Origin of the sequence: Emcibacter nanhaiensis (assembly GCF_006385175.1) — a bacterium.
GTDB classification, from domain to species: Bacteria; Pseudomonadota; Alphaproteobacteria; order Sphingomonadales; family Emcibacteraceae; genus Emcibacter; species Emcibacter nanhaiensis.
Genome location: NZ_VFIY01000015.1, coordinates 287,690 through 334,238, shown reverse-complemented (window position 1 = coordinate 334,238; position 46,549 = coordinate 287,690). Strand labels below are relative to the sequence as shown.

Annotated in this window: 42 protein-coding genes (1 of these 42 only partly in view); 17 read left to right on the top strand and 25 right to left on the bottom strand. The window is 57.8% G+C overall.

Annotated elements, in window-relative coordinates:
• Both FIV46_RS13505 and bioB read right to left on the bottom strand, forming a co-directional pair.
• On the bottom strand, positions 1-542 hold a 542-nt coding region (locus tag FIV46_RS13505; protein ID WP_139941459.1), incomplete at its 3' end, for an aminotransferase class III-fold pyridoxal phosphate-dependent enzyme.
• Positions 542-1,543 (bottom strand): biotin synthase BioB, encoded by a 1,002-nt coding sequence (bioB, locus tag FIV46_RS13500; RefSeq protein WP_139941458.1) that lies wholly within the window; start codon positions 1,541-1,543, stop codon positions 542-544. The genes bioB and FIV46_RS13505, both read right to left, overlap by 1 nt.
• Before the next feature lie 193 nt (positions 1,544-1,736).
• Between bioB and bioF the strand changes: the two genes are divergently transcribed.
• The 3 genes from bioF to FIV46_RS13485 all read left to right on the top strand — a co-directional run bounded on the left by bioF (position 1,737) and on the right by FIV46_RS13485 (position 3,994).
• Positions 1,737-2,912, top strand: a complete 1,176-nt coding sequence (gene bioF, locus FIV46_RS13495) for an 8-amino-7-oxononanoate synthase (RefSeq protein ID WP_139941457.1) — start codon at positions 1,737-1,739, stop codon at positions 2,910-2,912.
• Entirely contained in the window at positions 2,909-3,547 is a 639-nt protein-coding gene (gene bioD, locus FIV46_RS13490; protein ID WP_139941456.1) for a dethiobiotin synthase, read from the top strand. Before bioF ends, bioD begins: the two co-directional genes overlap by 4 nt.
• Before the next feature lie 153 nt (positions 3,548-3,700).
• Complete coding sequence (locus tag FIV46_RS13485) at positions 3,701-3,994, top strand: hypothetical protein (protein WP_139941455.1); 294 nt, start codon at positions 3,701-3,703, stop codon at positions 3,992-3,994.
• A 171-nt stretch (positions 3,995-4,165) separates the two neighbouring features.
• Here FIV46_RS13485 and FIV46_RS13480 read toward each other — a convergent pair whose 3' ends face one another.
• The 3 genes from FIV46_RS13480 to FIV46_RS13470 form a co-directional block, all read right to left on the bottom strand.
• On the bottom strand, positions 4,166-4,900 hold the full coding sequence (locus tag FIV46_RS13480; protein WP_139941454.1) for a cytochrome c biogenesis CcdA family protein: 735 nt from the start codon (positions 4,898-4,900) through the stop codon (positions 4,166-4,168).
• 84 nt (positions 4,901-4,984) lie between these two features.
• A complete protein-coding gene (locus FIV46_RS13475) occupies positions 4,985-5,767 on the bottom strand; it encodes a TIGR02186 family protein (RefSeq protein ID WP_246056954.1) in 783 nt (260 codons plus the stop codon).
• 5 nt (positions 5,768-5,772) lie between these two features.
• Positions 5,773-6,702, bottom strand: a complete 930-nt coding sequence (locus tag FIV46_RS13470; RefSeq protein ID WP_139941452.1) for a sulfite exporter TauE/SafE family protein — start codon at positions 6,700-6,702, stop codon at positions 5,773-5,775.
• Positions 6,703-6,964: 262 nt separating this feature from the next.
• On the opposite strand from FIV46_RS13470, the gene FIV46_RS13465 reads away from it, so the two are divergent.
• The 6 genes from FIV46_RS13465 (at position 6,965) to FIV46_RS13440 (ending at position 14,263) form a co-directional block, all read left to right on the top strand.
• Positions 6,965-7,381 carry a MerR family transcriptional regulator gene (locus FIV46_RS13465; RefSeq protein ID WP_139941451.1) on the top strand — a complete coding sequence of 139 codons (417 nt, stop codon included), beginning with the start codon at positions 6,965-6,967 and terminating at the stop codon, positions 7,379-7,381.
• Positions 7,374-9,164, top strand: a complete 1,791-nt coding sequence (locus tag FIV46_RS13460; protein WP_139941450.1) for an acyl-CoA dehydrogenase C-terminal domain-containing protein — start codon at positions 7,374-7,376, stop codon at positions 9,162-9,164. Before FIV46_RS13465 ends, FIV46_RS13460 begins: the two co-directional genes overlap by 8 nt.
• A 29-nt stretch (positions 9,165-9,193) precedes the next feature.
• Positions 9,194-10,399 (top strand): acetyl-CoA C-acetyltransferase, encoded by a 1,206-nt coding sequence (locus tag FIV46_RS13455; protein WP_139941449.1) that lies wholly within the window; start codon positions 9,194-9,196, stop codon positions 10,397-10,399.
• Positions 10,400-10,412: 13 nt separating this feature from the next.
• Positions 10,413-12,566, top strand: a complete 2,154-nt coding sequence (locus FIV46_RS13450) for a 3-hydroxyacyl-CoA dehydrogenase NAD-binding domain-containing protein (RefSeq protein WP_139941448.1) — start codon at positions 10,413-10,415, stop codon at positions 12,564-12,566.
• A 160-nt stretch (positions 12,567-12,726) separates the two neighbouring features.
• On the top strand, positions 12,727-13,311 hold the full coding sequence (locus FIV46_RS13445; RefSeq protein ID WP_139941447.1) for a YceI family protein: 585 nt from the start codon (positions 12,727-12,729) through the stop codon (positions 13,309-13,311).
• Positions 13,312-13,351: 40 nt separating this feature from the next.
• Positions 13,352-14,263 (top strand): DUF481 domain-containing protein, encoded by a 912-nt coding sequence (locus tag FIV46_RS13440; RefSeq protein ID WP_139941446.1) that lies wholly within the window; start codon positions 13,352-13,354, stop codon positions 14,261-14,263.
• A gap of 3 nt (positions 14,264-14,266) precedes the next feature.
• Here FIV46_RS13440 and FIV46_RS13435 read toward each other — a convergent pair whose 3' ends face one another.
• The 3 genes from FIV46_RS13435 to msrP are packed head-to-tail and all read right to left on the bottom strand — an operon-like array spanning position 14,267 to position 16,284.
• Positions 14,267-14,686, bottom strand: coding sequence for a secondary thiamine-phosphate synthase enzyme YjbQ (locus FIV46_RS13435; RefSeq protein ID WP_139941445.1), 420 nt, complete (start codon positions 14,684-14,686; stop codon positions 14,267-14,269).
• Between the two features lie 9 nt (positions 14,687-14,695).
• Complete coding sequence (locus FIV46_RS13430; RefSeq protein WP_139941444.1) at positions 14,696-15,319, bottom strand: protein-methionine-sulfoxide reductase heme-binding subunit MsrQ; 624 nt, start codon at positions 15,317-15,319, stop codon at positions 14,696-14,698.
• Positions 15,320-15,321: 2 nt separating this feature from the next.
• The gene (gene msrP / locus FIV46_RS13425; protein WP_139941443.1) at positions 15,322-16,284 is read right to left on the bottom strand and encodes a protein-methionine-sulfoxide reductase catalytic subunit MsrP; all 963 of its coding nucleotides are present in this window, start codon (positions 16,282-16,284) and stop codon (positions 15,322-15,324) included.
• Positions 16,285-16,443: 159 nt separating this feature from the next.
• Between msrP and FIV46_RS13420 the strand changes: the two genes are divergently transcribed.
• The gene (locus FIV46_RS13420; RefSeq protein WP_139941442.1) at positions 16,444-18,249 is read left to right on the top strand and encodes an ABC-F family ATP-binding cassette domain-containing protein; all 1,806 of its coding nucleotides are present in this window, start codon (positions 16,444-16,446) and stop codon (positions 18,247-18,249) included.
• 53 nt (positions 18,250-18,302) lie between these two features.
• Here the strand turns inward: FIV46_RS13420 and FIV46_RS13415 are convergent, their stop codons facing one another.
• A complete protein-coding gene (locus tag FIV46_RS13415; protein ID WP_139941441.1) occupies positions 18,303-19,850 on the bottom strand; it encodes a peptide MFS transporter in 1,548 nt (515 codons plus the stop codon).
• A gap of 327 nt (positions 19,851-20,177) precedes the next feature.
• Between FIV46_RS13415 and FIV46_RS13410 the strand changes: the two genes are divergently transcribed.
• Positions 20,178-21,314, top strand: a complete 1,137-nt coding sequence (locus FIV46_RS13410; RefSeq protein ID WP_139941440.1) for a M14 family metallopeptidase — start codon at positions 20,178-20,180, stop codon at positions 21,312-21,314.
• Positions 21,315-21,323: 9 nt separating this feature from the next.
• On the opposite strand, the gene FIV46_RS13405 is transcribed toward FIV46_RS13410, so the two are convergent.
• The 4 genes from FIV46_RS13405 to FIV46_RS13390 form a co-directional block, all read right to left on the bottom strand.
• The gene (locus FIV46_RS13405) at positions 21,324-22,097 is read right to left on the bottom strand and encodes an SDR family NAD(P)-dependent oxidoreductase (protein ID WP_139941439.1); all 774 of its coding nucleotides are present in this window, start codon (positions 22,095-22,097) and stop codon (positions 21,324-21,326) included.
• An 88-nt stretch (positions 22,098-22,185) separates the two neighbouring features.
• Positions 22,186-22,824 (bottom strand): maleylacetoacetate isomerase, encoded by a 639-nt coding sequence (gene maiA, locus FIV46_RS13400; RefSeq protein ID WP_139941438.1) that lies wholly within the window; start codon positions 22,822-22,824, stop codon positions 22,186-22,188.
• Between the two features lie 21 nt (positions 22,825-22,845).
• Positions 22,846-23,832 carry a fumarylacetoacetate hydrolase family protein gene (locus FIV46_RS13395; protein WP_139941437.1) on the bottom strand — a complete coding sequence of 329 codons (987 nt, stop codon included), beginning with the start codon at positions 23,830-23,832 and terminating at the stop codon, positions 22,846-22,848.
• A 37-nt stretch (positions 23,833-23,869) separates the two neighbouring features.
• Positions 23,870-24,997 (bottom strand): homogentisate 1,2-dioxygenase, encoded by a 1,128-nt coding sequence (locus FIV46_RS13390; RefSeq protein WP_139941436.1) that lies wholly within the window; start codon positions 24,995-24,997, stop codon positions 23,870-23,872.
• Positions 24,998-25,205: 208 nt separating this feature from the next.
• On the opposite strand from FIV46_RS13390, the gene FIV46_RS13385 reads away from it, so the two are divergent.
• Positions 25,206-25,667, top strand: coding sequence for a MarR family winged helix-turn-helix transcriptional regulator (locus FIV46_RS13385; protein ID WP_139941435.1), 462 nt, complete (start codon positions 25,206-25,208; stop codon positions 25,665-25,667).
• Positions 25,668-25,674: 7 nt separating this feature from the next.
• Here the strand turns inward: FIV46_RS13385 and hemN are convergent, their stop codons facing one another.
• The 6 genes from hemN to FIV46_RS13355 all read right to left on the bottom strand — a co-directional run bounded on the left by hemN (position 25,675) and on the right by FIV46_RS13355 (position 32,906).
• A complete protein-coding gene (gene hemN / locus FIV46_RS13380) occupies positions 25,675-27,078 on the bottom strand; it encodes an oxygen-independent coproporphyrinogen III oxidase (RefSeq protein WP_139941434.1) in 1,404 nt (467 codons plus the stop codon).
• 113 nt (positions 27,079-27,191) lie between these two features.
• Positions 27,192-27,437 (bottom strand): Lrp/AsnC ligand binding domain-containing protein, encoded by a 246-nt coding sequence (locus FIV46_RS13375; RefSeq protein ID WP_139941433.1) that lies wholly within the window; start codon positions 27,435-27,437, stop codon positions 27,192-27,194.
• Positions 27,438-27,479: 42 nt separating this feature from the next.
• Complete coding sequence (locus tag FIV46_RS13370; RefSeq protein WP_139941432.1) at positions 27,480-29,099, bottom strand: AMP-binding protein; 1,620 nt, start codon at positions 29,097-29,099, stop codon at positions 27,480-27,482.
• A 96-nt stretch (positions 29,100-29,195) separates the two neighbouring features.
• Positions 29,196-29,633, bottom strand: a complete 438-nt coding sequence (locus FIV46_RS13365) for a MarR family winged helix-turn-helix transcriptional regulator (protein WP_219846123.1) — start codon at positions 29,631-29,633, stop codon at positions 29,196-29,198.
• A 62-nt stretch (positions 29,634-29,695) separates the two neighbouring features.
• Positions 29,696-30,475 carry an SDR family NAD(P)-dependent oxidoreductase gene (locus FIV46_RS13360; RefSeq protein WP_139941430.1) on the bottom strand — a complete coding sequence of 260 codons (780 nt, stop codon included), beginning with the start codon at positions 30,473-30,475 and terminating at the stop codon, positions 29,696-29,698.
• Between the two features lie 106 nt (positions 30,476-30,581).
• Positions 30,582-32,906, bottom strand: a complete 2,325-nt coding sequence (locus FIV46_RS13355) for a bifunctional salicylyl-CoA 5-hydroxylase/oxidoreductase (RefSeq protein ID WP_139941429.1) — start codon at positions 32,904-32,906, stop codon at positions 30,582-30,584.
• 457 nt (positions 32,907-33,363) lie between these two features.
• On the opposite strand from FIV46_RS13355, the gene FIV46_RS13350 reads away from it, so the two are divergent.
• Positions 33,364-33,729: a DUF485 domain-containing protein gene (locus tag FIV46_RS13350; protein WP_139941428.1), complete on the top strand. Its 366-nt coding sequence runs from the start codon at positions 33,364-33,366 to the stop codon at positions 33,727-33,729.
• Positions 33,722-35,398 (top strand): cation acetate symporter, encoded by a 1,677-nt coding sequence (locus FIV46_RS13345; protein ID WP_139941427.1) that lies wholly within the window; start codon positions 33,722-33,724, stop codon positions 35,396-35,398. Before FIV46_RS13350 ends, FIV46_RS13345 begins: the two co-directional genes overlap by 8 nt.
• Positions 35,399-35,467: 69 nt before the next feature.
• On the opposite strand, the gene FIV46_RS13340 is transcribed toward FIV46_RS13345, so the two are convergent.
• Positions 35,468-36,004 (bottom strand): tetratricopeptide repeat protein, encoded by a 537-nt coding sequence (locus FIV46_RS13340; protein ID WP_139941426.1) that lies wholly within the window; start codon positions 36,002-36,004, stop codon positions 35,468-35,470.
• A gap of 156 nt (positions 36,005-36,160) precedes the next feature.
• On the bottom strand, positions 36,161-37,210 hold the full coding sequence (locus tag FIV46_RS13335; RefSeq protein WP_139941425.1) for an HpcH/HpaI aldolase/citrate lyase family protein: 1,050 nt from the start codon (positions 37,208-37,210) through the stop codon (positions 36,161-36,163).
• A gap of 204 nt (positions 37,211-37,414) precedes the next feature.
• On the opposite strand from FIV46_RS13335, the gene FIV46_RS13330 reads away from it, so the two are divergent.
• The gene (locus FIV46_RS13330) at positions 37,415-37,705 is read left to right on the top strand and encodes an HNH endonuclease (protein WP_139941424.1); all 291 of its coding nucleotides are present in this window, start codon (positions 37,415-37,417) and stop codon (positions 37,703-37,705) included.
• A 64-nt stretch (positions 37,706-37,769) separates the two neighbouring features.
• A complete protein-coding gene (locus tag FIV46_RS13325; protein WP_139941423.1) occupies positions 37,770-38,903 on the top strand; it encodes an NAD(P)/FAD-dependent oxidoreductase in 1,134 nt (377 codons plus the stop codon).
• A 48-nt stretch (positions 38,904-38,951) separates the two neighbouring features.
• Here FIV46_RS13325 and FIV46_RS13320 read toward each other — a convergent pair whose 3' ends face one another.
• Positions 38,952-41,759: a TonB-dependent receptor gene (locus tag FIV46_RS13320; protein ID WP_139941422.1), complete on the bottom strand. Its 2,808-nt coding sequence runs from the start codon at positions 41,757-41,759 to the stop codon at positions 38,952-38,954.
• 179 nt (positions 41,760-41,938) lie between these two features.
• Here FIV46_RS13320 and FIV46_RS13315 point away from each other — a divergent pair, with 179 nt between their 5' ends.
• Positions 41,939-43,018, top strand: a complete 1,080-nt coding sequence (locus FIV46_RS13315) for a phytase (RefSeq protein ID WP_181163240.1) — start codon at positions 41,939-41,941, stop codon at positions 43,016-43,018.
• Positions 43,019-43,137: 119 nt separating this feature from the next.
• On the opposite strand, the gene FIV46_RS13310 is transcribed toward FIV46_RS13315, so the two are convergent.
• The 3 genes from FIV46_RS13310 to FIV46_RS13300 all read right to left on the bottom strand — a co-directional run.
• Complete coding sequence (locus FIV46_RS13310) at positions 43,138-44,559, bottom strand: sodium-dependent transporter (RefSeq protein ID WP_219846121.1); 1,422 nt, start codon at positions 44,557-44,559, stop codon at positions 43,138-43,140.
• A gap of 35 nt (positions 44,560-44,594) precedes the next feature.
• Positions 44,595-46,439, bottom strand: a complete 1,845-nt coding sequence (locus FIV46_RS13305) for an acyl-CoA synthetase (protein WP_181163239.1) — start codon at positions 46,437-46,439, stop codon at positions 44,595-44,597.
• Between the two features lie 73 nt (positions 46,440-46,512).
• Positions 46,513-46,549: the 3' end of an Mpo1-like protein gene (locus FIV46_RS13300; RefSeq protein WP_139941418.1), read on the bottom strand. Its footprint extends 269 nt past the window's final position; the window shows 37 of its 306 coding nt (coding positions 270-306); the start codon falls outside the window, past its right edge; it ends in the stop codon at positions 46,513-46,515.

Here is a 46,549-nt window from a genome sequence, read left to right as displayed (position 1 = left end):
TGCTGCAGGTAGCCGCCGAACGCCTTGTGCATGCCGTCGTCGCTGTCGCCCACCGACATGGCGGCAGAGGTATCCCCGTGATAGCCGGCCTTGAACCCGACAAAGCGGGCCCGGCCTTCGATACCCTGGTTGAGCCAGAACTGCACCGCCATCTTCAGGGCGATTTCCACGGAGACCGATCCGGATTCGGAAAAAAAGACGTGATTAAGGTCGCCGGGCAGAAGCCCTGCCAGCCGCCGCGACAGGTCAAGCGCCCCCTCATGGACCAGGCCGCCCAGCATCACATGGGACATCCGGTCGATCTGCGCCTTCATTTTCTCTTTCATGCCGGGATGGTTATAGCCGTGGCAGGCGGTCCACCAGCTGGCGATGCCGTCAAGAAGCCTGCGGCCGTCGGCCAGCTCCAGGTAAACCCCGTCGGTGCCGACCACCGGCAAGGCATCCGGCGCCGTTTTCATCTGGGTATAGGGCAGCCAGATATTGTCATAGCCTTCCCGGTACCATTCCGGAAGATCCGCGCTCAGCTCCTTGCTCTTCGACATTATTTGCCTTCGGGGGTAATGCCCAGACGCTCGAACAGTTCCATGTCCCGGTTCTGGATCGGGTTCGGCGTGGTCAGCAGCTTTTCGCCGTAAAAGATACTGTTGGCGCCGGCCATGAAACAGAGTGCCTGCATCTCATCGTTCATTTCCTCGCGCCCGGCGCTGAGGCGCACATAGGAAGCCGGCATCAGGATCCGGGCCACGGCGATGGTGCGGACAAAATCAAACGGATCCATTTTGCCTTCGCCGAACAGCGGCGTGCCTTCCACCTGGACCAGCATGTTGATCGGCACACTACCCGGATGCTGCGGCAGGTTGGCCAGGGTCTGGAGCATGCCGGCCCGGTCCTCCAGGCTTTCGCCCATGCCGACAATGCCGCCGCTGCAGACATTAATGCCGGCGCCGCGCACCCGCTCCAGGGTCTCGAGCCGATCTTCGTAAGAGCGGGTGGTGATGATCTCTTTATAATATTCCGGCGAGCTGTCCACATTGTGGTTGTAATAGTCCAGTCCCGCCTGCTTGAGCCGGCCGACCTGCTCCTCGTTCAGCATGCCGAGCGTCACGCAGGTTTCCATGCCCAGGTCCTTGACCCCTTCGATCATGGCCACGACCGCGTCCATGTCGCGGCCTTTGGGACTGCGCCAGGCGGCGCCCATGCAATAGCGGGTCGCCCCAGCTTCCTTCGCCTTTTTCGCTTTCTCGATCACTTCCTGGACGGCCATCAGTTTGCTGGCGTCCACTTCGGTCTGGTAACGGGCGGACTGGGGACAATATTTACAGTCTTCCGGACAGCCGCCGGTCTTGATGGAACACAGCTGACTCAGCTGCACCCGGTTGGGGTCGAAATGGGTGCGGTGCACGGTCTGGGCCTCAAACAACAGGTCCATGAACGGCATGTTGAAATATTCCAGAATTTCCCGTTTGGTCCAGTTGTGACGGAAACCGTCCGCATAGGCGCTTTCATAGGATACAGGGGGGGATATTTCAGAAGCTTCACTCATTTGATATCTGCTCTCAGACTTTGTTTCCCGGCGGAAAATTCAGGCCGCCGCTTAATAAGTTTATGGCCGCACATTCCCTGTCCTGTCATAAAAAGTCAAGCAAATTGCGACAATAACTTTACTCGCGAGTAACATTGACTATAGTCTCCCGCAGGCCAATTATGCCTGAGAACAGTATAACAGGTAAAACCCGATGAAGTCGCTGGATAAATTTGTTTCCGCCAAACTTGAAACGCTGGACCGGTCCGGCCTGCGCCGACAACTTGTGACCACCCGTCGCCTCGATGACGGCCATGCCCGGCGCGACGGGCAAGAGCTGATTTCTTTCTGCTGCAACGATTATCTCAACCTTAGTCAGCACCCGGACGTGAAAAAGGCAGCCATCCAGGCCATCGAGGACTATGGTGCCGGGTCCGGCGCCTCACGCCTGATCACCGGCAATCATCCGCTGCTCGGGGAACTGGAAGGACGGCTCGCCCGCTTGAAAGGAACAGAGGCCGCCCTGGTGTTCAGTTCCGGATATATGGCCAACATCGGCATTATTCCCAGCCTGCTGGGGCCGGAGGATGTGATCTTCGCCGACCAGTTCATACACAATTGCCTGGTGGCGGGCAGCCAGCTGAGCGGGGCCAGGCTGATCTACTTCAACCATAATGACCTTGATCATCTGACCGACCTGCTGCATGCCAATCGGGCGGACCATCGCCATGCCATGATCCTGACGGACGGCGTCTTCAGCATGGACGGCGATCTGGCGCCGCTGCCGGAACTGGGAGAGATCGCCCGCCAGCACGACTGCTGGCTGATGTCCGACGACGCCCATGGCGTCGGTGTTATCGGCGACGGAGGACGTGGCAGCAGTTTCTGTTTTGACCGAAAACCGGACATTCCCCTGCAAATGGGCACCCTGTCCAAGGCAATCGGCAGTTTCGGCGGCTATCTCTGCGCCAGCCAGGCCGTGATTGACTTTATGAAAACCCGGGCGCGCAGCCTGATCTACACCACGGCCCTGCCGCCGGCCAGCGTCGCCGCCGCCATCCGGGCCCTGGATGTCATTGAAAATGAGCGCGAATATTGTGCCCGGCCCATGTATAATGCCCGCCTGTTTGCCCGGGAACTGGGGCTGCCCGAACCGCAGAGCCCGATTGTGCCCATTATTACAGGCGACAGCGCCAGAACCATGCAGCTTGCCGCCAGGCTGGAAGACCTGGGTTTTCTGGTCACCGGCATCCGGCCACCGACAGTGCCCGAGGGGGCGGCGCGCCTGCGCGTCACCTTCAGCGTGGCCCATAAGGAGGAAGAGGTCCGCGCCCTGGCGAAAGCCCTTGCCGATATTGGCGCCTTGTCACCTGAAGGATCCGAGGAATGAGCCGCATTATTTTTGTCACCAGCACCGGCACAGGGATCGGAAAAACCCACGTCACCTGTGAAGCCATCAGAAACCGGATCAATTCCGGTTTCCTGGTCAATGCCCTGAAGCCGATTATCAGCGGGTTTGATCCGGCCGAGGTTGAAAACAGCGATACCGGTTTGCTCCTGCAGGCCCTGGGGCGGGACAGCAGCGAGGAAAATATCGCGGCCATTTCCCCCTGGCGGTTCAGCGCCCCGCTGTCGCCGGACCAGGCGGCGGTGCAGGAGGACCAGCCCCTCGACCTCGACGCGCTGGTGGAATTCTGTAAAACGTCCTGCCGTGACGATTATGACTACCATTTCATCGAGGGCGTCGGCGGCCTGATGGTCCCTCTGAATGACCGGCATACGGTTCTCGACTGGATCAAGGCGCTCGACTGTGACATCTGGCTGGTGGCCGGGACCTACCTCGGCAGCCTCAGTCATACCCTCACTGCCTGCGACGTTCTTCACCATCACGACATAAAATTGTCCCAACTGATTCTCTCCGAGTCGGCCGAAAATTCGGTTGGATTACAGCAAACTGCCACAACTTTGGGTAATTTTTTACAAAAAATCCCGATTACCGGCATCAGGCGACAAGAAGAAAATTAAAAAAAATTTCAAGGCCTCAAACTAGGCAGATTCTGCAAGTCCGGCAAAATCTTTCCGGCAGCTTCTCACCCCGTCAACATTCTTGCCGTTGATTTTCCTAGGGTAAAAACTGGCACAGCCCTTGCTTCTCTAATTGGGTAAGGAGAAGTAATCATGACAATGGAAAATATTGTTTCAAATGGAACAACATCGATAACCCCTTCAGACAAAAGGTCAATGACAAATTTACTAGTAGATTTAAAAAAAATGGGAATTGACCCGCAACCCTATTTTATCCTCGCCGCCCGGGAATTCGAAAATATTTACGGAGAAAATGCGGCAGAAAATGCAACCCGTTTGCATGCAAATGCAATTAACTCTGGCAACGATGATGACGCTTACATCTGGCACCAGATTTTTACCCTTCTTTCCGATAACTCACCGAATTCACTCAGGAATATACATTAGTTTCCTCTTGCATATGCAATGCAATGGATTCTATAATTCTTCAATATATTGATCAATTTTCCAGATCCCTTGAAGGATCATTCCGGTGATCCTTCATCTGCCTGACTGCCTCGGTAACTCAATGATGAGTTTGCCGAGGCTTTTTTTTGTGCACACTTTATGAGTGCTAAACTAACCTATTTCGGCCAGTCCGGGAAACCACTCGATCAGAGTGTTGCCGAAGGTCTGAAGCAACCCGAAGAAGATCGCAATACCGGTCAGCAACAACAGACCGCCGATCAGGATTTCCAGCAACCGGAAATGTTTCCGGAACCGGCCCGAAAACTGCAGGAAGCGATTGACGAACAGGGCCGCCAGGATAAAGGGGATTCCCAGCCCCAGAGAATAGACGATCAGCAAGGCGACCCCCGTGCCGAAGGTCTGCTGGCTGGCCGCCAGGGTCAGGATAGTGCCGAGAATGGGCCCGATACAGGGGGTCCAGCCGAAGGCAAAAGCCAGGCCCATGACAAAGGCGCCGAGTATGCCGGCCGGCGTCTCCCTGGTGTGAAAGCGTGCTTCCCGATACAGGAAGCCGATCCTGATAATACCGGTAAAATGCAGCCCGAGAATGATGATCAGGGCGCCGGAGATTCTGGAGAAAATATCCAGGTGCTGCAACAGGATCGGCTGCAGGCTTGACGCCCCGGCGCCCAGCAATACAAAAACCGTGGAAAAGCCGAACACAAAGGCCAGCGCCCCGAACAGGACATCCCCCAGGGGAACCCTGTCGCCTTCCCGCAGGTCATTGAGAGAACTGCCGGTGACATAGGATACATAGGCCGGCACCAGCGGCAGCACGCAGGGGGACAGAAAACTGAAGATACCGCCCAGCAAGGCGGCGAAATATGAGACTTCCAGAGATTCCATGGGGGCAAGTTTTAACGCCCCTGCACAATTGTGCAAGTCCTATGAAAGTAAGAAATTCGTGAACAGATTGCTGAAAAGAGACAACTAGCTGACTTTCCGCGAGAGGAAGCCGCCAAGCCAGCCGGCAACAAGCGCCACCAGGATTGCCACCAACCCGTAAGCTGCGGGGCTCTGCTGGGCAAAATTATAGATCATCCGCTCCAGGCCGACCTTGTCCACGTGCAGGCCGGTGGTGCGACTCAGAACGATATCCCCCTGGCGTACCAGATAAACCGTGGTCTTGTAGTCGCCGACAGGCATGTTGGCCGGAAAATACATGCGGGCCCAGAACAGGATGCCTTCACGCATGTTGATATTGCCGAATTCTTCCTTATAGAGTCCCTTGGCCTTCATGTTACGGATAAAACCGGCCCGATATCCCTCGCGTTCCTCAGCGTCCAGTCCTTGGGACAGGGGCAGGGAAATATTGTCCAGACCGATCTGATATTGCTTTCTCACCGCAGGCGCAAGAAGGTCATCAAGATGCCGCGTCGTCCCCAGAGCGTAATATCCGGGCACGCCGGAAAGCTCCTCCATTCCCTTGTTGACCCAGATCCCGCTGATCCGTTCCTTACGGCGGATCATCATGTCCTTTGGATCGCTGGTGACCACGACAATCATGTCATAGTCCATCCCTTCCACCACAACGCCATGGCCGCCGTCATCCTGTGGGATATCCATGTCAATGGCCCCGAACACCATCAGGTCCGTTCCGGAAAAGCGCGCATTAATATCAATCATATTGTCAGACAGGTCCGTCACCAGCCGTTCCGCCCTCGCCGGCGAGGCGGCAACGACCGCCAGCAGCAAAAGCAGACCTGTCAGCACCCTTGTCAATGGACGTCTCCCTCTGCGGCGGGAAAGACGGCAAACAGCTCGTCGGGCTGGACCACCAGGTCAACCCCCATTTTGGCACAAACCGCCAGCACCAGAACGGCCAGCAAAATTCGCAGCTGCTCCCCCTTGAGCTTTGCCCCCACCCGGACCCCGATCTGGGCGCCGACGACCGCACCGATCAGCAGGATCAGGGCCAGCATCATGTCCACCGTCTGGGTATTGACGGAATGCAGAAAGGTGACTCCGGCGGTCACAAAGGTGATCTGGAACAGGCTGGTGCCGATCACCACATTGATCGGCATATTCAGCAGATAAACCATGGCCGGGATCATGATAAAACCGCCGCCCACTCCCATAAGTGCAGCCATAGCCCCGACCAGGGCGCCGATCACCAGCGGCAGCAGGACACTGATATACATTTTTGACTTGCGGAATCGCATCTTGAACGGCAGGGCGTCGACCCAGGTCCTCGGCCGCCGGCCGGGTTTGGGTTTGTCCCCGCGCCGCCGGCGAATAATGGTAATGACGCTCTCGACAAACATCAGGCTGCCGATTCCGCCGAGGAAAATAACATAGGCGATGGAAATCATCAGATCCACTTGGCCCGATTCCGTCAGTACGGCAAAGAACCACGCCCCGGCGTAGGATCCGAAAGCGCCCCCCACAATCAGGACAAAGCCCATTTTATAGTCCACACCGCCCCGCTGCGCATGAGCCAGCGCGCCGGAAACCGAAGCTGCTGTAATCTGGTTGGCTTCGGAAGCCACGGCAACCGCCGGCGGCACGCCGGCAAAAATCAACAGCGGCGTCATCAAAAAACCGCCCCCAACTCCAAACATGCCGGACAGGAAGCCGACACCACCGCCCATGGCCAGCAACACAAAGATGTTAATTGATAACTCGGCAATGGGCAGGTAGATCTGCATGTGGTATACTGTTCAGGTTCGAAATAGCGGATTTGTCAGGGAAAAGCCTGATTTATTAATTATCTAAATCCTAAACAAAAACTGCCCCTATTTATAGTGAATTCTTCATTGTTTCGTGATTTTAGGCTGCAAATTGCCTTTGCATAAAAAATGAAACGATCGTTTTATTTTTTGTTGACCCTTACGTAAACGTAAACTATGATGCCGCCCCAGAAGCCATCATGTGTCAAGTTGCATTTCGACAAAAACCGGAACAGTTTTGATGAACAAAAAAAAGCCCACATACTCCATATCTGAGCTGTCCGAGGAATTTGGAATTACCCCCCGGACGTTGCGCTTTTACGAAGACCAGAAACTGATTTCCCCGAAACGGGAAGGACAGAGCCGGATCTATTCCACAGCGGACAGAGCCCGGCTCGCCTGGATCATGCGGGGAAAACGGGTCGGTTTCAGTATTGCTGACATGGCTGAAGTCCTGGACCTGTATTACGAGGAAGGCGGGAAAATAAAACAGGGTCAGATTACCCTGGACGCCTGCCGTGAGCGTATTGAAACCCTCGAACAGCAGAAAAAAGACATCGACGAAACAATTGAAGAACTGAAAAACATCATCGAGTCCGTCGAGGACTGGATGACGAAACAAAATATCAAGGAAGTAGGAGACCGCAAACATGCCTAGGTACAACGCCCCCGTGGAAGACATGAAATTTCTCATGCACGACTATCTGAATCTGCAGCAATACAGCACCCTGCCCTGCTTTCAGGAAGCGACCCCCGACATGATTGACGCGATCCTGGAAGAAGCCGCAAAGCTGACAGAAAATGTGTTCTTCCCACTGAACCAGTCCGGTGATCAGGAAGGCTGCAGCTGGGACGATGGCGTGGTCACCACCCCCAAGGGCTTCAGGGAAGCCTATGCGCAATATGTGGAAGGCGGCTGGCAGGGCCTGACCGGCACTCCGGAATACGGCGGACAGGGCATGCCGCAGATTCTGGGGCTTGCCCTCAGCGAAATGATGGTCGCCTCCAACTGGGGCTTTGCCATGTATTCCGGCCTGACCAAGGGTGCCACCGAATCCATCCTGCACTGGGGTAGCGACGAACAGAAAGCCACTTACCTGCCGAAAATGATGACCGGCGAGTGGTCAGCCACCATGAACCTGACCGAACCCCACTGTGGTACCGATCTCGGCATGCTGCGGACCAAGGCCGAACCTCAGGCCGACGGCACCTACAAGATTTCCGGCACCAAAATCTTCATCTCCGCCGGCGAACATGACCTGACGGAAAATATCATTCATCTGGTGCTGGCCCGCGTGGTCGGCGCCCCGGAAGGCACCAAGGGCATCAGCCTGTTCATCGTGCCCAAGGTCATGGTCAACGAAGACGGCAGCCTGGGCGAGCAAAATGGCGTGTCCTGCGGCTCCATCGAACATAAAATGGGCATTCATTCCAATGCCACCTGCGTGCTCAACTATGACGGCGCCACCGGCTACCTGATCGGCGAGGAAAACAAGGGCATGCGCGCCATGTTCACCATGATGAACGAGGCCCGTCTCGGCGTCGGCCTGCAGGGCCTCGCGATCGCCGAAGTCTCCCAGCAGAATGCCGTGGATTATGCCAAGGACCGCATCCAGGGCCGGTCCCTCACCGGACCGAAAAATCCGGAGGGCAAGGCCGACCCGATCATTGTGCACCCGGACGTGCGCCGCATGCTGATGACCAACCGGGCCTTTATCGAAGGGGCGCGCGCCTATGCCATGTGGACCGGTGTCCAGCTCGACATGGCCATTCACCATCCGGACGAAAAAGTTCGCGAGCAGGCCGAAGACATGCTGGCGCTGATGACCCCGGTGATCAAATCCTACATGACCGACCAGGGCGTGGAAGCGGCCAGCCGGGCGCTGCAGTGCTATGGCGGCCATGGCTACATCCAGGAATGGGGCATGGAGCAATATCTGCGCGACAGCCGCATTGCCCCGATTTATGAAGGCACCAACGGCGTGCAGGCCATGGACCTGGTCGGCCGCAAGCTGCCGGCCAAGGGCGGCGAGCCGGTCAAGGCCTATTTCGCCATGATCCACTCCTTTATCGAGGAAAACAAAGGCAACGCCGAGCTGGAAAAATATCTCGCCCCGCTGGAAAAAGCGCTGGGACGCCAGCAGGCCGCCACCATGTGGCTGATGCAGAACGGCATGGCCAATCCGGACAATGCCGGCGCCTCCGCCCATTACTACCTGAACCTGATGGCGCTGGTGACCATGGGCTATTTTTGGGCCGACATGGCGAAGAAAGCCCAGGAAATGCTGGCCGCCGGCGAAGGCAATGAAGCCTTCCTGAAGAACAAGATCGTCACCGCCGACTTCTTCTTCACCCATATGCTGCCGGAAACCGCGGCGCTCCGCGCCAAGGTCGAGGCCGGTGCCGAACCGGTGATGGCCCTTGATGCAGAAGCCTTCTAATCCATTTCCCAAGCAACGAGGATTCGAAAATGACTGAAGCCTATATTTACGATCATGTAAGAAGTCCCCGCGGCCGGGGGAAGAAAGACGGCAGCCTGCATGAGGTGACGCCGGTCAACCTGCTGTCCCAGGTGCTGGCGGCCCTCAAGGAACGCAATGACTTTGATCCGGCCCTGGTGGACGATGTGGTGGCCGGCTGTGTCACCGCCGTCGGCGAACAGGGCGGCAATGTCGGCCGCTTCGCCGCCTATATGGCGGACTATGGCGACGCGGTGCCCGGCATGCATGTCAATCGCTTTTGCGCTTCCGCGCTGGTGGCCGTCAACTATGCCGCCGCCCGGGTAATGGCCGGCCAGGCCGACCTGATGGTCGGCGGCGGGGTCGAGAGCATGTCGCGGGTGCAGATGGGTTTTGACGGCGGTGCCTGGCTGTTCGATCCCCAGGTCTCCAACAAGGTCGGCTTTGTACTGCAGGGCATCAGCGCCGACCTGATCGCCACCAAATACGGCTTCTCGCGCGAGGAATGCGACGCCTATGCCATCCTCAGCCAGAAACGGGCCAAGGCCGCCTGGGACAACGGCCATTTCAAGAACTCCGTTATCCCGATCAAGGACCAACTCGGCATTACCCTGCTGGACCATGACGAGCATATGCGTCCGGAAGCGACCACTGAAGACCTGGCCGGCCTCAAGCCGTCCTTCGTTGATATGGGCGCGATCGGTTTTGACAGTGTCGCCCTGCAGAAATATCCGGAAATCGAGAGCATGACCCACATCCATCACGCCGGCAACAGCTCCGGCATCGTCGACGGCGCCTCAGGCATGCTGATCGGCACCAGGGAAATGGGCGAAAGGCTCGGCCTCAAACCGCGGGCGAAAATGATCGGCTTTGCCGATGTGGGCATTGATCCCACCATCATGCTGTCCGGCCCCGGCGAGAGTGCCCGCAAGGCGCTGGCCCGCGCCGGCATGAACGTCTCCGACATCGACGTCTGGGAAATCAACGAGGCCTTTGCCTCCGTGGTGCTGCGCTTCTGTCAGGAACTGGGCCTTGGCACCGAAGACGTCAACGTCAACGGCGGCGCCATCGCCATGGGCCATCCCTTGGGCGCGACCGGCGCCATGATCCTCGGCACCGCCCTGGATGAAATGGAGCGGGCTGACAAATCGACGGCGCTCGCCACCCTGTGCGTGGCCGGCGGCATGGCCACCGCCACCATCATTGAACGCGTGTAAGGGAGACAGGACAATGACCAACACCATCAAATTCGACATTGATAGCGACGGCATCGCCCTGCTGGCCATTGACGTTCCCGGCAAGTCCATGAATGTCATCACCCAGGAATTTATCAGCGACTTGGACGGCCTGATCGACAAAATCGCCTCTGACGACACCATCAAGGGCGCCGTGATCAGCTCCGCCAAGGACAGCGGCTTTGTCGCCGGCGCCGACCTGGAAATGATGCTCGGCATGACCGCCATGGTCGATAAAGTGAGCCCGGAAGAACTGTTCAGGCAGGCCTTCAGCCTGAGCAGTACCCTGCGCAAGCTGGAGACCTGCGGCAAGCCGGTTGCGGCGGCCGTCAACGGCGTCGCCATGGGCGGCGGGCTGGAAATCATCCTCGCCTGTCATCACCGGGTCGTGGCCGACAATCCCAAGATCAACCTCGGCCTTCCGGAAGTGATGGTCGGGCTGCTGCCCGGCGGCGGCGGCACCCAGCGCCTGCCGCGCCTGATGGGCATCCAGATGTCGCTGCAATATCTGCTGCAGGGCAAGAATATGAAGCCGCAGGAAGCGCTCGGTTTCGGCGTCATCCAGCAGGTGGTCCCGGCTGACGAAATTGTCGCGGCGGCGAAGAAATGGATCCTCGACGGCGGCAAGGCGGAACAGCCCTGGGACAGCAAGAAGTTCAAGATCCCGGGCGGTTCAGGGGTTTATGATCCCAATATCGTCCAGACCTTCATCGGCGCCCCGGCCATGACCAAAAAGGAAACCAAGGGCAATTATCCGGCGACGCTGAACATCCTGTCCTGCGTCTATGAAGGCCATCAGTTGCCCATGGACAAGGCCCTGGTGGTGGAGAGCAAATATTTCTGCGACCTGCTGCTCGGCGATGTGGCGCCCAACATGATCCGCACCCTGTTTGTCAACAAACAGGCGGCGGAAAAAGGCGCCCGCCGTCCCAAGGACCAGCCCGAGATGAAAACCAAAAAGCTGGGCATGCTCGGGGCCGGCATGATGGGGGCCGGCATTGCCTATGTCTCCGCTATGGCCGGGATCGAGGTGATTTTGCTCGACATGACCATGGAAGCGGCCGAGAAAGGCAAGTCCTATTCCACCGGCCTTCTGGAAAAGGCGGTCAAACGGCGGAAGATGAGCCAGGAAAAGGCCGACGGCATCCTCGGCCTGATCAAGCCGACCACCGAGTACGCGGACCTGGAAGGCTGCGACCTGATCATCGAGGCGGTGCTGGAAGATGTTGACGTCAAGGCGGATGTGACCGCCAAGACCGAAGCCGTGGTGCCGGAAAGCTGCATCTACGGCTCCAACACCTCCACCCTGCCGATCACCCAGCTGGCCAAGGCCAGCGCCCGGGAAGACCAGTTCATCGGCATCCATTTCTTCTCGCCTGTGGACAAGATGCCGCTGGTGGAGATCATCCTCGGCGAGAACACCGGCGATGTGGCCCTGGCCAAGGCGCTGGATTATGTGGCCCAGATCAGGAAAACCCCGATCGTGGTCAATGACAGCCGCGGCTTTTATACCAGCCGCTGCTTCGGCACCTACGTCCAGGAAGCCTCCAACATGATCGCCGAAGGCGTCAAGCCGGCGCTGATCGAAAACTGCGGCGTTTATGCCGGCATGGCCGTCGGCCCGCTGGCCGTGGCCGACGAAGTCAGCCTGGAGCTGAGCTATCACGTGGGCACCGCCACCAAGAAGGCGCTCGGCGACAAATATGTCGCCCAGCCGTCCGACAAGGTGATCGAGGTGCTGTACAAGGAACTGGACCGCAAAGGCAAGAAAAACGGCCACGGCTTCTATGAATATCCCGAAGACGGCAAGAAGTACCTGTGGCCGGGCCTGTCTGAGCATTTCCCGCTCGCCGACGAACAGCCGAGCCAGGAAGAAGTCACCAAGCGACTGATGTACCGCCAGGCCATCGAAGTGATCCGCTGTCTGGAAGAAGGCGTGCTGCTTGCCCCGGAAGATGCCGACATCGGCGCCATCTTCGGCTGGGGCTTTGCCCCCTGGACCGGCGGCCCGCTCAGCATGGTCGACACCATCGGCGTCAAAGAATTCCTCGCCGAAGCCGACAAGCTGGCCAATCGTTTCGGGCCCCAGTTTTCGCCGCCGGCGCTGCTGCGGGACAAGGCGGAAAAAGGCGAGAATTTTTACGCCTGATCCGGCTGTTCATTCAATCCTGTGCCTACTGCACAACTTCGGGCCGGAAAATTACTTCCGGCCCGTTTTTTATAGCGGCGGCTCGATTCATATATCCTTGCAACCGATGACCCCGGACGTTAGATTCCGGTAATACACATTCAACCTCAGGGCCCGAAAAATGAAACTCTCCACTTACTTTCTCAGCATTCTCCTTCTGCTCACCTTCGGCAGCCAGGCACATGCCGAATGGCTTCTGGACGGGGAAAATTCACATCTTTCCTTCGGCTCAGTCAAGAAGAACACCATTGGCGAAAGCAACCATTTTGCCACCATCGACAGCCGGATCAGCGACGGCGGTGAAATCAGCCTGACGGTCGATCTCGCCTCGGTGGAAACCTGGGTCGATATCCGCAACGAACGGATCCGCAAATTCCTGTTCCAGACCGGCATGTATCCGGTGGCGACCCTGAGCGGCCAGATTGATCTTGGCCAGTTCCAAGACATGGAAATCGGCGCCAGCCAGCTTCTTGAGACCAGCCTGGTGCTGGAACTGCATGGCCAGCGCAAAAATGTGGAATGCGAGCTTGTGGTGACGCGTCTCGGGGATAATCGTGTCATGGTTGTCCCCCATGAACTTATTTTCCTGGATGCCGAGGATTTTGATTTACTTTCCGGGCTTCAGAAGCTACAGGAACTGGCAGGACTGCCGTCGATCAGTACGGCGGTACCCCTCAGTTTTTATCTGACGTACACAAAAGAATAAGTATCCAATCTCCTACTCAAACACAGAAAGACACGAAACAATGAAAAAATTCGTGAAGACCCTGGCATTGACAGCATTCGTCCCTGTCATGCTGGCTGGTCCCTCCATTGCCCTGGCCGCCGTTGACCCCGCTGTCATGGCGATCCTGGAACAGGCCGCCAACAGCAACGACGGCGCGAAATTCCAGACCGTCCTGGATGTGGTGCTGGCCGCCAACCCGGACCAGAAGGAAGAAATCCTCGCCGCGGCCGAACCGATGCGTCCGAAGCCGCCGGTCAAGAACCCGGAAGCCAAGCACCCCTATTTCAGTCTCAGCGGCTGGGACGGTGAGGTGGACCTCAATGTCCTGACCTCCTCCGGCAACACCGACCAGCAGTCGTTCGGTGTCGGCGCCAAGATGAAACGGGACAAGGGCAAATACCACAGCAAGATTGCCGGTTATTTTGATTTCAACAAAAACTCCGGGGTCAAGGACCGCCAGCGCTGGGGCCTGTCCTACAAGCTGGACTACGATTTTTCCAAACATATGTACCTGACCGGCTTCACCGGCTATCAGAATGACCAGTTCGGTTCCTTCCGTGAACGAATTACCGTCAACGCCGGTGCCGGTTACCGCCTGATGGAAACCGAAAAATTCCTGTGGAATGTGGAAGGCGGCCCTACCGTTCTGTTCACCAAGGAATCCGAAGGTGCGGATTACGAAGACAGCCTGAACGCGTATGCCGCCAGTGAATTTGTCTGGGCTATCAATGAACGCAGCGAGTTCAGCAACAACAGCCAGATCACCTTTGGTGACCGCACGGTCTTCGAAACCAAGAATGCCCTGAAGGTGAAAATCAACGGCGCCCTGAGCAGCAAGTTCTCTTTTGATGTCTTTTATGACAAGGACGCCCCGGCCGACCGTGACACCACGGACACCATTGCCCGGGCCGGCCTGCTGTATGACTTCTAGGGCCTAGTCGCCCATCACATGCAGCGCCAGGGTCCGGCTGTGGCCCCGGCGCCGATGTTCAAAAATATAAACTCCCTGCCAGGTGCCGAGCGCCAGTCGCCCGTCAATCACCGGCAGGGAGACCTGACTCTGGGTCAGAGCGGCGCGGATATGCGCCGGCATATCATCCGGCCCTTCCATCACATGACGGTAATGGGGGTCATTTTCCGGCACCAGCCGACAGAGAAAATTATCCAGGTCATGACAGACATCCGGATCGGCATTTTCCTGAATCACCAGCGACGCCGAGGTATGCCTGATGTGGACGGTAAATAGTCCCTCATGAATATTCTGCTCAGCAAGCCAGCGCGACAGGGATGAGGTCACGTCGTAAAGCCCGCGCCCGCCGGTTTCAAACCTTAACTGTGTGGTTGCCTGTCTCATAACAGAAGATTAGGAGAAGGACAGCCGTTTCACAAGCCTTGGTCGATATTTGACGTAAATCCGGTAGCCCAGCAGCAACAGCAGTATCGACAGATGGATCAGGGGCTGCCTCAGGTCGGCCTTGACCATCATGATGTTGTGGATGACCGCCAGAATGGCAATCGGGTAGACCAGCCGGTGCAGCCGGGGCCAGGACCGGCCCAGGCGGCGGATCATCTTTTTGGTCGACGTCACCGCTAGGGGGACCATCAGGAACAGGGCCAGCATGCCGAAGGTCATGGCCGGGCGTTTGACCAGATCCTGCCAGATCACTGTCCAGTCAAAGAAATGATCCAGCACCACATAGTTGCCGAGGTGCAGCAGGCCGTAGAAGAAGGCATAAAGCCCCAGCGGCCGGCGCCATTTGATCAGCCAGTTCTTTTTGGTGAGCTTGCGCAGCGGCGTGACCGCTAGGCTGGCCAGCAGAATCCGGATGGTCCAGTCGCCGGTATACTGGTTGATATACTGGAACGGGTTGGCGGTGAGCTGGTGCGGCTGATAATTGAACATCAGCCACAGCTGCCACAGGATCCAGGCGAACGGCAGCAGACAGAGAATATGCAGGACCGCGCGCAACGGTTTTTCATATTTCATAATCAATAGAGCTTTTTCGGGTCCATGCCCGCGTACAGATGCGCCACGTCCTCCGCGTAGCCGTTGAACGGCAGGGTGTCGCGGCGGAAAAATTCGCCGATGCGCCGTTCCTTGGCCTGGGACCAGCGGGGATGATCCACAGTGGGGTCCACATTGGCGTAGAAGCCATATTCATGGGGCGCCAGTTCCTGCCAGCTGTTGAGCGGCTGGCGGTCGACAAAGTCGATCCTGACGATGGATTTGATGCCCTTAAAGCCATATTTCCACGGCACCACCAGCCGGATCGGCGCGCCGTTCTGATTGGGCAGCACTTCGCCGTAGAGGCCCACTGCCATCAGGGTCAGGGGGTTCATGGCCTCGGCCATGGTCAGGCCTTCCACATAGGGCCAGTTCATGACCCGGCGGCGTTGGCCCGGCATCTGCTCCCGGTCCTCCAAGGTTTCAAACCGCACATATTTGGCCTTCGAGGTCGGCTCAAAGCGCTTGATCAGGTCCGCCAGCGGAATACCGACCCAGGGAATCACCATGGACCAGGCCTCGACACAGCGATGGCGGTAAATGCGATCCTCAAGATGGCTGTCCCGGATCAGATCATCCACATCATAGGCACCGGGCTTTTCCACATGGCCGCCCACTTCCACGGTCCAGGGACGCGGCCGCAGGGTATGGGCGTTTTTCGCCGGATCATCCTTGCCGGTGCCGAATTCATAGAAATTATTATAGGTGGTGACCGCCTGGTAGGGCGTCGGCTTTTCACCCGGGGCGAAATTCTGCTGCGCTTCCAGGTTTTGAAACTTTTCGCCCCGCTCCACTGCCTGCGCCCCGGCAGGCACCAGGCTCGCCGCCCCGGCCATCAGGCCGGCCCGGGAGAGGTCGCGCAAAAAATCCCGGCGATTGAGGTAATCGCGCTGGGAGGTGGTGTCATTTTCTTTCAGCTCATAGGACTTCGGCGTTTTGATCAACATAATAATACTACGGCCTCTGTTTCACGTTGGATCATATCCTAGCTGCTCCTTCCTTACCCCGCCATTAACAGCTGATCACAATAGCGAGAGCAAAGTTTACCACTTGCGAACCGGCCCCTTGTCGCGCTAGAAGAGGCAAACTTACTGACAGGATATTTCATGGCGCCGCCGTTACTGACATTGCAGGATATCGCCCTTCGCTACGGCCCGACCCCGCTGTTTGACGGAGTGGAGCTTTATATCGGCGAGCGCGACCGTATCTGCCTGGTGGGCCGCAACGGCTCCGGCAAATCGACCCTGATGAAAGTGATCGCGGGCAGCGTTGAAGCCGACAGCGGCGAACTGTTCGTCCAGCCCGGCACCCATATCACCTACCTGCATCAGGAACCGGACCTGAGCCAGTGGAAGACGGTGCACGACTATGTGATCACCGGCCTGCCGGAAGCTTCGAGCGAGGATCATTTCCAGGCCGACATCATCCTGGAGGACATCGGCCTCAGTCCCGACCTGGAGACCCACAATCTGTCCGGCGGCGAGCGGCGCCGTGCCGCCATCGCCCGCGCCCTGATCAGCGAGGCCGACATCCTGCTCCTGGACGAACCGACCAACCATCTGGACATCGCCACCATTGAATGGCTGGAAGACAGGCTGAAGGAGTTTCGCGGCGCGCTGGTGATCATCAGCCATGATCGCGCCTTCCTCAACAATCTGACCAACACCACCTTCTGGCTCGACCGCGGCAAGGTGCGCCGGCTCGACAAGGGCTTTGCCCACTTCGAGGACTGGGCCGAAACCATTCTCGAGCAGGAACGGATCGAGCGGGCCAAGCTCGACAAGCTGATCGAGAAGGAAACCGACTGGTCGCACAAGGGCATCACCGCCCGGCGCAAACGCAACATGGGCCGCATGCGGGCGCTGTGGGCGCTCAGGGAAGAACGGGCCAAACAGATTAAAGAAACCGGCCAGGTCAAGCTCGAGACCGACAGCGGCAAAACCAGCGGCAAGAAAGTGATCGAGGCCCGCAAGGTCTATAAATCCTTTGGCGACAAGGTGATCCTCCGGGATTTCTCGCTCCGCATCCTGCGCGGTGACCGCATCGGCATTATCGGCCCCAACGGCGCCGGCAAATCCACCCTGCTCAAGATTCTGACCAAGGAGATCGAGCCTGACCAGGGCACGGTCAAGCTCGGCACCAACCTGGAGCCCACCTACCTCGACCAGCAGCGCGGCCTGCTGAAAGACACCAACACCGTGTGGGAGACGCTCTCCGATGGCGGCGACCACATCATGGTGCGGGGACACTCCAAGCATATTATTTCCTATATGAAGGACTTCCTGTTTGACGCCGGGCAGGCCCATACCCAGGTGGGGGCGCTGAGCGGCGGCGAACGCAACCGGCTGCTGCTGGCCAAGACCCTGGCCCAACCCACCAATTTCCTGATCCTCGACGAGCCGACCAATGACCTGGATATGGATACGCTGGATTTGCTGCAGGAAACCCTCAACGACTATGATGGCACCCTGCTGCTGGTCAGCCACGACCGTGATTTCCTCGACCGCATCGTCACCTCGACCATTGTCATGGAAGGCGACGGCAAGGTCACTGAATATGCCGGCGGCTATCAGGATTACCTGCGCCAGCGCGGCGACGTGGCGCCGCAACCCGAAGCGGAGCCGGCCAAGGCCCAAAAAACAGAAGCCGCCAGACCGGTCAAACGGGAAAGCAATAAGCTCAGCTTCAAGCACAAGGATCGCCTTGCCAAGCTGCCGGGGGAGATGGCAGCGCTGGAACAGCGCATTGCCAAGGTGGAAGCCAAGCTGGGCGAGCCGGATTTCTACAGCAAGGACCCGGACGGTTTTGCCCTGCTCAGCAAGGACCTTGAAAAGTCACAGACCGAGCTCGCCGCCAAAGAGGAAGAATGGCTCGAGCTCGAAATGCTGCGCGAGGAACTGGAAAGCTCATAAAAAAATGCCGCCCCGAAGGAGGCGGCATTTCCTCACATAGCGCAGACCGTCTTCTAATGGACGCCGTGCATATATTTCTTCATCAGCGGGGTCAGCACCAGGATAAAGACCCCGACGCCGACGCTGATCAGGCCGATGTTGGTATAGACCTCCATGGTCGCAACCACGTCCAGGTTACCGCCTTCACCGCCGTGACCGCCGCTGCCGGTCCAGCTACTGATCACCCCGGCGACAAAGTTACCCATGGCGGTCCACAGGAACCAGGTCCCCATCACCATGCCGACGATTTTGTGCACGCTGAGCTTGGTGACCATGGACAGGCCGACCGGGCTCAGGCACAGCTCGGCGAGGGTCAGGGACAGATAGATGAAGACCATCCACAGGAAGCTCTTGCTGGTGCTGTCATCCAGGCTCATGCCCCAGGAGAACACCACATAGCCAAGGCCGATCAGCAGCATGGCAATGCCGAATTTGGCCGGTGTCGACGGTTCCCAGCCCTTGTTGGACAGGGCGACCCAGAGCCAGGCCAGAACCGGGGCAAACAGCACGATAAACAGCGGGTTCATCAGCTGCACCTGTGACGGCAGCCAGGTCATGCCGAGGAAATTGAGATCGAACTGCTCGTCGGCCAGCAGGGTCAGGCTGGCCGCCTGCTGTTCGAACAGGGCCCAGAACACCGACTGGATGGTGATCAGGAAAGCGGCCACAAACAGGCGTTCCCGCTCCACCTTGGTACACTGGGTGACGCCGTAGAAAATCATGATCGCGATCATCAACGGACCGACAAAATAGAGTACACCGCCGACCAGGTCCTGATACTGCATCATGATCCAGCTGGCCGCGACAAGAGCCAGGCCGAACAGGTAGATGGTCCATTCCTTGTTGATGCCGATCGGTGATTTTTCCTTGAGCACCGCCGGATTTGATGGCTCAGCCCGGCCATCCAGCAGGCGTTGCCCCCACAGGAACACCAGGAGGCCGAACAGCATGCCGATACCGGCGAGGCCAAAACCATAACTCCAGCCATGTACTTCGCCCACATAGCCAACCAAAGCGGTCGCAATCACGGAGCCGAGGTTGATGCCCATATAGAAGATGGAGAAACCGCCATCCCGGCGCGGGTCATTGGGCCCGTACAGCGCCCCGACAATGGTGGAAATATTGGCTTTCAGGAACCCGACCCCGGTAATGATCAGGGCCAGGGCCAGGAAAAAGATATTCAGGTAGAACTCATCCCGAACCACCACATCGCCGTCCAGATAGGACTGCGGTCCGTGGAACGCCATCAGTCCGTGCCCCGCCACCAGCAGCAGCGCACCAAAGGTGACCGCCTTGCGGCTGCCCAGATAACGGTCGGCCATGTAACCGCCGATGATCGGCATCATATAAACCAGACCGGCATAGGCGCCGTAGATCAGACTGGCCTTTTCGGTGCTGAACAGGTGGTACTTGACCAGATACAGCACCAGAATGGTGCGCATGCCGTAATAGGAAAAACGCTCCCACATCTCGGTGAGAAAACACACCCCCAGGCCGATGGGATGGCCGAGGAACTCCCGCTGCTGGGATCCTTCGCGCAGGTTACCTGTAACTGACGTCATTTACGCATCCCCCCGATGAACTTGAACAGAAGATTTCTTCCGACGGACATTTTCTTCCCCTTGATATTTTAAGGCGCTATTTAGAGCTCTCATTTACACAAACAGCGCACAGTCTGGCAGAATTGGCCGGGGCTGTCACGCTGTTGCAAAGTCAAAACCATAAAACAGACAAATATTTTATACAATCTTTTCCGGTCCGAAAAAGATTCCGCCAATCCCCTGTCTTGCCGCAGGAATCCATTTTCCTCCCGCTCAGCACTTCCCTCCGGAGGCGAAGCCGTGTAAATATCCCTGCAGTAAAAGTGATTCAACACGCGGGGATAACCAATGAAGATCAGCAGCGACTTTGACGGCGGCAATATTGAAGTGATCGAGGCGGAAAATCCGTCCAACATCCGTCTGCATATCCACAAGGATAACAAGTCGGACTTTTTCCAGTGGTTCTATTTCCGCATGACCGGCGCCAAGGGCCAGCTCTGCGCGCTGAGCATCGAGGACGTGGAAAACGCCGCCTATCCCCAAGGTTGGGAAAATTACCAGGCCGTCGCCTCCTATGACCGGAAGAACTGGTTCCGGGTCAGTACCGTTTACAAGGACGGCTCGCTGGTGATCCACCATGTGCCGGAAACCGACTGCGTTTATTATGCCTATTTCGCGCCTTACAGCATGGAACGGCACCATGACCTGATCGCCCGCTGCGCCGCCGACGAAAAAGTCGCGCTCCATACCATCGGCGAAACCCTGGACGGCCAGGACATGGACCTGCTGACCATCGGCACCCCCAAAAACCAACAGGGCGAGGATAAAAAAGTCATCTGGTATATCGCCCGCCAGCATCCGGGTGAGACCATGGCCGAATGGTTCATGGAAGGCATGCTGGAACGGCTGCTGGACGACAATGACCCGGTCAGCCGCACCCTGCTGGACAAATGCGTCTTCTATGCGGTGCCGAATATGAATCCGGACGGCAGCCGCCGCGGCCATTTGCGCACCAATGCGGCCGGCGTCAACCTCAACCGGGTGTGGGAAGATCCGGATTTCAGCAGCGAGCCGGAAGTGGCGTATGTGCGCGGCAAAATGGATGAGACCGGAATTGATCTGGTGCTGGACGTGCACGGTGACGAGGCCCTACCCTATAACTTCATTGCCTGTTTCGAGGGCATCCCCGACATCGACGAATCCCAGCTTGACCTGGCTTATGAATTTATGGACCAGCTGGCAAGGATTTCGCCCGATTTCCAGACCGAGGTGGGCTATCCCAAATCCGCGCCGGGCAAGGCCAACCTGACCATGGCCACCAACCAGCTGGCCCACCGCTATAATGCGGTGTCCATGACCCTGGAGATGCCGTTCAAGGATACGGAAAAGACCCCTTATCCGGAGACCGGCTGGTCGCCGGACCGCTCGGCCAAACTGGGCAAAGCCAGTCTGGATGCGCTGCTGGCGGTCCTGCCCCGGCTGTAAGGGCCAGCGTTAAACTGTCGTGGCCCAGCCGCCGTCGACGGTGACATGCTCGCCGGTGACATAGGCCCCGGCCCGGCTGCACAGGTAAATGGCGACGCCCGCCATATCCTCGGGCGTGCCAATCCTTCCCAGCGGAACTTCGTCGGTGATTTTATCCACACCGACAGCTTCGAACAGGCCCTTGGTCATGGCGCTGGGGAACGGTCCGGGGGCGATGGCGGTGACATTGATATGGTCCCGGGCCAGCCTCTTGGCCAGCACCCGGGTCATGTGCAGCACCGCCGCCTTGCTGGCGGAATAGCTGTAGGTTTCCGGGTCCGGCACATGCAGACCGTCGACGCTGCCCACATTGACCACCCGGGCCGGGTCCTCGGCGCTGCCGGCTTTTTTCAGCAGCGGCAACAGCTTCTGGGTCAGGAAGAACACGCCTTTGACATTGGTGTCCATGACCTTGTCCCAGCCGGCTTCCGGAAACTCCTCCAGCGGCGCGCCCCAGGCGGCCCCGGCATTGTTGATCAGGATATCCAGGCTGTCTTCCCGTTCCTTGATCTGGTCGGCAAACGCGGTCACCCCTTCCATGGTCGACAGATCCGCCTGCAGGCCGATGATTTCACCATATTTGCTGAGCTCCTCCACCGTCGCCTCGCACTGCTCCAGTTTGCGGGAACAGATATAGGTCTTCACCCCATATTCCACAAACCCGCGGGCGATCATGGCCCCGATCCCGCGCGAACCGCCGGTGATCACAGCGGTCTTGCCGGAAATATCGAACAGGTTTTTCATGCTGCACTCCCATTAATTCTCGAATAAAACGATCGTTTTAATTCAGAATACGCAAAAGGCGGCCGGAATGCCAGCCTTTTATGCAGAATCAGCTGGCGTCGGGCTGGTTTTCCGGCAGGGCCCGGATGAACGGGTCCTGGGAATTGCACAGTTCCTCGATCCTGAGAATGGTCGGGAACTCGTCAAGCGGGGTATTAAAGCGACGGGCGTTATACAGCTGCGGGATCAGGCAGGCCTCGGCCATGGTCGGCGTATCGCCGTGGCAATAACGACCGCTGGCACCGTCCTGCAGCATGGCCTCGATGGCCTCGAAGCCGAGCCTGATCCAGTGGCGATACCAGATTTCCTTGGCCTCGTCGGAAATGCCGAGGTCTCCTTTGAGGTATTTCAGCACCCTGAGGTTATCGAGCGGATGGATGTCACAGGCAATGATATTGGCGATCTGGCGCACCCGGGCCCGTCCCGCCGCATCAGCCGGCAGCAGCGGCACTTCCGGCCGGGTTTCTTCCAGATATTCCAGGATCGCCATGGACTGGCCCAGGGTCAGGCCGCCGTCTTTCAGCGCCGGCACCAGCCCCTGGGCATTGAGCTTGAGATACTCTTCGTTGCGGTGTTCACCGGCGAGCAGGGAGACCGGGATATTTTCATACTCCAGCCCCTTGAGATTGAGGGCAATCCGCAGTCGGTAGGCGGCGGAGGATCGGTAATAGCCGTAAAGCGCAAGCATCGCTGTCTCCCTTGATCGTGTTTAGCGCGGCGGGTGGTACTGTTTGACCACCTGGTCGATCTTGCCGAAGATGGTTTTGCCGTCCGCATCGAACATTTCAATCTCGATCCGATCGCCAAAGCTCATGAACGGTGTGCTCGGTTTGCCGTCGGCAATGGTTTCCAGGCAGCGCACTTCCGCCAGGCAGCAGGAACCGTCCTTGGAGCCCTGGTTGGAAATGGTGCCGGAACCGATCACGGTGCCGGCCTCCAGACCGCGGGATTTGGCCACGTGGGAAATCAGCCTGCCGAAGTCGAACGTCATGTCCACACCGGCATTGGGGGAGCCGATCTTGATGCCGTTCAGCGTGGCATGCAGCGGCAGATGCACCTTGCCGTCCTTCCAGGCGTCGCCCAGCTCGTCGGGGGTGACAAACACCGGGGCAAAGGCGGTATGCGGTTTGGATTGATAGAAGCCAAACTGCTTGGCCAGCTCCCCCGGAATCAGGTTCCGCAGCGACACGTCATTGAGAATGGTGATCAGCTTGATATGTTCCAGCCCCTGGGCCGGACCGACGCCGGCCGGCACGTCATCGGTGATGACGGCGAGTTCGGCCTCGAAATCGATACCCCAGTCTTCGCTTTCCATTTCGATCGGATCACGCGGCCCAATGAAGGCATCTGATGCCCCCATATAGATCAGCGGGTCTTCCCAGAAGGTGGCCGGCAGTTCCGCCCCGCGGGCCTTGCGCACCAGTTCCACATGGGTCACATAGGCGGACCCGTCGGCCCAGTGATAGGCGCGCGGCAGCGGCGCATCGCATTCGGCCGGGTCGAAATCAAAACCCTCGATCTTACCAGCGTTCAGGTCGTCATAGATCGCCTTCAGCTTGGGCTCGGCATCGGCCCAGTGGTCGAGCGCCATCTGCATGGTCGAGGCCACGGCTTCGGCGGAAGCCGCCTTGGTCAGGTCGCGGTTGACCACGACGAGCTTGCCGTCGCGGCCTGATTTCAGTGATGCAAGTTTCATAAGTTATTCCCTGTTCAATTCTATTCAGTATGACAGCCTAGTCGTGGCTTTTCCAGCTGTTCACATAATCTTTATTTTCCACGCTGTAGGCGTCTTCGCTCATTTCCACCGGATCGCGGGTGTCGATCATCATGGCATATTCATCGGTTTCCTTGCGCGCCGCTTTTTCCCCGGCCTTGAACGCCTTGGGGTGGGGGCCATGGGTGAAACCGTAGGGATGGAAGGTGACCATACCCTGGTCGATATTGTCCCGGCTGAAGAAGTCGCCGCGATGATAGAAGATGATCTCGTCGTAATCGTCATTGCTGTGATAGAAGGGCACCTTCAGGGCGCCCGGATCGCTTTCGATCGGCCGCGGGGCAAAGGTACAGACCACAAACCGGCCGGCCACAAAGGTGGTATGGGCGCTCGGCGGCAGATGATAGCGATGGCTCATCAGCGGACGGATGTCGCGCACATTGACACGCACCACCGCCAGGTCGCCTTTCCAGCCCGCCGCATCCAGCGGATTGAACGGATAGGTGATGGTGCTGAACTGGTCTCTCGCCTTGACCACCACCCGCCATTCGTCATTGCCCTGCTGAGCCTCGAACGCGGCGTCGATGGCCGGCACGTCGAGCACCGCCGGATCGAAGATGGCGTGCGGGCCGACCATGCCCTTTTCCGGCAACTGATAGCTGCTGTTGGTGGCTTCCACCATCACGATCTCGCAGGGCTCGCTGGCTTCGATGCGCCACATGGTGCCGCGCGGCAGGACGATATAATCGCCGGCCTCAAAGGTCAGGTGACCGAAGTCGCAAAACAGCTCGCCGCCACCATTGTGGACGAAAAGCAGGTCGTCCCCGTCGGCATTGCGCACCAGATGATCCATCTTGCCGGAGGTTTTCCAGACCCGGAATTTCATATGGGCGTTGGAAATCATCATCTTCGCATCCCACGGCGATGAACCGAAGTCGTGCAAAAGGTTGGTGTCAAAGGCATGGGGCTGCAACGGGCCTTCAAAGCTGCTCCAGCCGGTCGGAATATTCTTGTGGTAAAGATGGGAGGCCGGGCCGAAAAAGCCTTCCTTGCCCATTTCCCGCTCATAGGTGCCTTCCGGCAGATCCACATGGGCCTGTCGGGAATGTTCGCCTTCACGATGCGGAAATCCAATCCAGTTTTTCATATCCTGTCCTTTTTCCGGAATTTCAGTTTGAGTGACAGAAAGCCGGCAGTTATATCACGTCCCCGGCACAGCCCTGTGTGCCGGTCAAAAAATGTGATGCCTGAACCTGTAAAGAATGGTAACTTTCTTCTGCACTCCCTACGGGGAAGCATTATAGTTACATTTGTAACTTAATTCAAGAAATATATACTGGAACAAATTCTAAAGTATGAACAACGATAATAACAGCCCTCTCCTGCTGGAAAAATTTCTGCCTTACCGCCTGTCGTATCTGTCCAATATCGTCGGTCGCAGGCTGGCGACCATCTATAGCGAAAAATTCGGCATTGCGCCGCCGGAATGGAAGGTTCTCGCTCATCTCAACCGCTTCCCGGATATTTCCGCCGCCGAAGTGGCGGACAAAACAGCGCTCGACAAAGTGGCGGTCAGCCGGGCCGTAAACAGCCTTCTCGACAAAGGCCTGGTTGAGCGCAGCTATGCCCGGGAAGACCGGCGGCGGTCGATCCTGAACCTGTCCGACAAGGGCCGCGAGACCTACAATCAGATCGAACCGCTGGTCCGGGATTATGAGTCTGTCTTGCTCAATGCCCTCGATGACGAAGAAAAACAGGATCTGGACCGACTGATCACCAAACTCACCGGCCGGGCCGAAGACTCATCCAGTGACTGAGTGCGCCTCAACCTTCGCTTTCATGCAGGCAGCGATAGAGAATATCGGGACGTTCCACAAAGTTGGCCGGCAGGTAACGGTCAAAGACGGAGCAAATCGCCCTGAGATAAGGCCGACCGGCTTCCGTGATGCGGTATATGGACCCATCTCTCTCCATATAACTGGCCCGAATCAGCTCTTCCAAGGCATTGAGTTCACGATGAAACTCCGGAGATAATCCGAATTCGCGGGCCCGGGCTTCCAGATCCACCTGCTGGAAACACATCAGGTCCGAAATAAGCTGGCGCACCAGGCGGTCCTCAGCCGTCACCGCCACGCCGCGCACCACCGGGCTTTCCCCGGCGTCGATCCGCTGGCGGTAAACCCGCATATCAGTCGTATTCTGGGCATAGCCGCCCGGCAGGGAGCTGATGGCCGACGCGCCGAAACCGATCAGGGTATCCGCCACATCGGCGGTATAACCCTGGAAATTGCGGCGCAAAGCGCCCTCTTCATAAGCCTCGAGCAGACTGTCACCAGGCAGGGCAAAATGATCCAGGCCGATGGCCTGATAACCGCAGTCCAGCAATGTCTGGCGCGCCAGGTCAAACATGGCCTGGCGTTGCGCCTGTCCGGGCAGGGTCTCCGCATTGATCATGGCCTGGTGTTTTTTCATCCACGGCACATGGGCATAACCGAACAGGGCGATACGGGACGGCCGGTAGAACACAGTCTGCAGGACGGTTTCCCGGATGGTGGCCTGGGTCTGGTTGGGCAGTCCGTAAATCAGATCGAAATTGATGTTATCAATCCCGGAGGCCCGAAACCAGCCAAGGCAGGTTTCAATCAGCTCAGTGGTCTGAATGCGATTGATGGTTTTCTGGACCTTCTCGTCAAAATCCTGGATTCCCATGGAGACCCGGTTCACGCCGCAGCGGCCATAGGCCACCACTTTTTCCAGGCTCAAGGTCCTGGGATCGACCTCGACGGCGATTTCCGCATCGGGCAGGATTTCATAGGCCTCGCCAATGGCCTGCATCAGGCGATCAAAGTCATTCGCTTCCAGGATGGTCGGGCTGCCGCCGCCAAAATGGATATGGCTGACCTTGCGCCGCCCGGTCCGGGAAGACGTCCAGGCCAGTTCCTGCAACAGTGTCTGCAAATATTTTTCAACCGGTTCATACTTGTTGGAAATATGGGTATAACAGCCGCAGAACCAGCACAGCTGGTCACAGAAAGGAATATGGAAATAGAGGCTGACCGCTTCGTCATCCGGAAGCGCCCGGAGCCAGGAGCTATGCTCCCGTCCGTCCAGAACATCAAACTGCAGGGCCGTCGGATAACTTGTATACCTCGGCAGGCGCGGCTTGCGGGCCGGTCCCGTCTTCAAATTGTCAGCCGTAAAATCCTTGTTTTTTCTCAGAACCGTCATCTGGTCACCTTCAATTCCATCTTGGGTGATGTCATACAGGGACACGCCCCTGTTTTCACTGATCCATATCAATGGATTTTATGACAGGGGAATGACGAATTCTGCGGGAAGGTTTATTTAAAGGCCTTGAAAGCGATCAGGGTAAAAGTGTCCTTGATTCCGTCGATGGCATGGACATGTTCGTTGACGAACTGGCCCACATCCTCGTCCTCTTCGAGCCTGATTTTCATGATCAGGTCAAATTCGCCGGAGATGGAATAGACTTCCTCCACCTTGTCCTCGAGGCGGTCGACCAGGGCGGCGGCGACCTCATAGGCTTTGCCCAGTTCGCATTTGATTTTGACAAAGAAATTCTGCATCTGTTGCTCCAGTCATCCTGTCCTGCGTGTTTCCCGCCGGACCTAAAGTTCCTTGAGTTTAAATCGCTGGATCTTGCCCGTCTCGGTCTTCGGCAAAGAGTCGAGAAAGGCAACCTCCCGCGGATATTTATAGGGCGCTATATGTTCCTTTACATGATCCTGCAGGGCCAGCACAAGCTTGCTGCATCCCTGGTAGGGCTCGGCCGGAACGACAAAAGCCTTCACAATCTGTCCCCGCTTGTCATCGGGGACGCCGACCACCGCGCATTCCCTGACCGCCGGATGGCTCAGCAGCACCTCTTCCACTTCCGGTCCGCTGATGTTGTAGCCGGAGGAGACAATGAGGTCGTCGGTGCGGGCCATGAACCAGAAATATCCGTCTTGGTCCATTCGGTAGGCATCGCCGGTCAGGTTCCAGCCGTCCCGCACATAGACCTTTTGCCGTTCATCCTCCAGATAGCGGCAACCGGTCGGGCCGCGCACCGCCAGCTTGCCGGTCTCGCCGACCGGTACATCCTGCATCCTCTCGTCCACGACCCGCGCCTCATAGCCGCGGATGGCCTTGCCGGTGGCCCCCGGCCGGATCTCCTTGCCAGCGGCGGAGATGAAGATATGGATCATTTCCGTGGAGCCGAGGCCGTTGATCAGGGAAATGCCGGTCGCTTTTTTCCAGTCTTCAAACACCGGCAGCGGCAGGTGTTCGCCGGCCGACACACAGTTTTTCAGGCTCGACAGATCCACACCGCCGATTTCCCCCAGTATGGCCCGGTAAGCGGTCGGCGCGGTGAAACACCAGGTTGCCCGGTACTGTTCGATGGCCCGGGCCAGATTGGGCGGGGTGCCGTTTTCCAGCAGGATGCTGGCCGCCCCCGCCTGCAGCGGGAAGGTGACAAGCGCCCCGAGCCCGAAGGTAAAGGCGATCGGCGGACTGCCGATCACCCGGTCTTCCGCTTTCAGCCCCAGCAGGCCCCGGCCCACGCAATGGCACATGGACATGATATCGCGGTGGAAATGCACCGTGCCCTTGGGTTTGCCGGTGGTGCCGCTGGTAAAGGCAATCAGCGCCACGTCATCGGACAGGGTCGGCAGAGGATCGAATTTCTTCGACCGTCTGGCAACCAGCTTGTCGAACGGGGTGCCCCCGTCACCCAGCGCCGTGAAGTAACCCCTTTCCGCCAGGCAGTCCCGGGAGGCCGCCACCTTTTCCAGATCGTCGGCAAGCCGCTCATCACACAGAGCATGACTGATTTGGGCTTTTTCCACAATCGGGTCCAGGTCGCGGGCCCGCAGCATCGGCATGGTCGCCACCGCAATGCCGCCGGCCTTGAGCACCGCGAACCAGGCCGCCACCATCATCGGATTGTTGAAACCGCGCAACAGCACCCGGTTGCCCGGCACAAGCCCCATATCCCGGACCAGTACGTTGGCAATCTGGCTGGCCTTGTCCGCCAGCTGCGCATAGCTCCATTGCCGGTCTTCAAAAATCAGCGCGGCCCGGTTCCCGTCGTCGCTCCGGATATGCCGGTCCAGCAGTTCCGCCGCCGCATTAAGCCTGTCGGGATACTGAAGTTCGGGGAGTTCAAAAAGAAAATCGGGCCACGCTTCCGGTGCAGGAAGATGGTCGCGCGCAAAGGTATCCTCATGGGCAGTCGGCAAAGACATTTATTGCTCTCCAGTTATCGTCTTCCCACTGCTGGCTGATCCGCCCCGTATTACTGTCATGCCGGCTATCCCGACCGGCCTGTTTTAATTTTCTTGTTATTTTCTAGAGCCGGAGGTTTCCTCGTCGGCTTTTTTCTTCAGACTGTCACGCAGAAAGTCCAGGTGCCGGGTCATTTCGTCGACGGCAGCCTCATCCATGTCCGACAGGATCTCATTGACCCACCCTTCATGGCTTTCCGCCATTTCCCGGAAGGTGCTCCGGCCCTTGGCGGTCAGGCCGACGCTGTAAATGCGCCGGTCGGTCGGCAGGGGCCAGCGCTTCACCAGCCCTTCCTGCTGCAGCCGTTCCACAACCCCGGTCACATTACCGTTGGACACCAGGAGCTGCTTGGACAATTCCCCCATGGTCATACCGCCCGGCGCCCGGTCCAGGGCGGCCATCAGGTCGAATTGCGGCAACGTAACACCGAAATGGGTACGGAGAAGACGACGGGTCTGCTTTTCAATCAGGGCCGTATCCGTAAAGAGACGCAACCACAGGCCAAGTCTTTTCTTGCCCAGCGTCTTGCTATCCGGTTTCAGCTTCTTGTCCAGGTTTACATTACCTCCCCGCCGGCCACGGAGATGGCCTGTCCGGTCATGCTTCTGTTGATATCCTCACACAGCCAAAGCACTGCCGAGGCCACCTCTTCCGGCTGGATAAACCGCTTTTGCGGATTATGTTTTGCCAGTTCGGCGATTGCCTCTTCACGGCTTCGGCCCGTTTTGCTCATAATATTCTCTATTGCATCAAATGCAATATCCGTTTCGGTAAATCCGGGACAGACGGAGTTGATGGTAATGTTCCTGCCGGCCAGTTCCAGGGCCAGGGAGCGGGTCATGCCCTGGACCGCATGTTTGGCGGCGGCATAGGCGGTGACATATTTATAGCCGATCAGGGCGGCGGTGCTGGCGATATTGACGATGCGGCCGCTATCCCGTTCCTGCATTTCCGGCAGCACCGCCTGGATGCAGTACCAGGGTCCCATCAGGTTGACATCGAGCATGGACTGCAATTGCTCGGACGAGGTTTTCATGAAAGGCGCCGGATGGGCCGCTCCGGCATTGTTGACCAGGATATCCACCGGGCCATGGGCCTCCCGGGCCTGGGCAATAACGGCCTCGACCGCGGCCTGGTCGGTCACGTCACAGGACAACGGCAGGGCCGCGGGCAGTGTTTCCGCCTTGGCCTTCAGCACCTCTTCGTTGCGGCCCAGCAGCGTCAGCTTCGCCCCTTCCGCCGCCAGCGCATCGGCGATCGCGGCTCCGATGCCGCGGCCGCCGCCGGTGATCACGGCATGTTTTCCCTTAAACTTTCCCTGAGTCTGTTCGGTCACTTCATTCTCCTGTTCGACAAAGAAATTGCGCCCGCTACACTTGCACTGCCAGCGGACGCAATTCCAAACCTGCCAAGGTTTTAAACCCTAATATCAGGCCCAAAAATTAAGCATTGAGCGCCATCTCCGCCGCCCGCTTGAGATTGGTTTCAAGCTGGGTGAAGGCTGTGAGATACTGCTTGGGCACCTGCACCGCAGGCCCGTGATATTCCTGCTCTGCCGCCGCCCGGATGGTCCACTGCGGGTCCATCAGGTGCGGCCGGCCGATCAGCACCAGGTCGGCGCGTCCGGCGGCAAGGATACTGTTTACATGGTCGGTTTCAAAGATATTTCCCACCGCCATGGTGGACACATGGCCCACATTGCGGATCTGGTCGGCCATCGGGGTCTGGAACATGCGGCCAAACACCGGATTGACCTTGTGCACCGGCAGGGTCTGGCCGGTGGACACGTCGATGATATCGGCCCCGGCCTCGACAAAGGCCTTGGAGATCAGCACCGCTTCTTCCGGGGTGACCCCGTCCTCGCCGCACCAGTCGGTGGAGGAAATACGCACTGACATGGGCTTGTGAGCCGGCCAGGCCTCGCGCATGGCCTGGAACACTTCGAGCGGGAAGCGCAGACGGTTTTCCAGCGATCCGCCATACTCGTCTTCGCGCCGGTTGCTGACCGGCGTGATGAAGCTGGACAGCAGGTAGCCGTGGCCGGCATGCATTTCGATCATGTCAAAGCCGGCCTGTTCGGCGCGCAGTGTGGCGGCGACAAAATCATCGCGCACCCGGTCCATATCCGCCCGGGTCATCTCCCGTGGCGTCTGGTTGCCGTCGTCCCACGGAATGGCGGACGGCGCAATCAGTTCCCAGTTGCCCTCATCCAGCGGCATGTCATAGCCTTCCCAGCCCACCTTCGTGGAACCTTTGCGACCGGCATGGGCCAGCTGCATGGCAATCTTCGCCTGGCTGTGCCCGTGGACGAAATCCACCACCCGTTTCCAGGCCTGCATCTGTTCGTCGGTGTAAATCCCGGCACAGCCCGGGGTGATGCGGCCGTCGGCGGACACATCGGTCATTTCCGTATACAGCAGCCCGGCCCCGCCCATGGCACGGGCGCCGTAATGGACGAAATGGAAGTCGTTGATCAGCCCGTCTTTGGCTGAATATTGCGACATGGGGGAGACCGCCACCCGGTTGGCCAGTTCCATGTCGCGGATTTTATAGGGGGTGAACATGGGCGGCACACGGCCGGCCGGCTTGTCCTTGCCGACGGCTTTATAGGCCCGGTCGGCATACCATTTTTCCACCCCTTCCAGCCAGTCCTTGTCGCGCAGGCGCAGGTTCTCATGGCTCACGCGCTGGGAGCGGGTCAGCAGGCTGTAGGTGAACTGGGTCGGATCAAAATCAAGGTAACGGTCCAGTTCCTCGAACCAGGACATGGAGTTGCGGGCCGCGGACTGCAGTTTCAGGGCCTCAAGCTCGCGCTCGTCCTGATAACTGACCAGGGCGTCCTTCACCTCCTCGCCGGAATTCAGATGCTGGGCCAGGCTGATGGCGTCCTCGAAGCCGAGCTTGGTGCCGGAACCGATGGAGAAGTGGGCGGTATGGGCCGCATCGCCGATCAGCACGATATTGTCCTTGACCCAGGTGTGGCACAGCACCCGCGGGAAGTTGATCCAGGCAGAGCCGCGGATATGGGCGGACTTGGTCATCAGGTCGTGACCGTCCAGATATTTCTCGAAAATCTTGCGGCAGGTCTCGGCGCTTTCCTCGTGGCTCATATGCTCGAAGCCCCAGGCGTCGTAGGTTTCCGGACCGCATTCGACGATAAAGGTGGAGGTCTCTTTGTCGAACTGGTAGGCGTGCACCCAGACCCAGCCGTGCTCGGTTTCCTCGAAAATGAAGGTGAAGGCGTCATCAAAACGCTGGTGGGTGCCGAGCCAGACAAACTTGTTGGGCCGCATGTCGATGTCGCAGTCAAAGGCCTCAAGGTTGTTGTTGCGCACCTTGGAATTGAGACCATCAGCGGCGACGATCAGATCCGCATCGGCAAAGCGGGTCTGCAGGTCGTCCAGTTCAACTTCGGTTTCAAAGTTGAGTTTGACGCCCAGCTCCGCGGCACGGGCATAGAGGATATCCAGCAGGCGCTGGCGGCCGATGCCGATAAAGCCGTGACCGCTGGACTTAACCACCTCACCGCGGATATGCACGTCAATGTCATCCCAGTGGATCAGTTCGCCGATCATATTCTCTGCACTGACCGGATCGTTGGCGCGCAGGTTTTCCATGGTCTGGTCCGAGAAGACCACGCCCCAGCCGAAGGTGTCGTCGGCCCGGTTGCGCTCGTAGACCTCGACCTCATGTTCGGGATTATGAATTTTCATGGAAATGGCCAGGTAAACGCCGCTGGGACCGCCGCCGAGACATACGATTTTCATGATAGTGTTCCTCTCACAGCCAAGGGTTCATCAAATTATTTTAAACTTAATATATTTTATTTTATATTTCCAGATAAAATGCCGTATTGTTTTATATTTTGAACAGCAAAAGACAGTTATATTTGCATAACATATTGCTTTTATTTTATTTTTCAACAAATTTCCCGGCTTCAAAAATTTCCAATATTTTCTTTTATATATAAAATATTTTTTCCGATACTCCCCGTTTCACAACCGACTCAGGCTGTTGCCGGAGTGCTTGTCCCCTATCCATTTGACGTGGCGCCGGATTATATATCGGTCATCAAGGGCGCGTTACCCCGCCTGCGCCCCGGCCTCAACCGCAAATAAGTTTCAAATGAAACCTTGAACCCGCACCGAAAGCTGCGTATTCTTGCGCCTCGGAGAAGCAGACTTTCCATGCTATAAGATTAAAATAATTTTTCGGGAGCTTAGTATGTCGGACCAGAAGGCAGATGAGTACGGCAGTGCCGCACAACAGCAATATCTTCAGAAATTATCCGTTGACCGGGAATTCAAAAGGCTGTGCGGCCTGCGCCTGAAATGGAGCCTGCTGCTCAGCCTGGCGATCGCTATTCCCTACGGCCTCTATATCCTGCTGACGGCCTTTTCCGATCCTGTGATCAGCCAGCCGGTCTCTGACGGCGGGATTGTCACCTGGGGCATGGTGCTGGTTTTCCTGGTCATTATCAACGGCATGATCTGCGCCGGCATCTATACCTGGTGGGCCAATACAAAATTCGATCCGGTCCGCAAAAAGTTCCTGCAGGAGCACGCCGCCGGGGAGAAAGCCGATGGGTAAATTCAAGCTTTCGGTCCTGCTGTCCGCGCTCTCAATCATCTTCACGCCTCAACTGCTGCTGGCCGCCGGAGGCGCCATCGAGGGCGAGGTGGAAAAACAGCCGCTCAACATGCATGCCATCATCATGTTTTTTGTTTTCGTGCTCGCCACGCTCGGCATCACCTGGTGGGCGGCACGCAAGAACAAGACCAAGGAAGACTTCTATGCCGCCGGCGGCGGGATCAAGCCATGGCAGAACGGCACCGCCATCGCCGGCGACTTTATGTCCGCCGCCACATTCCTCGGTATTACCGGCGCCCTGTTCGCCTTCGGCTATGACGCCACCTTGCTGGCGGTCGGCGTGATGGCCAGCTGGCCGGTGATCCTGTTCCTGATCGCGGAAAGACTCCGCAACCTCGGCAGCTATACCTTCGTCGACGTGGTGTCCTTCCGGCTCGACAAAAAGCCGATCCGCACCCTGTCTGCCATCGGTTCCCTGTCAGTGGTGCTGTTTTACCTGATCGCCCAGATGGTCGGCGCCGGCAAGCTGATCCAGCTATTATTCGGCATGGAATATGTCTATGCGGTAATTTTGGTCAGCTTCCTGATGATTATGTATGTGAGCTTCGGCGGCATGCTGGCCACCACCTGGGTGCAGCTGATCAAGGCGATCCTGCTGCTGGCCGGCGGCACCTACATCGCTTTCGCGGTGCTGACCCATTTTGATTTCAGCCTGTCCGCCATTTTCCAGAGCGCCATCGACACCCACCCGCGCGGCAAGGCGCTGATGGAGCCGGGCGTATGGATGGACAATCCGGTCTCCATCATCTCACTGGGCCTGACCATGATGTTCGGCATCATGGGCCTGCCCCATATCCTGATGCGCTTTTTCACCGTGCGCAACGCCAAAGACGCCCGCAAGTCGGTGTTCTACGCCACTTCGATCATGGGCTATTTCTATATCCTGATCGTGATCATCGGTTTCGGCGCCATTACCTTCGTAATGAATAACCCGGCCTATCACACGCCGGACGGCAAGCTGATCGGCGGCGGCAATATGGTGGCCCTGCACCTGACCCACATCGTCGGCGGCGACCTGGTGCTGGGCTTCATGTCCGCCGTAGCTTTCGCCACCATCCTGGCGGTGGTCGCCGGGCTGACCCTGGCCGGGGCCGCCACCGTGGCCCATGACCTCTATGCCAAAACCTTCAAGGACGGGCAGACCGTCAGCAATACGGAAGAAATCCGCGTCTCGCGCATTTCCACCTTTGTGCTGGGCGCGATTTCGGTGGTGCTGGGCATCGCCTTCGAAAACCAGAATATCGCCTTTGTCGCCTCGCTGGCCATGGCCATCGCCGCCAGCGTCAACTTCCCGATCCTGATCCTGGCTATGTACTGGAAGGGGCTGACCACCCGCGGCGCAGTGTGGGGCGGGGTGATCGGCCTGGTCTCCTCCGTCGTACTGATGATCCTCGGCCCCGGTGTGTGGGTCGGCGTCATGGGCTTCGACGAAGCGATCTTCCCCCATGCCTACCCGACTTTCTACAGCATGCCGCTGGCCTTCATCATGATCTGGCTGTTCTCCGTCACCGACAAGAGCGCGCGGGCGGAGCAGGAAAAGGCCCTGTTCGATGTGCAGCTGGTGCGATCTGAGACCGGCATCGGCGCCTCGGGGGCGGCTGAGCACTAGGGCAGGCACCGGATATACAAAAAGAGCGGCACACCGGCCGCTCTTTTTTTATCCGCCAATAGCATCCCGTCAGCTTTCCTGGCTTATATCAAAAGCCGTCTTGCCGGCCCTCTCCATGACATCGGCAATCATGTGGGGACAGCAGCCGCAGGAGCGCATAGTCACCACCATGGAATCCAGCATGATGGTGAGGCACTCCAGCAGCACCTGCCGGTAAATCATCCCGTAAGACCTGTTTTGCACCAGCACCAGCAAGCGGTCAAAAGCCTGCATCAGCACCGAAAGCACCTTTTGCTTGTCACCGGTCTTCAGATAAATGTCGGCAAGATTCTCAGCGGCAATGATATGCGCCGATGCCCGGTCATACAATTCCTGGGCACCGATAAAGGGATCTTCCGCAAAGCCCGTCAACGCAGAAACCGCTTCCCTGTTGGCACGTTCAAAATAGAACCTTGCAAGGCATTTTTTATCCTGTTCCCGGGCTTCATTGCCCAGAACCATGAGCTTTTTCCAGTGCGACTGAACGAAAATCGACGATGTTTTCCCGATGGTGTTATCTACAACAAGTTCAAGTTTTTCCCGGTCATGCGATGCCACTGTATCCATATTGTTCCGCCTTCCTGAGTGATCGGAGTTATTACCTGTCGGGGAGCAAGGATTATTATAATGCTATTGATAATTATTATCAATTATAAATTCCCGTCAGCCATAAAAAAGGGGCCGCTCTTCCGGCCCCTTCCACACTCTCGATATCAGCCGTTGTCAGAAACCGTAGGCGGCGCCCAGTTCCGGATCCTTTTCCGCCACCAGTTTCGCCAGGTCGACCATGACCTTGGCCTGCTTCCAGGTGGCGTCATCCTGCATCTTGCCGTCGATCATCACCGCGCCGGTGCCGTCAGGCATGGCTTCCAGGATCTTTTTGGCAAACAAAACTTCGTCCACATCCGGACTGAACACCTTCTTGGCGATGGCGATCTGCTTCGGGTGCAGCGACCAGGCCCCGACACAGCCCATCAGAAAGGCATTGCGGAACTGCGCCTCGCAGGCGGCATCATCGGAGAAATCGCCGAACGGACCGTAAAAGGCCTTGAGGCCATAGGTCATGCAGGCATCGACCATACGGGCCACGGTATAGTGCCACAGGTCCTGCTGGTAGAAGGTGCGGGACTCGCCCTCGCCTTTTTGATCCTCGAGCACACCATAGAAGGGATGACCGCCGCCGACCCGGGTGGTTTTCATGCCGCGGCTGGCGGCAAGGTCGGCCGGGCCCAGTGAAATACCGTGCATACGCGGGCTGGCCGCGGCGATCGCGGCCACATTGTCCACCCCCTGGGCGGTTTCCAGGATGGCGTGAATCATGATCGGCTTGGTCACCCCGTTACGGGCCTCGAGCTGGGCCAGCAACTGATCCAGATAATGAACATCCCAGGGGCCTTCCACCTTGGGCAGCATCACCACATCCAGCTTGTTGCCGACGGCGGCGACGATCTCGGTCACATCCTCCAGCATCCAGGGGGAATTGAGGCAGTTGATCCGGGTCCAGAGCCCGGTCTTGCCAAAGTCGACAGCCTTCGCCACTTCGATGAAGCCGGCCCGGGCCGCTTCCTTGGCGTCGGCCGGAATGGCGTCTTCCAGGTTGCCAAGCAGCACATCCACCTGGCCGACCATATCCGGCACCTTGGCGCGCATTTTTTCCACATGGGGCGGAAAGAAATGAATCATCCGCTCCAGCGCCACGGGGATCTCGCGGTACGGTTCCGGCGCGCCGATGGCCAGCGGTTTGAAAAAATCCTTTGGTGGTTTCTGCATCATTTTCCCTCATTTATTGACCGGCAGCAAAATTGCGGCACTGCACAATATCATTACCCCAAACTAGCAAATATCCGGCAAAAATCCAGAATAAAATTACTATCCTTTGGTATCGGTTGAAATTTTATTACTCTACTTCTGTTTTTATTGCGCTACAGCATAATAATTCTTCCTTGTCTGCGGCATCTGGCCGGGCATAATAGTCCGATGACAGAAGACTCCGCTGACATCTGCCTACTGTGCCACCGGCCGCTGGGCCGGAGAGTCGAGAAACATCATCTGGTCCCCAAGTCGCTGGGCGGGCGGGAGGTGGTTTTGTTGCACGCCATCTGCCACCGCAAGATCCACAGCCTGTACAGCGAGCGGGAACTGAAGCACAATTTCCACAGCATCGAAAAGCTGCGCGACGAGGCGGAAATCCGCTCTTTCTGCCAATGGCTGCGGGGCAAACCCGCCGATTTTTACAAACGCACCGAGCAAAACCGGCGCGGCAAATGACGAATTGCTATTGACCCGCCCGACGGGGCTTGATACCGCTTGGAAAAAAAGGGATATCTCTGAGATGCAACACGCAGATTTCATCATTATCGGCGGGGGAATCGCCGGCGCCGGCGCCGGCTATGAACTGTCCAAGCTGGGCAAGGTCTTCCTGCTGGAGCGGGAAAGCCAGCCCGGCTATCACACCACCGGGCGCTCCGCTGCGGTCTACAGCTCCACCTACGGCCAGGGCGATCCGGTTTTGCGCGCCCTGGTGCTGGGCAGCACCGACTTTCTGAAAAATCCGCCCAAGGGATTTTCCGAACATGCCCTGCTGCACCCGCGGGAACATCTGTTCATCTGCGACCGGGAAGACCTCAAGCCGCTGGACAAACTGCATGACGACCTCGCCCGGGTCACCGACGATGTGACCTGGCTCGGCCGGGAGGAAATTCTCGGGCGTATACCGCTGATGACCGAACCGTTCCTGGAAAAGGCGCTGCTGGAACGGGACATCGCCGACATGGACGTGCATGCCCTGCATGAAGGTTTCCTGCGTGGCCTGCGGGCCCGGAGTGGCGAGGTCATCACCGATTCTCCGGCGGAAGCCATTGAACGTGTCGGCAAGAACTGGCAGGTCGACACCCCGACCGGCAGCTATACGGCGCCGATTGTGGTCAATGCCGCCGGCGCCTGGGTCGACGAAGTGGCCCGGATGGCCGGAGCCGCCCCGATCGGCATCCAGCCCTTGCGCCGCACCGCCATCCTGGTGGACCCGCCGGAAGGCGTCACGGTCGACGACTGGCCGTTTGTCACCGAGGCGCAGGATACTTTTTATTTCAAGCCGGACGCCGGCAAGCTGCTGGTCTCGCCCATGGACGAGACCCGGTCCGAACCCTGCGACGCCCGGCCGGAGGAAATGGACGTGGCCTATGCGGCCCATTACCTGGAGCAGGCCATCGGCCGACCGGTCAAGAAAATCGACCATCAGTGGGCCGGGCTCAGGAGCCATGTGGCCGACCATCATCCGGTGGCCGGATTCGCCCCCGATGCGGACGGCTTCTTCTGGCTCGCCGGCCAGGGCGGATTCGGCATCAAGACTGCCGTGGCGCTGGGGCGGATCACCGCCTCGCTCTGCCAGGGCAAGGGCCTGCCGGAGGACATTATCGGTTTCGGCCTCAAACAGAGCGACATCTCGGTCGAACGGCTCGCAAAATAAAAAAAGCCCCGGATTTCGATCCGGGGCTTCTTCCTCAGATTATCCTGATCAGAACTTGGCTTTGACGCCGAAGTTAATGGTCATGTCAAATTCATCATACTGCATCATCCGGTCGCCGTCTTCAGTGCGGTAAACCGCAGTCCATTTCTCGTTGGTGAGGTTGGACACTTCGCCGTAGATTTTGACGTTCTCAGTCACTTCATAGCTGGCGGTCACATCCAGCAGGGTGCGGCCGAGCACATAACGGTCACCGTCGCCTTCGTTGACCTCATCGAGATACTCGCTGCGGTAGCTGAGCGCCGCGCGGAGGGAGAAGCCGTCCTTCTCGTAACCGACGATGCCATTGGCCACATGCTCCGAGGTTTTCGGCAGCGGTACATCCACCAGATCGCCATCACCGTTGAGATACTGACCTTCACTGTCGGTGTAGGTATAGTTGGCGCCGACAATAATCCCGTCGAACGGGGCCGGCAGCATGGACAGGGTCTGCTGGTAGTTCAGCTCGATGCCGGTGACTGTGGCATCCTCACCGTTCTGCGGCTGCACCACTTCAGCAAACTCGATGCCATTGAGAGTAGTATCCTCGAACACCTGGTCAAAATGGAAGTTCTTGATTTCCTTGTGGAAGAACCCGGCAGAAACGATGGAGTCGTTGTTGGGATACCATTCGATGCCCAGGTCAAAGTTGTGGGCGCGGTAGGGATCCAGGTTCGGGTTGCCCAGTTCACCCTCACGGATGATTTCACCGTCATCATCCTCGGATTCGATGGCGCCGCTCGGCACCATGTCGCCGATCTTGGGACGAACAACAGATTTATAGTAAGCGGCCCGCAGGACCGCATTGCTGCCGTCGAAGTCGTAACGCAGGTTGATGCTCGGCAGCCAGTCGGTATAGCTGTTTTCACCGGCAACTTCTGTGACGGAGAACTCGTCACCGACAATTACCTCATTCGCCGTGGCGTCATAGTCGGTATGTTCGACGCGGACACCGGCGACAACCCGCAGGTTATCCACATCAACGCTGCCCATCAGATAACCGGCAATGATGTCTTCATTGGCGGTATAGTCCAGTGCTTCGGAACCAAGCGTGGTGTCGTCTTCCTGAAGCTCGAAACTGCCTACGTTGGCGAAATAATGGTCGCGCAGCGCCTGGTTGTCGGCACCGATGCCGCCCTGGGTGCCGTCGAGACCATAGTCCACATCGGTCAGGAAATCGGCCATGGTGAAGTCACCTAGGTCTTCGTAGACCAGGAAGGTGTTATCACGGTTTTTTTCGCGGGTCTTATATTTACCACCGAATTTGATGTAACCCTGGTTGCCGCCAATCTCCAGATCCCGGCGCACGTCCAGCTTGAAGGCCCATTCGTCATCTTCGGTGATGTTGTCGGAATATTCCATGGAATCCAGCTCATAATTGCCGGGATCCGTAAACAGGGCGCGATCTGCGTCAGAGGCAAAGATACCAAACGGCAGTAACGGATCGGAAATATCCACACCCACATTCACCCGCTCGTCGGATTTGAAGTCGGTGTCCAGACGGTCCGGCTCACGCTCTTCGGAATGGGCGTAGGCAACGCTGTATTCGAAGCTCCAATTGTCCAGGAAGGTTTCCCCGCCGAGAACAGTAGAGATGATTTTCTGGGTTTCGATGCGGTCCTTCAGGTCGCGGTCGGCCTTGGCTTCCAGGAAATAGATTTCCGGACCCACTTCGTCCGCACCGTCGGCGAATTCGCCGTCCTCAAATTTAACCTCGGTGCGCTGGCGCAGCTCGGTATCCTTGAAGCTGCTATACAGGGAGCGCAGGTAAAGATTGGTGTCATCGCTCGGGCGGAAATCGATATTCAGGGCCGCGCCGAAGCGCTCGCGGGTGACGGCATAGTCGCGCAGTTCCATTTCAGCGGGATAGAGTTCACCGATTTCGTTATCGGCATCGTCACTGTCTTTCCAGCCGCCGTCGACTTCCTTGTTGTCGGCGCCGTGCTTGCGCTCCTGCCAGCTCACGGACGCGGCAATGGCGACTTTTTCACTGAGCTGGTCGGCATAGGTGGCGGACAGTTTCGGGCTCAGCTTGTCCTGCAGCTTGTTGTAGCTGCCTTCCGCTTTCAGCTTGATCAGCCGTTTGTCCTTGTCGAAGCCGGAAATGGTTTTCACATCGATATTACCGCCGATGAAGTCGCCGTCCATGTCCGGGGTGGCGGATTTGGTCACCTGCATGGTTTCCAGCAGTTCGGACGGGATCACGTCCAGCGCCACCTTGCGCTCGTCCCCTTCCGGTGACGGCAGGGAAACACCGTTGATGTTGGTGGAGTTCAGGTTCGGGTCGATGCCGCGCACAATCACAAAGCGGCCTTCACCCTGGTCCGTCTCCATGGACAGACCCACCAGGCGGCGGGCGGCTTCAGCGATATTCTGGTCCGGGAAGTTCCCGGCGGCGTCAGCGGACAGATAGTTGGCAATATTGTCGGCGGCGCGCTGTTTGTTGAGGGAGCTGTTCATGCTGCCGCGCAGGCCGGTCACCACGATCTCTTCCAGGTCGTCCTGACCGAAGATAAACATTTGGCTGACATTCTCTTCACCGACGGTGATGGTGCGGGTCACCGGTTTGGTCCCGACGTAGGAGATGTTCACCTCGTAGGTACCGGCGGCCAGGCCGCGGAACCGGAACCGGCCGTCGGTATCGGTGGTGGTCCGCAGGCCCTCGGACCTGATTTCAACAATGGCGCCTTCCAGGGCATAGCGTTCGGAGCCTTCCAGCACCGTGCCGGTGAAGTCGGCAGCAGCGGCAACCGAGCCCACTGTGGTGACGGAAAGCGCTGTGGCCAGGAGAAGGGACTTGAAAGAATTTCTTTTGATCATTTTTCCACCCGTAATTGATTGGAGACTTTTGTAAGACAAATACTGATTTTCATTTCCAACGGGTTTATTTTTCCAATGTTACAATGCTGTAACACTTGGGTGTATTATTTATGAGAATTACTCTCAAATTCCAAACTAATCCGTTTACTACGCTATTCAGACATCAGGACGATCAGAATATGAAACCTACCGGACTTACTGCCTGCCTGCTTCCGCTTGCTTTTCTCGCCGCCTGCGGAGAACAAACAACTGCCCCCGGAAAGGACACCGGTCCGGTACAAGTCACCGCCGCCATGGAAACCCCCGCTGTTGAAACCGGCGGCGACGCCGCCGACGACATGGCCATCTGGGTCAATCCGGCGGATCCCGAACAGAGCCGCATTATCGGCACCCAGAAAAAATCCGGCCTTTATGTCTATGACCTGAAAGGCGAAATTGTGCAGTTCCTGCCCGACGGACGCATGAACAACGTCGACCTGAGAGACGGCTTTGACCTGGCCGGCCGCAACGTCACCGTCGTCGCCAGCACCAACCGCACCAACAACAGCATCAGCCTTTACGCCATTAACCCGGACACCACGGAACTTTATAATGTGGCCAACGGCGTGCAGGCCACCGGCTTCGAGGACCCTTACGGTCTGTGCATGTATCACAGCACCCGGGACGGCAATTTTTATGTCTTTGCCAATGACAAGGACTTCGGTGACTACAAGCAATGGAAGCTGGTCGCCACTGAGGACGGCAAGGTCGGGCTCGAAACCGTCCGTCAATTCACCGTCGGTGACCAGACGGAAGGCTGTGTGGCCGACGACAAGACCGGCGAGCTTTACATCGGCGAGGAAAATACCGGCATCTGGAAATATAACGCCGAGCCCCAATCCGATGAACACCGCCAGCTGGTCCGCCTGATCGACAACAAATCCCTGACCGCCGATGTGGAAGGCCTGGCCCTGTATCACACCAAAGCGGACAAGGGTTACCTTGTCGCCTCGAGCCAGGGCAGCAACACTTACGCCCTGTTCGACCGGGACAATGGTTATGACTATGTGGGCTCTTTCGAGGTGGTGGATGATCCGGAGACCGGCATTGACGGCTCCCAGGAAACCGACGGCCTGGAAGCGCTCAGCACCCCTTTGCCCGGCTATCCCCAGGGCGTATTCATGGCCCAGGACGGCTTCAACACCCTGCCCGAGGAAAACCAGAACTTCAAGCTGGTGGACTGGCGCAAGATTGCCCAAGCCCTGAAACTTCGGCCCTGAAACTTCGGCCCTGAAACTTCGGCCCTGAAACTTCGGCCCTGAAACTTCGTCCGTAACCAACTCCGGAATTAAAAAGGCCCCTGTACAGGGGCCTTTTCGCGTCGTTTTCGGTTCCGGTATCAGCCGGCCATGGCGCCGTTGAACAAGCCTTCCAGACTGTCCATCAACCAGCCTTCGGTCACAAAGTTGATGAAGATCAGCCCGACCCCGATCGGGACAACCACCTTGATCAGCAGGCGCCAGAATTTGAACAGTCCGCTGTCCTCGAGACCCAGCTCTTCCAGGAGCGCGGTCCGTTTCATGACCCAGCCGGCAAAGAAGGCAATCATCAGGCCGTTGAGCAGCATGAACACATTGGCGGAGAAATAATCCAGCAGGTCAAACACCCCCTTGTCGGCGAAGCGCTGGATAAATCCCAGCGGCTTGACGTCGCTCATGACATTGAGAGACAGGGCCGCCAGCACGCCCACCGCCCAGGTTACGGCACCGGCAAGGAAAGTCATTTTGAGGCGCATATGCGGCACCCGCTCCTCCAGGTAAGACACCATCGGCTCCAGCAGGGAGATGGTTGACGTCACGGCAGCAAAGGTGATCAGCAGGAAGAACAGAATCCCGAACAGCTGACCGAACGGCATGCCGTCAAACACCACCGGGAGGGTGACAAACACCAGTCCCGGTCCGGCCTGCGGATCAAGGCCATGGGCAAAAACGATCGGGAAGATCGCCAGTCCCGCCAGCAACGCCACCAGGGTATCGGCAAAGGCCACCCCGCAGGACATTTTCGGAATGGAAATATCCTTGGTCAGGTAAGCACCGTAGGTCATGATCGCGCCGCTGCCCAGCGACAGGGAGAAAAAGGCCTGACCCGCCGCCTCGAGCACGCTTCTGCCGGTCAGTTTGCTGAAGTCCGGCACGAACAGGAAATCCATTGCCTTGCTGGTATCCCCGGCATAAAGCGCATAGGCCACCAGCACCAGCAGGATAATGAACAGGGCCGGCATCAGGATCTCCACCGCCTTTTCGAGACCGCCTTTCACCCCGCGGGCGACAATGCCCATGGTGATCAGCATGGCGACCGTCTGCCAGAAGATCATCACTACCGGATCGCTCATCATACCGTTGAACGTATTTTCAACGGTGGTTGCGTCGACGCCTGTCAGAGCGCCTGAGCCCATTTTCACCACATAATTCAGGGTCCAACCGGCCACCACGCCGTAAAAGGACAGGATCCCGATCGGCACCAGGACGTATGACCAGCCCAAGGCATTCCACAGGCGCCGTGCCGGCTTGTCCTGGCCGATATGGGCCAGTGAATTCACCGGGCTCATCTGATAGCGCCTGCCGATCAACAGCTCGGTCATCACCACCGGAATGCCAAACAGAATCACCATGCCGATATAGAGAAGTACAAAGGCGCCGCCGCCGTTTTCCCCCACCACATACGGAAACCGCCAGATATTGCCCAGTCCTACGGCGGAACCGATCGCCGCCAGCAGGAAGGTAAAGCCGGACGACCATTTTTCATGTTTGGCTACAGCCATATTCATATCCCTCTTTTTCTATCGTATGCGAATACTCAGCCTATGATTTCATATCTGAAAGCATAAGCTCCCAGAATGGTCCCGATTTTTTCCCTGTCCTCCCCCGAAGCCCCCGGCTTCAGGGATAGTATGACCATGCTGCCATGAACAGGATGCGCCTGGACATCTATGGTATCGAGTCCCGAAATCCCGGCCAGCGCCTTTATGCATTCACGTTTTGTCGCGTCCAGCCTGAGCGCAGGTTTGAACGGTTTTCCAACCGCCGTCAACGGTAAATTCTCCAAGAAGTATATTTCTTTCGGAATTGCCGCTCTCTCGGCAATATTCTGCCTTGAAAATTCCAAAAGATCCGATTTTATTTCCCCAATTCCCGGCTTTAGAACAACATAAGCGACCGGGAGCTCGCCGGCATAGGGATCCGGCTGCCCGACCGCCGCCACCTGGGCGACTGCCTCGTGCCTGGCCAGGGCATTTTCAATAATAGCTGGATCAATATTGTGCCCGCCACGAATGATCAGTTCCTTGGTTCTGCCGGTCAGCCAGAAATAGCCGTCTTCGTCCTGACGTCCCCGGTCCCCCGTATTCAGCCAGTCACCATCAACCCAGATATGCGCGTTGGCGTCCTCCTGCAGGTAGCCGGGAAAAACATTCGGGCCACGGATGACCAGGGCACCAATTTCGTTGACATCACTGTCGCGCAGATAGTGCCCGCCTTCATCCAGTTGCACGGATTTCATATCCTGATAAGGCAGGCGAAACCCCACCGAGCCCGCCCGCCGCTCGCCGGCGCGCGGGTTACAGGCACTGACACAGGTTCCTTCCGTGAGGCCATATCCTTCCAGAATGGACAGACCGGTAGCGCTCTCGAACCGGCGAATGGTTTCCCTTGGCATCGGCGCCGCCCCGCAAATGGCATAGCGCAATGAAGAGACATCGCACGCCCCGATCGGCACATTCAGCAGGCTTGCGTAGAGGGTGGGAACGCCCGAGAAGAACGTCACCCGGTAGCGTTCGATCAATTTCCAGAAATTGCCGATGACATCGGGCGTCCGGTATCCGCCGGGAGTGGCCAGCAGCACCGTCGCCTGTTGCAGGAAACAGGAAAGACCGGTCACGATGGCGGCATTGACGTGGAACAGCGGCAGTCCGCAAAGCCCGACAGAATCCTGGTCAGTCGCCCCGACAAGCGACGTCATCAGGGCGTCAGCCACTTCATTATAATGGGTATGGCGGGCAAGTTTCGGCACACCGGTGGTGCCGCCCGTATGGAACAGAGAGGCTGTGTCCCCCGGCTTGATGACCCGGCCGCTGTCCAGGGACGTGGCAGTATAGGTTCCAACAACCGGGTTATAGTGAATAATCTTTTCGCCATCCTGGGGCAGGCCGCCAACCTGGACCAGCGCCTCGATAGAAGGACATTGCTGCAGAACCTGCACGGCTTTTTCCCACATCTCGCTGCCCGGCATCGGACCGGGCGCCACCAGAATTTTTGTGCCTGCCGCCTTTGTGATTCCGACGATATGCGCCACTTCCAGAAATGGATTGATCGGATTGACGATCCCGGCAGCTTCCCCGCCCCACAGGAAGAAATGGGTTTCGGGCAGATTGGGCATAATCAGGGAGACCACATCGCTGGAGCCCATCCCCAGATCGTTTAAAAAATTCGCAGTCTGGTTGATCCGGCTGAAAAGGTCTTCATAGCTGTACTGTATCGGCGGCTCTTCGTCCGCGGCGGTGCCGACAAACATGAGCGCTGTTTTGGTTGGCATTTCGCGTGCCCCATGTGCAAAAACAGCATAGCTTGTATCAATTTTTCCAAGCCGGTCACTCAAGGGAACCTGCTCGATTTTCTCAATATCTTCCAGCGTGGCAATCTGCACTATTTATGTCTCCCAAAGCTGTGGCTGGAAACTCAACCTGATGTTTGAAATTATTTAAGAAAACCCGAGCCTGTCAAAAGGATACCCTGCCCAGCAGCATATCCCGAAAC

What these genes read in the sequence shown, in the direction of transcription:
- bioB (WP_139941458.1), bottom strand. Translation starts at nt 1,543, where the DNA reads ATGAGTGAAGCTTCTGAAATATCCCCCCCTGTATCCTATGAAAGCGCC.
- bioF (WP_139941457.1), top strand. Translation starts at nt 1,737, where the DNA reads ATGAAGTCGCTGGATAAATTTGTTTCCGCCAAACTTGAAACGCTGGAC.
- bioD (WP_139941456.1), top strand. Translation starts at nt 2,909, where the DNA reads ATGAGCCGCATTATTTTTGTCACCAGCACCGGCACAGGGATCGGAAAA.
- FIV46_RS13485 (WP_139941455.1), top strand. Translation starts at nt 3,701, where the DNA reads ATGACAATGGAAAATATTGTTTCAAATGGAACAACATCGATAACCCCT.
- FIV46_RS13480 (WP_139941454.1), bottom strand. Translation starts at nt 4,900, where the DNA reads ATGGAATCTCTGGAAGTCTCATATTTCGCCGCCTTGCTGGGCGGTATC.
- FIV46_RS13470 (WP_139941452.1), bottom strand. Translation starts at nt 6,702, where the DNA reads ATGCAGATCTACCTGCCCATTGCCGAGTTATCAATTAACATCTTTGTG.
- FIV46_RS13465 (WP_139941451.1), top strand. Translation starts at nt 6,965, where the DNA reads ATGAACAAAAAAAAGCCCACATACTCCATATCTGAGCTGTCCGAGGAA.
- FIV46_RS13460 (WP_139941450.1), top strand. Translation starts at nt 7,374, where the DNA reads ATGCCTAGGTACAACGCCCCCGTGGAAGACATGAAATTTCTCATGCAC.
- FIV46_RS13455 (WP_139941449.1), top strand. Translation starts at nt 9,194, where the DNA reads ATGACTGAAGCCTATATTTACGATCATGTAAGAAGTCCCCGCGGCCGG.
- FIV46_RS13450 (WP_139941448.1), top strand. Translation starts at nt 10,413, where the DNA reads ATGACCAACACCATCAAATTCGACATTGATAGCGACGGCATCGCCCTG.
- FIV46_RS13445 (WP_139941447.1), top strand. Translation starts at nt 12,727, where the DNA reads ATGAAACTCTCCACTTACTTTCTCAGCATTCTCCTTCTGCTCACCTTC.
- FIV46_RS13440 (WP_139941446.1), top strand. Translation starts at nt 13,352, where the DNA reads ATGAAAAAATTCGTGAAGACCCTGGCATTGACAGCATTCGTCCCTGTC.
- FIV46_RS13435 (WP_139941445.1), bottom strand. Translation starts at nt 14,686, where the DNA reads ATGAGACAGGCAACCACACAGTTAAGGTTTGAAACCGGCGGGCGCGGG.
- FIV46_RS13430 (WP_139941444.1), bottom strand. Translation starts at nt 15,319, where the DNA reads ATGAAATATGAAAAACCGTTGCGCGCGGTCCTGCATATTCTCTGTCTG.
- msrP (WP_139941443.1), bottom strand. Translation starts at nt 16,284, where the DNA reads ATGTTGATCAAAACGCCGAAGTCCTATGAGCTGAAAGAAAATGACACC.
- FIV46_RS13420 (WP_139941442.1), top strand. Translation starts at nt 16,444, where the DNA reads ATGGCGCCGCCGTTACTGACATTGCAGGATATCGCCCTTCGCTACGGC.
- FIV46_RS13415 (WP_139941441.1), bottom strand. Translation starts at nt 19,850, where the DNA reads ATGACGTCAGTTACAGGTAACCTGCGCGAAGGATCCCAGCAGCGGGAG.
- FIV46_RS13410 (WP_139941440.1), top strand. Translation starts at nt 20,178, where the DNA reads ATGAAGATCAGCAGCGACTTTGACGGCGGCAATATTGAAGTGATCGAG.
- FIV46_RS13405 (WP_139941439.1), bottom strand. Translation starts at nt 22,097, where the DNA reads ATGAAAAACCTGTTCGATATTTCCGGCAAGACCGCTGTGATCACCGGC.
- maiA (WP_139941438.1), bottom strand. Translation starts at nt 22,824, where the DNA reads ATGCTTGCGCTTTACGGCTATTACCGATCCTCCGCCGCCTACCGACTG.
- FIV46_RS13395 (WP_139941437.1), bottom strand. Translation starts at nt 23,832, where the DNA reads ATGAAACTTGCATCACTGAAATCAGGCCGCGACGGCAAGCTCGTCGTG.
- FIV46_RS13390 (WP_139941436.1), bottom strand. Translation starts at nt 24,997, where the DNA reads ATGAAAAACTGGATTGGATTTCCGCATCGTGAAGGCGAACATTCCCGA.
- FIV46_RS13385 (WP_139941435.1), top strand. Translation starts at nt 25,206, where the DNA reads ATGAACAACGATAATAACAGCCCTCTCCTGCTGGAAAAATTTCTGCCT.
- hemN (WP_139941434.1), bottom strand. Translation starts at nt 27,078, where the DNA reads ATGACGGTTCTGAGAAAAAACAAGGATTTTACGGCTGACAATTTGAAG.
- FIV46_RS13375 (WP_139941433.1), bottom strand. Translation starts at nt 27,437, where the DNA reads ATGCAGAATTTCTTTGTCAAAATCAAATGCGAACTGGGCAAAGCCTAT.
- FIV46_RS13370 (WP_139941432.1), bottom strand. Translation starts at nt 29,099, where the DNA reads ATGTCTTTGCCGACTGCCCATGAGGATACCTTTGCGCGCGACCATCTT.
- FIV46_RS13355 (WP_139941429.1), bottom strand. Translation starts at nt 32,906, where the DNA reads ATGAAAATCGTATGTCTCGGCGGCGGTCCCAGCGGCGTTTACCTGGCC.
- FIV46_RS13350 (WP_139941428.1), top strand. Translation starts at nt 33,364, where the DNA reads ATGTCGGACCAGAAGGCAGATGAGTACGGCAGTGCCGCACAACAGCAA.
- FIV46_RS13345 (WP_139941427.1), top strand. Translation starts at nt 33,722, where the DNA reads ATGGGTAAATTCAAGCTTTCGGTCCTGCTGTCCGCGCTCTCAATCATC.
- FIV46_RS13340 (WP_139941426.1), bottom strand. Translation starts at nt 36,004, where the DNA reads ATGGATACAGTGGCATCGCATGACCGGGAAAAACTTGAACTTGTTGTA.
- FIV46_RS13335 (WP_139941425.1), bottom strand. Translation starts at nt 37,210, where the DNA reads ATGATGCAGAAACCACCAAAGGATTTTTTCAAACCGCTGGCCATCGGC.
- FIV46_RS13330 (WP_139941424.1), top strand. Translation starts at nt 37,415, where the DNA reads ATGACAGAAGACTCCGCTGACATCTGCCTACTGTGCCACCGGCCGCTG.
- FIV46_RS13325 (WP_139941423.1), top strand. Translation starts at nt 37,770, where the DNA reads ATGCAACACGCAGATTTCATCATTATCGGCGGGGGAATCGCCGGCGCC.
- FIV46_RS13320 (WP_139941422.1), bottom strand. Translation starts at nt 41,759, where the DNA reads ATGATCAAAAGAAATTCTTTCAAGTCCCTTCTCCTGGCCACAGCGCTT.
- FIV46_RS13315 (WP_181163240.1), top strand. Translation starts at nt 41,939, where the DNA reads ATGAAACCTACCGGACTTACTGCCTGCCTGCTTCCGCTTGCTTTTCTC.
- FIV46_RS13310 (WP_219846121.1), bottom strand. Translation starts at nt 44,559, where the DNA reads ATGGCTGTAGCCAAACATGAAAAATGGTCGTCCGGCTTTACCTTCCTG.